Source organism: Arthrobacter crystallopoietes, from assembly GCF_002849715.1.
GTDB lineage: Bacteria > Actinomycetota > Actinomycetes > Actinomycetales > Micrococcaceae > Crystallibacter > Crystallibacter crystallopoietes.
Window position 1 is genome coordinate 3,403,095 of the sequence record NZ_CP018863.1, and the last position, 57,671, is coordinate 3,460,765.

At 66.4% G+C, this 57,671-nt stretch carries 33 protein-coding genes (2 of these 33 cut by a window edge); 15 read left to right on the forward strand and 18 right to left on the reverse strand.

All coding sequences use genetic code 11. The features are described 5' to 3' along the window. Positions 1-237: the 3' end of a sirohydrochlorin chelatase gene (locus tag AC20117_RS15875; protein ID WP_236777338.1), read on the forward strand. The gene continues 681 nt to the left of window position 1, outside the view; only the last 237 of its 918 coding nucleotides appear in the window; its start codon lies off the left edge, out of view; it ends in the stop codon at positions 235-237. Between the two features lie 72 nt (positions 238-309). Here AC20117_RS15875 and AC20117_RS15880 read toward each other — a convergent pair whose 3' ends face one another. The 3 genes from AC20117_RS15880 to AC20117_RS15890 all read right to left on the reverse strand — a co-directional run bounded on the left by AC20117_RS15880 (position 310) and on the right by AC20117_RS15890 (position 4,386). Next, positions 310-2,202, reverse strand: coding sequence for a phospho-sugar mutase (locus AC20117_RS15880; RefSeq protein ID WP_074698696.1), 1,893 nt, complete (start codon positions 2,200-2,202; stop codon positions 310-312). A gap of 17 nt (positions 2,203-2,219) precedes the next feature. Beyond that, positions 2,220-3,020 (reverse strand): purine-nucleoside phosphorylase, encoded by an 801-nt coding sequence (locus AC20117_RS15885; RefSeq protein WP_074698694.1) that lies wholly within the window; start codon positions 3,018-3,020, stop codon positions 2,220-2,222. A gap of 115 nt (positions 3,021-3,135) precedes the next feature. Further along, the gene (locus AC20117_RS15890; RefSeq protein WP_074698692.1) at positions 3,136-4,386 is read right to left on the reverse strand and encodes a J domain-containing protein; all 1,251 of its coding nucleotides are present in this window, start codon (positions 4,384-4,386) and stop codon (positions 3,136-3,138) included. A 161-nt stretch (positions 4,387-4,547) separates the two neighbouring features. Here AC20117_RS15890 and AC20117_RS15895 point away from each other — a divergent pair, with 161 nt between their 5' ends. Both AC20117_RS15895 and AC20117_RS15900 read left to right on the forward strand, forming a co-directional pair. Beyond that, positions 4,548-5,951, forward strand: a complete 1,404-nt coding sequence (locus AC20117_RS15895; protein WP_074698690.1) for an NAD(P)H-quinone dehydrogenase — start codon at positions 4,548-4,550, stop codon at positions 5,949-5,951. Positions 5,952-6,136: 185 nt separating this feature from the next. After that, on the forward strand, positions 6,137-6,877 hold the full coding sequence (locus AC20117_RS15900; protein ID WP_158300483.1) for an SGNH/GDSL hydrolase family protein: 741 nt from the start codon (positions 6,137-6,139) through the stop codon (positions 6,875-6,877). A gap of 265 nt (positions 6,878-7,142) precedes the next feature. On the opposite strand, the gene AC20117_RS15905 is transcribed toward AC20117_RS15900, so the two are convergent. The 4 genes from AC20117_RS15905 to AC20117_RS15920 all read right to left on the reverse strand — a co-directional run bounded on the left by AC20117_RS15905 (position 7,143) and on the right by AC20117_RS15920 (position 12,231). Next, positions 7,143-7,763 (reverse strand): DUF3060 domain-containing protein, encoded by a 621-nt coding sequence (locus tag AC20117_RS15905; protein ID WP_074698686.1) that lies wholly within the window; start codon positions 7,761-7,763, stop codon positions 7,143-7,145. A gap of 125 nt (positions 7,764-7,888) precedes the next feature. Beyond that, positions 7,889-10,387, reverse strand: coding sequence for a Tex family protein (locus tag AC20117_RS15910; protein ID WP_418202222.1), 2,499 nt, complete (start codon positions 10,385-10,387; stop codon positions 7,889-7,891). 58 nt (positions 10,388-10,445) lie between these two features. Continuing rightward, positions 10,446-10,751 carry a hypothetical protein gene (locus AC20117_RS15915; protein WP_139186710.1) on the reverse strand — a complete coding sequence of 102 codons (306 nt, stop codon included), beginning with the start codon at positions 10,749-10,751 and terminating at the stop codon, positions 10,446-10,448. Between the two features lie 265 nt (positions 10,752-11,016). Next, a complete protein-coding gene (locus AC20117_RS15920) occupies positions 11,017-12,231 on the reverse strand; it encodes a Bcr/CflA family efflux MFS transporter (protein WP_158300484.1) in 1,215 nt (404 codons plus the stop codon). Between the two features lie 190 nt (positions 12,232-12,421). Here AC20117_RS15920 and AC20117_RS15925 point away from each other — a divergent pair, with 190 nt between their 5' ends. Then, a complete protein-coding gene (locus tag AC20117_RS15925) occupies positions 12,422-13,825 on the forward strand; it encodes an MFS transporter (RefSeq protein ID WP_074698678.1) in 1,404 nt (467 codons plus the stop codon). An 83-nt stretch (positions 13,826-13,908) separates the two neighbouring features. Here the strand turns inward: AC20117_RS15925 and AC20117_RS15930 are convergent, their stop codons facing one another. The 3 genes from AC20117_RS15930 to AC20117_RS15940 form a co-directional block, all read right to left on the reverse strand. Next, positions 13,909-14,175 (reverse strand): GlsB/YeaQ/YmgE family stress response membrane protein, encoded by a 267-nt coding sequence (locus AC20117_RS15930; protein ID WP_074698676.1) that lies wholly within the window; start codon positions 14,173-14,175, stop codon positions 13,909-13,911. Between the two features lie 157 nt (positions 14,176-14,332). Then, positions 14,333-19,354 (reverse strand): peroxidase family protein, encoded by a 5,022-nt coding sequence (locus tag AC20117_RS15935; protein ID WP_158300485.1) that lies wholly within the window; start codon positions 19,352-19,354, stop codon positions 14,333-14,335. A 300-nt stretch (positions 19,355-19,654) separates the two neighbouring features. After that, the gene (locus tag AC20117_RS15940) at positions 19,655-21,439 is read right to left on the reverse strand and encodes an acetyl/propionyl/methylcrotonyl-CoA carboxylase subunit alpha (protein WP_074698672.1); all 1,785 of its coding nucleotides are present in this window, start codon (positions 21,437-21,439) and stop codon (positions 19,655-19,657) included. Positions 21,440-21,779: 340 nt separating this feature from the next. Here AC20117_RS15940 and AC20117_RS15945 point away from each other — a divergent pair, with 340 nt between their 5' ends. Both AC20117_RS15945 and AC20117_RS15950 read left to right on the forward strand, forming a co-directional pair. After that, positions 21,780-22,880, forward strand: a complete 1,101-nt coding sequence (locus AC20117_RS15945) for a serine/threonine-protein kinase (protein ID WP_236777339.1) — start codon at positions 21,780-21,782, stop codon at positions 22,878-22,880. Then, positions 22,877-23,620, forward strand: coding sequence for a hypothetical protein (locus AC20117_RS15950; RefSeq protein WP_139186709.1), 744 nt, complete (start codon positions 22,877-22,879; stop codon positions 23,618-23,620). Before AC20117_RS15945 ends, AC20117_RS15950 begins: the two co-directional genes overlap by 4 nt. A 48-nt stretch (positions 23,621-23,668) precedes the next feature. Here the strand turns inward: AC20117_RS15950 and AC20117_RS15955 are convergent, their stop codons facing one another. The 3 genes from AC20117_RS15955 to AC20117_RS15965 all read right to left on the reverse strand — a co-directional run bounded on the left by AC20117_RS15955 (position 23,669) and on the right by AC20117_RS15965 (position 28,239). Then, positions 23,669-24,334, reverse strand: coding sequence for a Maf family protein (locus AC20117_RS15955; protein ID WP_236777340.1), 666 nt, complete (start codon positions 24,332-24,334; stop codon positions 23,669-23,671). Between the two features lie 410 nt (positions 24,335-24,744). Next, on the reverse strand, positions 24,745-26,199 hold the full coding sequence (locus AC20117_RS15960; RefSeq protein ID WP_074698668.1) for a dicarboxylate/amino acid:cation symporter: 1,455 nt from the start codon (positions 26,197-26,199) through the stop codon (positions 24,745-24,747). 294 nt (positions 26,200-26,493) lie between these two features. Beyond that, a complete protein-coding gene (locus AC20117_RS15965; protein ID WP_236777341.1) occupies positions 26,494-28,239 on the reverse strand; it encodes a DUF885 domain-containing protein in 1,746 nt (581 codons plus the stop codon). A 210-nt stretch (positions 28,240-28,449) separates the two neighbouring features. Between AC20117_RS15965 and AC20117_RS15970 the strand changes: the two genes are divergently transcribed. After that, on the forward strand, positions 28,450-29,709 hold the full coding sequence (locus tag AC20117_RS15970) for a serpin family protein (protein WP_236777342.1): 1,260 nt from the start codon (positions 28,450-28,452) through the stop codon (positions 29,707-29,709). A gap of 7 nt (positions 29,710-29,716) precedes the next feature. On the opposite strand, the gene AC20117_RS15975 is transcribed toward AC20117_RS15970, so the two are convergent. Beyond that, positions 29,717-30,628: an SDR family oxidoreductase gene (locus tag AC20117_RS15975; protein WP_074698664.1), complete on the reverse strand. Its 912-nt coding sequence runs from the start codon at positions 30,626-30,628 to the stop codon at positions 29,717-29,719. Positions 30,629-30,653: 25 nt separating this feature from the next. Further along, positions 30,654-31,121 (reverse strand): MarR family winged helix-turn-helix transcriptional regulator, encoded by a 468-nt coding sequence (locus AC20117_RS15980; protein ID WP_074698662.1) that lies wholly within the window; start codon positions 31,119-31,121, stop codon positions 30,654-30,656. Positions 31,122-31,209: 88 nt separating this feature from the next. On the opposite strand from AC20117_RS15980, the gene AC20117_RS15985 reads away from it, so the two are divergent. Next, positions 31,210-32,070: an SDR family oxidoreductase gene (locus tag AC20117_RS15985; protein WP_074698660.1), complete on the forward strand. Its 861-nt coding sequence runs from the start codon at positions 31,210-31,212 to the stop codon at positions 32,068-32,070. A 77-nt stretch (positions 32,071-32,147) separates the two neighbouring features. On the opposite strand, the gene AC20117_RS15990 is transcribed toward AC20117_RS15985, so the two are convergent. After that, positions 32,148-32,495, reverse strand: a complete 348-nt coding sequence (locus AC20117_RS15990) for an acyl-CoA carboxylase subunit epsilon (protein ID WP_179951887.1) — start codon at positions 32,493-32,495, stop codon at positions 32,148-32,150. Next, positions 32,492-34,087: an acyl-CoA carboxylase subunit beta gene (locus AC20117_RS15995; protein WP_074702790.1), complete on the reverse strand. Its 1,596-nt coding sequence runs from the start codon at positions 34,085-34,087 to the stop codon at positions 32,492-32,494. The genes AC20117_RS15990 and AC20117_RS15995 overlap by 4 nt, the downstream gene beginning before the upstream one ends. A 242-nt stretch (positions 34,088-34,329) precedes the next feature. On the opposite strand from AC20117_RS15995, the gene AC20117_RS16000 reads away from it, so the two are divergent. From AC20117_RS16000 to AC20117_RS16020, 5 genes are all read left to right on the forward strand, one after another. Continuing rightward, the gene (locus tag AC20117_RS16000; RefSeq protein ID WP_074698657.1) at positions 34,330-35,217 is read left to right on the forward strand and encodes a biotin--[acetyl-CoA-carboxylase] ligase; all 888 of its coding nucleotides are present in this window, start codon (positions 34,330-34,332) and stop codon (positions 35,215-35,217) included. 36 nt (positions 35,218-35,253) lie between these two features. After that, a complete protein-coding gene (locus tag AC20117_RS16005; protein ID WP_074698655.1) occupies positions 35,254-35,838 on the forward strand; it encodes a PH domain-containing protein in 585 nt (194 codons plus the stop codon). Next, positions 35,825-36,970 (forward strand): adenylate/guanylate cyclase domain-containing protein, encoded by a 1,146-nt coding sequence (locus AC20117_RS16010; protein ID WP_074698653.1) that lies wholly within the window; start codon positions 35,825-35,827, stop codon positions 36,968-36,970. Before AC20117_RS16005 ends, AC20117_RS16010 begins: the two co-directional genes overlap by 14 nt. Positions 36,971-37,203: 233 nt before the next feature. After that, complete coding sequence (locus AC20117_RS16015; RefSeq protein WP_074698651.1) at positions 37,204-42,630, forward strand: Ig-like domain-containing protein; 5,427 nt, start codon at positions 37,204-37,206, stop codon at positions 42,628-42,630. Continuing rightward, positions 42,590-43,345: a fibronectin type III domain-containing protein gene (locus AC20117_RS16020; protein WP_074698649.1), complete on the forward strand. Its 756-nt coding sequence runs from the start codon at positions 42,590-42,592 to the stop codon at positions 43,343-43,345. Before AC20117_RS16015 ends, AC20117_RS16020 begins: the two co-directional genes overlap by 41 nt. Positions 43,346-43,573: 228 nt before the next feature. Here the strand turns inward: AC20117_RS16020 and AC20117_RS16025 are convergent, their stop codons facing one another. After that, entirely contained in the window at positions 43,574-45,682 is a 2,109-nt protein-coding gene (locus AC20117_RS16025; protein ID WP_083339480.1) for an HNH endonuclease signature motif containing protein, read from the reverse strand. A gap of 274 nt (positions 45,683-45,956) precedes the next feature. On the opposite strand from AC20117_RS16025, the gene AC20117_RS16030 reads away from it, so the two are divergent. Together AC20117_RS16030 and AC20117_RS16035 are read left to right on the forward strand one after the other, a co-directional pair. Continuing rightward, complete coding sequence (locus AC20117_RS16030; RefSeq protein WP_074698645.1) at positions 45,957-51,815, forward strand: Ig-like domain-containing protein; 5,859 nt, start codon at positions 45,957-45,959, stop codon at positions 51,813-51,815. 132 nt (positions 51,816-51,947) lie between these two features. After that, a protein-coding gene (locus AC20117_RS16035) for an Ig-like domain-containing protein (protein ID WP_236777343.1) crosses the window boundary here: on the forward strand, positions 51,948-57,671 show its 5' portion. 360 nt of this gene lie beyond the right edge of the window; 5,724 of the gene's 6,084 nt are visible here — the first part of the coding sequence; it begins with the start codon at positions 51,948-51,950; its stop codon lies beyond the right edge, outside the window.

Below are 57,671 nucleotides of genomic sequence, written 5' to 3' on the forward strand. Positions count from 1 at the left end.
TCACAACCCGAATTGAAGTCAGCCGTCTCTGCCGGGCGGGCCAGGATTTCCCAGTGGCGCTTCGCCGCCAGGAACGCCCGCGTGCTGGTGGCAACCTACCTGCTGGCCCCGGGGTATTTCGCCTCGCTGGCTGCCGGTTGCGGAGCCGACGTCGTCACCGACCCGCTGCTGGTCCCGGATCGGGAGACGCCCGCCGAGCTGGTCAACCTCGTGCTGGAGCGGTTCATTCGCGGCTGAGTTCGTCCCGAAGCCGGGGTACGTTAAAGCGAAAGCGTCTCTAAGCGATGAGATAGCTCAAGGGCAGCTACGTTACAGCCCCAGGGCGTCGCTGATGTCTTCCTTGATCGTTTCCAGCGTGCCGCGGACCTTGTCATGCATCGCGGGCAGCTCATCGGCGCCGTCCACCGGCTGGACCACCTCGATGTAGCACTTGAGCTTCGGCTCGGTTCCGCTGGGCCGGATGATGACCCGCGAACCGTCCCGGGTCAGGTACTGCAGCCCGTCGGTCGGCGGCAGGTCGGCGCTGCCTTCAGCGAGATCCAGCGTTGAGTCCACGGGAGAACCGCCGAACGACGACGGCGGGTTCTCGCGGAGCCGGAGCATCATGGCGCCCAGCAGATCCAGGCTGCCCACCCGCACGGAGAGCTGGTCGGTCGCGTGGATGCCGTGCGCCAGATGGAGCTCGTCGAGTTCGTCGCGGACGTCGCGCCCCTTGGCAATGGAATCGGCCGCATATTCGGCAACCAGCAGGGCAGCGGAAATACCGTCCTTATCCTTGACCAGGTCCGGGGCCACGCAGTAACCGAGCGCCTCCTCGTAGCCGTAAGACAGGCCGGGCACGCGCGAGATCCACTTGAAGCCGGTCAGCGTCTGCACGTGCGCGATGCCGTGCCGCTCGGCGATCTTGCCCAGCAGCCGCGAGGACACGATGGAGTTGGCGAAGACCGGAACGGCGCCACCAGCCGCGCCAGCGGCTCCGGCCGCACTGGACTCCCCGGACTGGGCGCTCCCGGTGCCGGCCCCACCGGCAACCTCGCCCGCGAAACCAGCGCTCGAGCCGGCCGCATCAACGGCGTCGTTCGCTGAATCCATTTCCGCCTGCGCCCTGAGCCGGCCCGCCATGTGCGTGCCCAGCAGGGCGCCCACATCGTCGCCGCGGAGCATGCCCCACTTGCCGGTCTCGGGCCACTTCACGGCGACGGCGGCGCGGTCCGCATCCGGATCATTGGCGAGCACGATGTCCGCTTCGATCCGCTCGGCCAGTTCGAGGGCCAGGTCCAGCGCGCCGGGTTCCTCCGGGTTCGGAAAGGCCACGGTGGGGAACAACGGATCCGGCTCGGCCTGCGCCTCCACCAACGTGACGTCTTCAAAGCCGGCCCGCTGCAGTACATTCAGCGCCGTCTTCCCGCCGACACCATGCATGGGCGTCAGCACGATCTTCAGCCGACGCGACGGAAAAAGCCGCGGATCGGCCAGCGCGGTGACGGCGTCCACGTAGGCGTCCTCGATGGAATCGGGTTCGCCCGAAGCCGGCAGCACGGTCCAGCCGCCTTCGGCCAGCGCAATGCCCTCCAGCCCGTCGAACGCAGCAATCTCGGCGGCAATCTGCCCATCTGCCGGCGCCACAATCTGCGCACCCCGGCCGCTATCCGCCACGGCCCGCCCGCCCAAATAGACCTTATAGCCGTTGTCCTGCGGGGGATTGTGGCTGGCCGTAACCATCACCCCGCCGTCGCACTCGAGGGCACGCACCGCATAGGCGAGAACCGGCGTCGGAAGCGCCGACGGCAGCAGGAACGTTTCGATGCCGGACTCGGTGAAGATGGCGGCGGTCTCCTGCGCGAAAATGTCCGAATTGCGCCGGGCGTCATAACCAACGACGGCGCGTGGCCGGCCATGGGTGCCCACCTTGGCTACCAGGAATCTCGCCAGCCCGGCGGCCGCATGGCGCACCACTACGCGGTTCATCCGGTTCGGGCCGGGGCCAAGGGCCGCCCGCAGCCCGGCGGTGCCGAATTCGAGCCGGCCGCTGAAACTGTCCGCCAGCTCCTGCCGAGCCGCGGATCCGGCCTGGCCTTCCTCGCGGGTGCGCTCCAGCAGTTCGCGGAGTTCCTGCACGGTCTGCGGGTCCGGATCCTGCGCCATCCAGGCTTCGGCGGCGGCGGTGAGGGAAGCCAGCGGATCCTTTTCGGAGTCAGTCAATGGAGTTACCTGGTCTCTCAGAGCTTGGCGATGATGTCGGCCAGCAAGCGCGAGATGCGCGCTCCGGCGGCTTGCCCGGCTTCGATCACTTCCTGGTGGCTGAGCGGGACCGGGCTGATGCCGGCGGCCAGGTTGGTGACCAGGGAAATGCCGAAAACTTCCATCCCGGCGTGGCGGGCCGCGATGGCCTCCAGCGCGGTGGACATGCCTACCAGGTCCGCGCCGATGCGTTTGGCGTACTGCACTTCCGCCGGCGTCTCGTAGTGCGGGCCGGTGAACTGCGCGTACACGCCCTCGTCCAGGCTCGGGTCCACCTCTTTGGCCAGCGCGCGGATGCGGGAGGAGTAAAGATCCGTCAGATCCACGAACGTCGCGCCTTCAAGCGGCGACCTCGCCGTGAGGTTGATGTGGTCGCTGATCAGGACCGGTGTACCGGGCTTCCAGTCAGGGTTGAGTCCGCCGCAGCCGTTGGTCAGCACCAGCGTTTTCGCGCCGGCCGCCGCTGCCGTGCGCACGCCGTGGACCACAGCCCGCACGCCTTTGCCCTCGTAGAAATGCGTCCGGGCGCCGAGTACAAGTGCCCGCTTGCCGTCTGGAGTCAGCACGGACCGGATGGTACCGACATGGCCCTCCACCGTGGGGGCGGAGAAACCGGGAATGGACCAGGCATTCAGCGTGTGGGTGGTCTCGCCGATCAACTCGGCGGCTCCGCCCCAGCCGGAACCGAGTACCAGCGCGACGTCGTGGTTCTGCACGCCGGTCTGCTTGGCGATGTACGAGGCGGCCGCGGAGGCAAGTTCAAACGGATCAGTAGTCACACAGATAACCTACCCGCTGGCCGTCGCAGGCTCCATAGCTCACGCCGGATGCCGCCGTCGTCTGGCTATTACTGGCGTTTCTGATACCGGTTCTCGCCGGGAACAGCCTGAGTGCTCAGGGCTTCAAACCGGGCAGCAGCCGCGACAGAACGGTCAGGTCCGTCACGGCAACGTGGTCCGGATGGGAAAGGAAGACGCCCACTTCTTCGGCAAGCGACTGCGCATTAACCAGCTGTACGGGAAGCCGGCCCGGCTCAATAAAACCGCCATGGTTCTCGATATAGGGGGAGCGCGGATCTCCTGCAGGGGTGTGGATGACGACCCAGCCTTGCACTTCGCAATCGGGGAAAGCGGCAGCCATTTTCGCCACGGCATAACCGAATTTCAGCTGGTTCAGCTCCTTGCCACTGCGGAAAAGTGTCCGGTTGTCCCACCAGTAGCTGCCGTCGCGCCATTGCTTCGAGTCGATCAAAGCGATCCGCTTGCCAGCGACCATCACATGATCGATGTCCGCATGTCTGCTGCCCGGCCACTGCATGCTGTGCAATAGCCGCGCGGCCGGCATCAGCGGGAGCAGCGTTTCGGCCAGAACGGTGTGGGTGGCGCGTTCACCCTGCCTGCCCAGTTCTGCCTGCCGTTCGCCGAAGCGGGCGTCGGAGAGTCCGCGCCCCGGCTCGCCGAAGACCTGGTTCATGGCGATGCCCTGGGGAACCAGTTTGTCCGCCCGAACGCGCGATCCAGGGAGACGGAAAAGGGCAACCACGGCGGAGAGCATCAGGCCAAGGATGGCGGCACAGATCATGACCGACATAAAGCCGGCGACGCCGTAGCCGAGGCCGCCTGACGATCCTTGTAGGAAGCTCATCCCGAAAACGAAAACCGCGAGAACCAGTCCCGCTTTTAAGGTCCTCGGCATGATCCTTACGGGCCACACACGCCTGTCGGTTTTCCTCCGGATGCTCTTGCCGTAGGCCGGGCGGAACGAGGCCGTGGCGGTCGGCGTCTGAGCGAATAGCATCCGGCTAACATCAGCCTTGAGCGGTTGCGCCGGGCGAGGATGCTGCGCAGGACCAGGCTGTTGCGCCGGCTCGTGCGCGGCAGGGCGTTTTGTTGGCCGGTGAGCCCAACTGGCCGAAGCAGGAGGGGAATCCTCGACACCGCGTAGGAATCGATCATATTCCTGACGAAAATCGGCGGTGGCAAGCACTTCATAAGCCGTGGTCACCGCCATGAAAATGCCTGTATGCCCGCCAGTGTCCGGATGGGCTGTTCTAACCGCACGCCGGTACGCCTTCCGGATTTCTTCCGCGGAAGCGTTCTGCGCCACGTCCAATAGGTCGTAATGCGTGACTGAGCTGTTCTTCATTTATCCCCCCGGTATGAACTTGCTCATCTTATGCGAGGACTTCAACGGTTGGATAAACGCTTCAGCAACGAACGTCCGCACAGGTCCGGACGCAGACACCGCGGCATCCCTAGCGGCGAGGGAGGTTGAGTGGCTTGGGCAGGTGCGACAGAATGGCGAGTGTGACGAACCAAATTGATTTCAGTGCCCCCCGTCTGGTGATCCTGGGCGGCGGCCCGGGCGGATACGAAGCCGCCATGGTGGCCAACTCACTCGGGGCGAAGGTGACCGTCATTGAGCGCAAGGGCATGGGCGGCTCGGCCGTGCTCACCGACGTTGTGCCCTCCAAAACCCTGATTGCGACGGCGGACGCCATGCGCCGCGTGGCCGGCGCCCACGATCTTGGTGTGCGTTTCGACGAGGGCTCCCATGCGGCCTATGCCGATCTGCAGACCGTCAATTCGCGCCTGCTCAAGCTTGCCGAAAGCCAGTCCTCGGACATCCACCGCGGGCTGGAGCGCGCGGGTGTGCGGGTCATCATCGGCAACGGCCGGCTCGCCGATTCGAACACCATCACCGTCGAAACCGAGACCGGTACGGAGACCATCGACGCCGATGCCGTGCTGGTCGCCACCGGTGCCACCCCGCGTGAATTGCCCTCGGCCAAGCCGGACGGGGAACGCATCTTCAATTGGACCCAGGTCTACAACCTGACTGAAATTCCGGAGCACCTGATCGTCGTCGGTTCCGGCGTCACCGGCGCCGAGTTCGCCTCCGCCTACCGCATGCTCGGCACCAAGGTCACGCTGGTCTCCTCGCGCGACCGCGTGCTGCCCGGCGAAGACGCGGATGCCGCCGAGGTGCTGGAAGAAGTCTTCGCCCGCAGCGGGATGACAGTGCTCTCGAAGTCCCGTGCCAACGCCGTGGAAAGGACCGACGACGGCGTCCGGGTCACACTGAACGACGGACGGATTGTGGACGGCTCGCACTGCCTGCTGGCGGTCGGCGGCGTTCCCAACACCTCGGGCATCGGGCTGGAAGAGGCCGGTGTGGCGCTGTCTGAAAGCGGCCACATCCAAGTGGACGGCGTCTCGCGCACCACTGCCTCGCACATCTATGCTGCCGGTGACTGCACAGGCGTCTTCGCGCTGGCTTCCGTGGCGGCGATGCAGGGCCGTATTGCCGTGGCGCACCTGCTGGGCGATTCGGTGACGCCGCTGAAGCTCAAGCGCGTTGCCTCCAACATCTTCACCAGTCCGGAGATTGCCACCGTGGGCGTGACCGAAGAGGACATCGCAGCGGGCAAGTACCAGGGGGACGTGATCAAGCTTTCGCTGAACACCAACCCGCGGGCCAAGATGATGAACGTGACGGAGGGCTTTGTGAAGATCATTGCCCGCCGCGGTTCGGGCACCGTTATCGGCGGCGTGGTGGTGGCCCCGCGTGCTTCCGAGCTGATCTTCCCGATCGCGCTGGCCGTGACGCAGAAGCTGCACGTGGATGACGTGGCCAACACCTTTACCGTCTACCCGTCGCTGACAGGCTCCATCTCCGAGGCCGCACGCCGGCTACACGTCCACCTGTAGACGCCGGAACTTGCGGTCCCGGAATGGTAGTCCCGGAACTGCCCCTGCCGTGAAAGGGCCCGCCGACATCTGTTCAAACAGTCGCGGATCTTCCCGATAAGGTTGTGTCCGGACGGCAAGCGCGATTCATCTGAAGAGGGGCGGGGCGGGTGCACGGGCGGAACAAGATTCTCAAAAACAAGGCGTTGCAGAACGTAGGGCTGGCGGTCCTGCTGCTGGCGACGCTGGCGGCATTCGTCTACGCTTTCCTGCCCAAGCCGTCCGCAACACCGGTAGGCGGGACAACGCAGCCGGCGGAAGCAACGCCGTCGTCCGCTCCAACGGAAACCGCCACCGCCAGCCCCACGCCGTCCGCCACGGCTACCGAAACCAAGGAAGCCGAGCCACCCGTCGCGGCCTTCCTGGGCGATTCCTACGTCGAGGGCATCGGCGCCTCCAGCCAGGAGAACCGCTGGAGCACGCTGGTGGCATTGGAGCTGGGCTGGGAAGAGATGAACCACGGGATTTCGGGCACCGGGTACGCCACCAATGCGCAGGGTCCCGGTTACGTGGACCGGCTGGATGACGTCATCTCGGAGGATCCTGATGTAGTGGTGGTCTCCGGCGGGCAGAACGACTTCAGTACCTATCAGTTCGACCCGCAGGGCACGCTCCAAGCCATCTCCAGCGTCTACGAGGAGCTGCGCGCAGAGCTGCCCGACGCCCAAATAATCGCCGTCGGCCCGTCCACGCCAAGCGCCGTGGACCAGACCGTCTTCGCCCTCGACGCTGCCGTGCAGGAAGCGGCGGAAAGTGTCGATGCCACCTATGTGAGCCTGCTGGATCCCGATGTGTTTACGCTCGAGATGATCCAGCCGGATGGAGTCCATGTGGACGACGCTGGCCACGCGGCAATTGCCGAACGCGTCATCAAAGCGGTGGAGTAGAACAGCGGGGCCGAAACCTGGACGGTCCTAGACGGTCAGGACCTGGATGAGCCGCCAACCTTCCGGAATCTGCTGTTCCAGGGCGATTTTGGCCTCGGCATAGTCAACTCCTTCGGCTTCAATTTCCTTGATTTCCACCGGTTGAATTTTTCCTTTTACCTTGACCACAGGGACAGATTAGCCTATTCCGGCAGTGGATCGGGGGAGCGGCGGGGGTGGTTCCGGTCACCTCGCCCGGAGCGCACTCACCTCACCGGTCGCGCACTCACTTCGCCGAAATGTTGTTGCCGGAGCCCTCGTCGTCGATCTGGGGGTTGCCGGCGCCGAACGTGACCTGATTGCCCTGTCCCTCGAGGACGATCTTGCCCACCTCGTCGGCGTGCAGGGTGTTGTTACTGCCCTCGGCCCGGAGCCCGGCAGCTTTCTCCACCGTGACAGTGTTCCGCGGCCCGTCGACATCGATTTCATTGACCGATTCGGCCCGCACAGTGGTGCCGGAAGACAGGATGTCGATTTCCTGGCAATGGCCCGTGACCGTCAGCGTAATGCCGTTGGCCAGCACTTGGATCTTCCCGCCGCCGTCACAGACCAGTTCCACATCCGCGTCGGCCAGCGTGAGCTTGCGTTCCCGGCCAGGCGCCAGGACCGGCTGCGCCAACGCAGTGCTGCTTGCCGCCGGCGGGTCGGGGGCCTCAACAGCGGCGGGGACGTCAACCGCGGCGGGAGCCTCGGCGGGCGCGGGCGCCGCCGGCGCGGGCGCCGACCCTTGCACGGCGCTGCCGATCGGGGTGGCGGTGTCCGTCGTGGCGTTCGCCGTGCAGCCGGACATCAGGAGTACGACGGCGGCAAGACCCACCACGGTGCGCAGGGCCGGCTGGTACTTCATCGGGCACTCCCTCGATCAGCGTGCGCGAGGGACACCCGTCAGCTGTGGCCGGCGGAGCCATCGCCCTACCCAGAGGCTAGCCCATGTAGGTTGGAAAATAACTGCAGCGGCCCAACCCGCCGTCGTTACTTACCCAGACCGGCGCGGCGCAGCGCTTCCGCCATCGCGGTGTTTCCCGGAGCCGGTTCCTTGCGGTTGTCCCGGCCACGCGGCGGGTTGGGGCGGCCGCCGGAGCGGGAGTTGCCCTTGGATTCCCCGCGGTCGCGGGACGGGCCGGGCCGCCCACCCTTGCCCGGGCCGCCGCCTGACGAACCCTTGTCCGCGGAGCCGTCCCGGCCTGCTGCGGCGCGGCCGCCCTGCTTGGCTCCCGCTTCGTCGTCCAGCCGCAGGGTGAGGGAAATGCGCTTGCGGTCCGGATCGGCCTCAAGCACCTTGACCTTGACTACCTGGCCGGACTTGACCACCTCGTGCGGGTCCGAGATGAACTTGTTGGACATGGCCGAAATGTGGACCAGCCCGTCCTGGTGCACGCCGACGTCGACGAATGCGCCGAAGGCAGCCACGTTGGTGACGGTACCTTCCAGGACCATGCCCGGCACCAGATCGGAGATCTTCTCCACGCCCTCAGAGAAGGATGCCGTGGTGAACGTGGGCCGCGGGTCACGGCCGGGCTTCTCGAGTTCGGAGATGATGTCCCGCACCGTGGGCAGGCCGAAGGCGTCGTCCACGAAGGTCTGCGGGTCCAGCGTTGCCAGCGAACCCACGCCGCGCGGCACATCGGCGGCCGCGGCGCCAGCGGCCGAAAGGATCTTGCGGGCAACGCCGTAGGCCTCGGGGTGCACGCTGGAGGAATCCAGCGGCTCGGCGCCGCCGGTGATCCGCAGGAAGCCCGAGCACTGCTCAAACGCCTTGGCGCCCAGCCGCGGCACCTTCTTCAGGTCCGAGCGCTTGGCAAACGGCCCGTTCTCGTTCCGGAAGGACACGATGTTCTCGCTCAGCAGCGGGCCGACGCCGGCCACCCTGGCCAGCAGCGACGGCGAAGCGGTGTTCACATCCACACCGACGGCGTTCACACAGTCCTCCACCACGGCGTCCAGCGAACGCTCCAGCTTCGCGGCCGTAATGTCGTGCTGGTACTGGCCGACGCCGATGGACTTCGGATCGATCTTCACCAGCTCTGCCAGCGGATCCTGCAGCCGGCGGGCAATCGACACCGCACCGCGGATCGAGACATCCAGCTCCGGCAGCTCGGCCGAGGCCAGGGCGGACGCCGAGTAGATGGAGGCGCCGGCCTCGGAGACCACCAGCTTCTGGATCTTCTGCTTCGGTGCCAGCAGCTTGATCAGTTCGGTGGCCAGCTTGTCCGTCTCGCGGGAGGCGGTGCCGTTGCCGATGGCCACCAGGTCCACGTTGTGCTTTTCGGACAGGCGGGCCAGGGTGACCAGGGAGTCGTCCCACTTCTTGGCCGGCGCGTGCGGGTAGATGGTGTCCGTGGCGACCACCTTGCCGGTGCCATCAACGACCGCGACCTTCACGCCGGTGCGCAGCCCCGGATCCAGTCCGAGGGTGGCTCGGTTCCCGGCGGGGGCGGCCAGCAGTACGTCGCGCAGGTTGGCGGCGAAGATCCGCACGGCTTCGTCCTCGGCGTCGGTGAAGAGGCGCACGCGCAGGTCGATGGCGAGCTTGACCAGAATGCGGCGCCAGCCCAGCTGCGCCGTCTGCATCAGCCACTTGTCCGCCGGCCGGCCTTGGTCGGCGACACTTAGTTTGTAAGCCACGGCGTTTTCGTAGCGGCCGCGCGCAGCGGCGAACTCTTCCTTGTCCGAGACGTCGCCCTCGACAATGTTCAGGTCCAGCACGCCTTCCTTCTCGCCGCGCAGCAGCGCCAGGACACGGTGCGAGGGTAGCCCCGAAGGTGCCTGCGCGAAGTCGAAGTAGTCGGCGAACTTCTGCCCCTCGGATTCCATGCCTTCACGCACCTGCGCACGGACCAGTCCCTGTTTCCAGAGCCGCTCGCGCAGTTCGGTGACCAGATCCGCGTCCTGGCTTATCCGCTCCACCAGGATGGAGCGCGCCCCGGCCAGCGCTTCGGCCGCATCGTTGATGGCATGCTCGGAATTCAGGTAGCCGGCAGCTTCAGCCTCAGGCTCAAGGCCAGGGTTGGCCAGCAGGGCGTCCGCCAGCGGCTCGAGCCCGGCCTCGCGGACGATCTGCGCCTTGGTCCGCCGCTTGGACTTGAACGGGAGGTAGATGTCTTCGAGCCGGGCCTTCGTGTCCGCGGCTTGGATGCTCGCCTCCAGCTCGGCGGTCAGCTTGCCCTGCTGCGCAATGCTTTCCAGCACGGAACGACGGCGGTCCTCAAGCTCGCGGAGGTAGCGCAGCCGTTCTTCCAGGTCGCGCAGCTGGGCATCATCGAGCGTCCCGGTGACTTCCTTGCGGTAGCGGGCGATGAACGGCACGGTGGAACCGCCGTCGAGCAGCTCCACGGCGGCCTTGACCTGCCAGGGCTTGACGCCGAGTTCTTCGGCAATCTGGGCGTAGATCCGGGCGTTGAGCTCATCCGGATCTACCGGCTTCAGAGCGGGGCTGGCGGCGGGCACTGCGGAGCTGGGCGTTTGCGTCACCCGATCCATTTTGCCGTATCCGGGCGGCAGCGTGGGAAACGGCGCCGGGCATGGAGCGTCACTGCTCGTCAGGGTAGTAAAAGCCGTAGTCGTCATACGGGTCCCGCCAGGCGGATTCGTCCCGGGTAATGCGTCGAACGTCCGACGCCGGAACCCACTGGGTGCGCATGGAACCGTTTTCGTCCACCCACTTGAGCTGGACTGTGTTGCGGTCCCAGGAAATGGCCTTCGCGTCCACGGTGTCATCGGCGCCGACGCCGATGCGGGCGCGCACATAGGGCTCACGGCGGTAGGGCGCCCGGGTGACTGTTCCGCGCTTAACCGGGCGTCCGCCGTCGTTCCTTGCGTATTCCCTGGCGGTCACAACATCCACTTTATTCACGAACGCGAGCATGGCAGCCGGCTCGGACAATATTCGTGCGGGCGTTCGGACATCCGGCGGCCCCCTGTTATTCCCAGGGCGAGGCACTAGCATGGGGCCAACTGCCAATCATCGGGTGTGGGGATCCAATGGGACTGAAACGGAAATGGCGCCGCTTGAGCGACGCAAAGAAGAGGAACATCGCCAATACCGTGGTGGCGGTGCTGGCCGTGCTGGTGCTTGCGGCGGTTGCCTACGCCATGCTGGTCTAGGTGCCGCCGGTCATGCGCGCTTCGATCCGGCCGGAGACAAGGAACAGCGCGCCCGCACAGAGGCAGCAGCCGAGCATCAGGATGGCCATGGGAACGGCCGTGAAGCCGCCGCCGATGCCGGCCAGCGGAGTGACGATGGCACCCAGCACGAACTGGGAGGCGCCCAGGACGGCCGAGCCTTGGCCCGCGGCCTGGCGGACCGTGCCGATGGCCAGGCTGGTCGTGTTGCCCATCAGGAAACCTGTGCAGCTGATGGCAAAGAAGATGGGCAGGGCCGCCCAGATGGCCGGTACGTCGGACAGCACCAGGACAAAGATGGCTGCGGTCATGATCAGCTGTGCCGTCAGGGCCGCGGCGATGATGCGGCGCACGGCGAAGCGGCGGATCAGCCGGACCGAGACCAGGCCGCAGGTCATCATCCCCAGCGCGTTGACGGCCGCGGCCGCGCCGTAGCCGATGGCGCTGAAGCCCATCAGGTTCTGGTAGACAAAGGACGAGGCCGAAATATAAGAGATGATCACGCCGAAGGTGAAAGCGAACTGGAGCACGTAGGCCGGAAACAAGCCTCCCTTGAAGGCCCGCCTGACCACGTCGCCGGCGGCAAGCAAGGCGGCCTTGTCGCGGGCATGCGGCGGATGGGTTTCGCGGACCAGCAGCAGGACACCGCCGAGCATCACCGCGAAGATTCCTGCCAAGACCCAGAAGATGCTGCGCCAGCTGCCGGCGGCAAGCAGGACGCTGCCCAGCAGGGGAGCCAGGACCGGAGCCAGGCTGGAAATGGTCAGCAGCAGCGTGAAAGCCCGCGCCGCGCCGGTACCGGCGTTGAGGTCCGAAATGATGGCGCGGCCAATGACGATTCCGGCCGCGGCGGCGAAACCCTGAACGAAGCGGGCTCCCACCAAGAACCAGATATCCTGGGCCAGCGCAGCGGCAACACAGGCGACGACGGCGATGGCGATGCCAACCATCAGCGGGCGGATGCGCCCGTACCTGTCTGAAAGCGGGCCGAACGCCAGTTGCCCGAGCGCGATGCCGAGCAGCAACGCCGTCAGCGTGAGCTGGGCGCCGGAGGCACGCACCCCCAGGTCGGTGGCGATCATGGGCAGCGACGCCAGATACATGTCGGAGGACAACGGCGCCGCGGCGGCCAACAGCGCAAGGACAGCCAGCAGCGGTCCCGACATGGCCGGCGTCGTACGTTGTGCAGTCATGGCCATTATCCAAACACGCTCCGGCAGCAACTCATGGCTGTATGACGCGTAGCGGGACACCAAAAGCTGAAGGGTATTCCGGCGCCACGTGTCCAGAGCCGTCCACATATTGGAACAATGTCCGGATGCTGGACGGAACGGAGTAGAATTTTCGGCGGTAATCATTCGTTTTCATCGAAAGCCGACACCCATGTCTTCTGCAGCACCAGCCTCAACAGGTGCGTCCAAGGCCCCGGTCAACTCCCGCGGCCGCGTGATCGTTGCCAGCCTCATTGGCACGTCCGTTGAGTTCTACGACTTCTACGTCTACGCCACGGCCGCCGTGCTCGTTTTCCCGGCCTTGTTCTTCCCCGGCGCCGATGCCGCCACCGCGCTGCTGAGCTCGTTCGCCGTCTTCGGCGTCGCCTTCATCGCGCGGCCGCTCGGCTCCATTGTTTTCGGACACTTCGGCGACAAGTTCGGCCGCAAGGGCACGCTGGTCGCCTCGCTGCTCACCATGGGCATCGCGACCTTCCTGATCGGCTGCCTCCCCACCGCGCAGGTCAGCGGCTGGTCGTTCTGGGCTCCAGCCCTGCTGGTGGTCCTGCGCTTTGCCCAGGGCCTGGCCCTTGGCGGCGAATGGAGCGGTGCCGCACTGCTGGCCACAGAGAACGCCCCGGCGAACAAGCGGGCCATCTACGGCACGTTCCCGCAGCTGGGCGCCCCGATCGGCTTCATCATTGCCAACTCGCTCTTCCTGGTCCTCAGTATGAACCTGAGCAATGAGGCGTTCATGTCCTGGGGCTGGCGCGTTCCGTTCCTGGGCAGCGCCGTCATGGTCATCATCGGCCTCTACGTCCGCCTGAAGCTGGTGGAAACCCCGGCCTTTCAGAAGGTCGTGGACAAGGGCGAGGTCACCAAGCTGCCGCTCGGCCGCGTCTTCAAGTCCAGCTGGCGCCAGCTGATCCTGGGTACCTTCATCATGCTGGCCACCTACGTGCTGTTCTACCTGATGACCACCTTCACGCTGTCCTACGGCACTGCGGCCAAGACGGTGGACGACGCGGCAGCGGCCGCTGCCGCAGCAGGGAAGGACTTCGACCCCTCGGCGTTCACCGCCGGCCTGGGTTACGCTCGCAACGACTTCCTGCTGATGCTGATCATCGGCGTCGTCTTCTTCGGGATCTTCACGATGGTGGCCGGGCCGCTGGCAGAAAAGTTCGGCCGTCGGAAGACGCTGATCTGGGTCTCGCTGGGCATCGTGGGCTTCGGCTTCCTCTGGGTTCCGCTCTTCGGCGGCGGCTTCGCCGGCACCATGCTGCACCTGATCATCGGCTTCACCCTGATGGGCCTGACCTTCGGCCCCATGGGTGCCATGCTGCCCGAGCTGTTCCCGACCAACGTCCGGTACACCGGTTCGGCCGTGGCCTACAACTTCTCCTCGATCCTGGGTGCCTCCGTGGCCCCGTTCATCGCGGTGGCGCTGTGGCAGGCGGCCGATGGCAGCACTTTCCTGGTGGGCATGTACCTCAGCGGCGCAGCCGTCGTCACGCTGATCTCCCTGTTCCTGACCAAAGAAACCAAGGACATGGATTACGAGGGACTCAGCAGCTGATTCTCCTCTGATTCGGAGTCAAAGAAGCCCGCGGTTCCAGCAGGAACCGCGGGCTTCTTCTCAGTTAAGAATCCGGCTGTCCGTTAGTGGACTGCCTTCCGTTTAGTGATGAAGCCCCAAATCAGCAGTACAACGAGGGCGCCCGCGATGGCAACGAGCCAGGTCTGGATGCTCCAGAACTCTTCCAGCCCAACGTTGAAGACGGCGCTGCCTACCCAGCCGCCCAGCAGGGCGCCGACGACGCCGAGTACTAGGGTTGCGATCCAGCCGCCGCCTTGGTCACCCGGCAGGATCAGCTTGGCGATAGCGCCCGCAATTAGTCCGAGAATAAGAAAAGCAAGAAAACCCATGATGCTCTCTCCTTACGGTGATCAATGGTCCCCCGACGGGATTGCCGGAGAGTGTCCCTTACCAATTCCCACGGTACAACAAAGCATGCTTATTGTATTGTCTTTTTGCCAAAGGAATTTATTGCCAGTGGTCTTGCATGTGGTGCGCCGTGAGCGCTTACGGCGCCGCCTGAACCTCATTCACAGTCGGTTCGGAAACCAACTGGACGGGGGTTCCGTCGCCTCCGGTGTAGGTGACGACCACCTGGACAGTGAAGCCGACTTCAGCTTCGCCGAGCAGGAAATTGCCGGTGGTTCCATCCTGGGTGGTGGCTGCTTCGCCCGTGCCGGGGTCAACGATCTGGAGTTCGAACCGGAGGTCCGTGACTTCCGGATCGGGGATCTCCGCCGTTGCGTTTACCGTCTGCCCTTCCACGAGGTCGCCCACATTGAGGTTGACCGTTCCGGCGGGCAGTTCAACCGGTGCTTCAACACCGTCAGAGACGTCCACAGTTTCATCGCTGAACTGCAGTTGCTCGACGTTGCGCAGAATGTCCTGGCGGATACCGGGATTGGCAACACTGGTGACCCGGATGACGCCATCGGACAGCTGCTCGATCTCGAACTCGTCGCGGGTTTCCGCGTAGACGATCGTATCGGTGGCATCAGCCTGGTTGGCGTCGGCGCCGACAACACTGCGCTCAATGAACAGATCGACCGGGCTGATGGTCCGGTTGAAGATCCGCTCCGAGAAGGCAGAGATCGACTTGGCCCTTTCGGCTACTGCACCATCGGCGGGCCGCCAGACAACGTTCACGTCCAGCCAGGCGTCGCCGTCGACAAAGTTGCGGCCGAGGCGGGGTTCGACGAGGTCGCTGCCCGCACCGGCTAACAGGATGTTGTTGTTGAAATCGTCCGGCGTGGTGGGCTGGCCGTCGAGGAACGGCAGGGCGTATTCGGGCAGCTCGCCACCACCGAGCAGGTCGCGCAGACCGGCTATCCGGTCCAGATGTTCCTGGGTCAGTCGGTGACCGTACCCGAGGGTGCCGATTTCCGGAGCGACGAGGTCATCTTCCGACTGGGAGCCGCGGATCACGTCGTTGCTGTTCCAGCCGGCGACCGCCTCGACGCCGAGGTACCTGTCGCGGATGCCCGACTCGACTTCGGGCACGATCTGCAGCCTGTCCATGTCGACCCTGGCCGGGAACCTGTTGTCCTTGAAGGTCACCCAGTCGAAGCCGAGCATCCCGCCGAACCGCTCCGTCCCGGTGCCAGCGACCATGATGTCGTCGCCGCCTTCGGCATCGTGGTCCGCGTTGCCGGAGCCGCCGTTGAGGACGTCGTGCCCGCCGTGCCACAGGGCCGGATCGTTCATCATGGTGTTGCTCAGATCGCCGACCAACAGATCGCTGCCGCCCGGACCGCCTTCGATCCAATCGTCCCCCTCATCGCCGCGGAGGTTATCCGGGCCGGTGGAGCCAAGAATGAAGTCGTTACCCAGTCCGCCAAAGACCGTGGAATTGTCATTGCCGCCGAGGATGAAGTCCTGTCCGGAGCCGCCGAACAGCAGGTCCGCAACACCGGGCCCGCCGGCCAGGGCGTCGTTGCCGGCCTCACCCTGGAGCCTGTCGTCGCCGTTGAGATCGGTCAGGATGTCATCGCCGTCGCCGCCCATCAGGGCATCGGCGCCGTCGTCGCCTTCAATCCGGTCGTTGCCGGCCCGGCCCCAGAACGAGTCGTCGCCGATGCCGCCCCGGAGGCTGTCGTTGCTATCTGTTCCCTGCATGGTGGTATGTTCCCCGCCGGTAAAGCGGGACCATCCGTCCAGCTCCTGCAGCCCGGCGGCGGCGAGATCCACTGCCGGCTCGCTTAGGTCGAAGGTCGCCTGGGCTGCAGCGAAGACGTCGTGGGGCAGCTTGTCTGCGGCAGTGTTCCGCAGGATCAACTGGGAGAACGAGTTCGCCTCCAGCGTGTGAAACAAGGAGTTGCCCAGATTCCTGGTCAGGTAGTAGAAACGGTCGCCGTTCTGCAGGTTTTCCAGCTGCTGTTCGAACACCACGTTGAAGGTGGTACCCAGCATGCCACCGAAAACGAACGGCTTTTCAGCCAGGCCGCCCATCCAGAAGTCGATGTCGTTGACACCGGTTTCCGCGGCCGGGGCGGTCATGAACGCCTCGTCCTCGATGAGCAGCGCCGCCGCGGCACGCTTTGAATCCAGCGTGTCAACGTCCAGCGATGGGTGGATTCCGTAGGCGGCCACGAAGTTCAGGATGGACTCCGGATTCTTCATGGCGAGCCGGAAGTCCTCCCAGCTGGTGTACGGGGCAAGTTCCGGATGCCGCGAATCTTCGTAGAACGTTTGGCGTGCCACCTGCAGGGACGGAACACCGGTCTCGCGTGCCCGCAGCATATTGATCGTGACCAGATCCAGCGGCAGTCCCAGCAGTTGGTTTCGCAACGTATCGGTCACGAATTCGTCGATGGCGTTGGCCGTCTGATGCGTGGTGCCCCGGATGATGGAACCGGCAGCCTCATTCGGTGACAGCGCGGTGCCGTCCGGTGCTGTCAGGTAACCTTGCGGGTTCAGGAAGCCGTCGAAGAGCGGGATGTCCTCCATCTCGCCGTTGACCTCGCGCCGGATGTCCTCGGTCAGCAATGAATGCCCGAACCGGTAGACCACGTGTGCGAATTCCGCGACGATCGCCGGGTCGACATCCGGCATGTAGGAATTCTCATTCAGGGTGGTTGGATCGATATTCGGCTGGATGCGGCGGGCAAACTCTTCGAAAACGAGATGCTGGTACTGCATCTCCGTAAAGAAGCGTGCCGCTTGGAACAGCCGCTCGCCGTAGTCCCAAATGCCGTCCTCGGCCATGTAGCGGTCCCGGAGCTCGGCCGGTGCCTCGTTCTGCAGGAAATCATCGATCTGTTCCATGACCCGGTTATGCTCCGAATGGAACACATGGTGCACAGCTGTCAGGGCGATGTTCTCGTTGCCGCGTCCGTCGCCGGTGGCGAAATGGCTGCCCAGCAGTTCGGCGTCGTAACCGCTCGGCGGATTTGGCGTAGCACCATGGGCAATGTCGTCCAGGAACGCCTGGTTTACGCGGATTACGTTCTCCGGTACGGCAACACCGCCATTGGCAGGATCGCCCTCGATCATGGTGCCGTCTTCGAGGACCAGTTGCGGATAGCCGTTCGGGCCGGGCACAAAATGGCCGTACGGATCCATCCGCAGCATCGGTACGTTCAGGACGTCCATGTCCGTCAGGTTGATGCCGAGGACAGTACGGGCTTGGTTCTTGACATCGTTCCAAGTGGCCACGCCTTCACCGCCGGCGCCGTTGAGCAGTTTACCGGTGACCTCGGGCCCGTTTTCTCCGGCCACATACTCTCGGAGGAACGCCTGGTGCGAGGGGTGCGAAGTGTAGGTCTGGTTCTGGTCGACGAACGGGGTGGTGCGGTTGATATGCTCCTGGCTGCCGTCCTCGCCGATGGTGGCGCGGGAGAGAGTCAGGAAGTTGGTGCGGGAGCCCTCCTCATACAGCGGATCATCGGGCTGCAGCGGGACCACGATGGTGCCGTTGCCGCCCTTGGAGACCTGGTCCAGACCGTGGTCGAAGAACTGCCCAAAGAACGTGAAGAAGCTTGTGACGGAAGCCGAGAGGCCCTCATCGGTAGCAATGTCGGGGATAAACATTTCCGAACCCCCGACCAAGCCGGCCAGCTCGTCTTCCACCCCTGCGCTGACGGCCAGCGGGCCGCCGAGGATAATGGCTCTTTTAGCCTTGAGCCGCTGCAGTTCGGCAGCAACACTGGCCGGGACTGAGCCGCTCCTGGGCACCAGCAGGATGGGGGCACCCTGTTTGCCCGCGGCAGGTGAACCGGAAAGTGCGTCCGGGAAGTTCTCCCCGGTGGTGAGATAGACGGTGTCCACGCCCGGTGCGTAGTGTTCGGCCGAGATCATGGCGGCCGTGTCGTACAGGGTGGTTCCGCCGATCCGGGTGACCGTCGCGCCGTCCCGGCCGTTCAACTCGTTGAAGACCGGCTCGCTGACTGCCCTCGGCCCGCCGAGAACGACTATCTCGGAGGGATTCAGCCGGTCCAGTTCGGTGGCGGTGGCCGCAGGGATGCCGTCCCTGGTGACCAGGAGGACGGGATTCCCGTCCCTGGCCGCAGGGGCCGCGGCCGCCAGCGCATCCGGGAAATTCAGGCCCGTGGCGATGAACACCTTCGACGCACCATCGGGATGGTTGGCCCGGCTGATGGCCGCCGCGGTGTCGTAGCGGGTTGTCCCGGCCTGGCGGGTCACCGCTCCTGCCGTGAATTGCTGGAGTGTAGTGGCGACGGTGGCCGTAACAGCCACATCACCACCGACAACCACGATCCGCTGCGGCTGGAGCCGGGCCAGTTGGGTCCGGATGGATGCGGGAATGCTGTTTGAATTGACCAGCAGCAGCGGTCCGCCGCTCGCCGTAGCCGCCGGTCCTGCTGCCAGCGCGTCGGAGTAGTCGTCTGCTCGCGCTATGTAGACCACCGGTACGCTTGGGTTGTAGTTGGCCTTGCTGATGGCAGCTGAGGTGTCGAACAAAGTGGTGCCATACGTTCGGCTGAACGCGGTGCCGTCAACGAGGCCGGATCCTTCAATCCGCTCGGACGCTGCCACCGCGGCAGGATTGTCGGTGGTCTGGTCGACGACCAAGTTGCTGATGATGCGGGGTTCCGCGTCGTAGACGAACTCCCCGTCGGTGCTCTTGTACGAGGTCGGCGTCCCCGGAGCGCCGCCTGGCGCGCCGCCGCCGGGAATCGGATCGGCATCCTTGAAATCGGCCGGAAGCAGCCGCGGAAAGTCCTTCCCGCTGGTTCCGTAGCCGTCCTGGCCGGGCATGAGGTTGTTCCAGCGGCCGTCGACGGTCCGCAGCCCGAACGGCAGCGTCGGCGAGCCCACGCAAGGGTCGCCGTCGACGTCGTAATGCGTCTGTTCGGCGATGTTGAAGGTGGCGCCGGTCTGGCACAGCGGCGATGAATCCTCGTCTTCGAGAATGGTGTCCTCGGCGTGCGCTTCGGAAATATCGATCTGCTTGATGATGAATTCCAGATCACCGGTGGTGACGTTGAAATCCTGCCCCGGCGGCGGTGCCGCCGCAGCTTGGCCGGGGACCATGACCCCGGATAGGACCACCGCGCTGCCGGTGGCCAATGCTGCCAGTTTTATGCTTGTTTTGCGGCGCGCCGAAAGGTGCCGCGGACTCTTGTCCATCGTGTTCCCCAATTCCGAATGGACCCGCTCTGTGCGCGGAGCCTCCCCATGACGGCAGGGCCGTCCGGTGCGAGTGGATGGAGTCCCTGTGCCGTCCCTGCGAGCCTTACACCAGCACCCTTGGAAAAAGTTGAGGCCCTAGTGAGAGCGCAGATCCGCGCACGTTAACCAGCGGTGCCCGGTCCGTCGACGGAACCGGGCACCTTGGGCACGAGCTGCGGGGGAGGAGCTGCGCTGGCCTTAGTCGATGATGGCGGCCAGCACCGCGCCGGCAGAAACGGTGGCGCCCGGCTTCGCCGTCAGTTTGGAGATGGTGCCGGCCTTGTGCGCGGTCAGCGGCTGCTCCATCTTCATGGCCTCAAGCACGACGACGAGATCGCCTTCCGCGACCGTGTCACCTTCGCTGACGGCCACCTTCACGATGGTGCCCTGCATCGGTGAGGACAAATCGTCCCCGCTGGCCGCAGCGCCGGCCGAACCGCCGGAACGCCCGCGGCCGCGCTTGGGCTTGCCGTTGGACTTGGTAGCGGCGCCGCCGGAGGTGTTCAGACCCGCGGGGAGCACAACTTCCAGCCGTTTGCCGCCCACCTCAACGGTCACGCGCTGGCGTTCGCCGTCGTCGTCGGTGGTTGTTGACGCCGCGGCATCGAAGGCGGGAATCTCGTTGACGAATTCGGTCTCGATCCAGCGGGTGTGGACTTTGAAGGGCTCCAGCGGGTCCGCCGGGGCGAAATCCGGATCCGCCGTCACGGCCCGGTGGAAGGGCAGGACGGTCGGCATGCCGCCGATCTCCATCTCCGCCAGGGCGCGGCGGGCGCGCTGCAGGGCCTGGTTGCGGCTGGCGCCGGTGACCACGAGCTTGGCGAGCAGGGAGTCGAAGTTGCCGCCGACCACCTCGCCGGCTTCGACGCCGGAGTCCACGCGGACGCCGGGGCCGGTGGGCAGCTTCATGGATTCCACGGTGCCCGGGGCCGGCATGAAGTTGCGGCCGGCATCCTCCCCGTTGATGCGGAACTCGAAGGAGTGGCCGCGGATCTCGGGATCGCCGTAGCCCAGTTCCTCGCCGCAGGCCAGCCGGAACTGCTCGCGGACCAGGTCCACGCCGGCGACCTCCTCGGAAATGGGATGCTCCACCTGCAGGCGCGTGTTGACCTCAAGGAAGGAGATGGTGCCGTCCTGGCCGACCAGGAATTCGCAGGTGCCGGCGCCCTGGTATCCGGCCTCGAGCATGATGGCCTTGGACGCCTCGTACAGCCGGTAGTTCTGGTCCGCGCTCAGGAACGGGGCGGGGGCTTCCTCGACGAGCTTCTGATTGCGGCGCTGCAGCGAACAGTCGCGGGTGGAAATAACGACGACGTTGCCGTGCGCATCCGCGAGGCACTGGGTTTCCACATGCCGGGGTGCATCGAGGAAGCGCTCGACGAAGCACTCGCCGCGGCCAAAGGCAGCGGTTGCCTCGCGGACCGCGGAGTCGAAGGCCTCGGGGATCTCGTCCCGGTCACGGACCACTTTGATGCCGCGGCCGCCGCCGCCGTAAGCGGCCTTGATGGCCAGCGGGAGACCGTAGGTGTCCGCGAACGCGAGGACTTCATCCACGCCCTGGACCGGATCCGCGGTGCCGGGAACCAAGGGAGCGCCGACCTTTTCGGCAATGTGCCGGGCCTGGACCTTATCACCGAGTTTGGCAATGGCGTCGGGGGAGGGGCCGATCCAGATCAGCCCGGCGTCGATGACCCGCTGGGCGAAGTCCGCGTTTTCGGCGAGGAAGCCGTAGCCGGGGTGGACGGCGTCGGCACCGGAGGTTGCGGCCGCTTCGAGCAGCTTGTCCATGGCCAGATAGGACTCCGTGGCGGTGCTGCCGCCCAGGGAGTAGGCCTCGTCGGCCAGACGGACATGCAGCGCATCCCGGTCAGGCTCTGCGTAAACGGCGACGGAGGCGAGGCCTTCATCCCGTGCGGCTCGGATTACGCGGACGGCAATTTCACCACGGTTGGCGATCAGTACCTTGGTGATGCGCTGGGTCATTCAAAGCTCCTTCTATCCTTGAGGAGCCTAGCGCGGTTTTGCGGGTATCACCCAATAACCATGCCAATTGTGCGTGTGTGGGCGCAGTTCTTTGTAGGTGTTCTACAAAAGGGGCGGTGCCGGGAGCTGGTGCTTAGTGCTTCCTCCCGACCCGACGCCGAAATCCCCTTGTAACGATAATCCCTTAGGACCCATTCGCTGTTTTAGGTACCGCCGGCCGTTCGCCTCGTGTATACCTGTCGGTAACCCGTAGGGAGAATCAAGCGCGCCAAGCGGTGCCCTTGGGAGCAAAGGAAGTCAGTTGGGGGACGTGTATTTGGGGCAGTCTCTGCCAGTTAGCTTGGGCGGCCGTTACAAGCTTCAGGAACTGATCGGGCGGGGCGGATCGGCAGCGGTCTATAAGGCCGTGGATGACGTGCTGGGCCGATTGGTTGCGGTGAAGGTTTTCCGTCCTGATATCAGTGACGAAGGGGAGTTGCGGCGCCAGGAGGCAGAAGTACAGCTGCTGTCGACATTCAACCACCCAGGCCTGGTCACTGTTTACGATGCGGGCAGGGAAGATTCAACTTCCGACGGGACCCGCTCCTTTGTGGTGATGGAGCTTGCGCAAGGCAAGGACCTGCGAAACCGGCTTCGGCTGGGGCGGCTGGAGTCCAGGGATGTAGCAAAGATCGGCCACCAACTGGCGGCTGCACTTCACTATGTCCACGTTCAGGGAGTGATCCACCGCGACCTCAAACCGGCGAACATCATGCTGGCGTTCGATGAAGACACCGGTGAAGCCCGGGCCAAGCTCATGGATTTCGGCATTGCCCGCGTCATAGAAGGAACACGGCTGACCGCCACCGGGCAGACTGTTGGAACCGCAACCTACCTGAGCCCGGAGCAGGCCCAGGGCGGGGCATTGGGAACATCCAGCGATATCTATTCCCTCGGACTGGTCCTGCTGGAGTGCCTGACCGGCCACGTCGAATTTCCCGGCAGTCCAGTCGAATCGGCTGTGGCCCGCCTGCAACGCGGACCGGTTATCCCGGCGGAGATCGGCCCCGGATGGGTTCGCCTTCTGTCGAGGATGACCGCGATGGATCCAGCCGCACGGCCCGATGCCGCCGAAGTAGCTGCTGCGCTTGCCGACCTGGACAATACAGCGTGGGAGCTGGATCCGGCACTGGACGTGCGGGAGACGCCGGAGGCGCCGGAGAGCAGTACGGCAGCCATTCCGGTTGCCCAGGCGGCAAGACCTCTGCGGTCACGGCCTACCCGCAAGTTTCCCGTCTGGGTCATCGCAGCAGTCCTCGTGCTCGCTGGCATTGCGGTCTTTGCGCTTTCGCTGACCTCCAATCCGCAAGAGGCTCAGACATCTGTCCCTACACCATCGCCGACCCTGACCGGAGAGCTCGAAGAGCACATGCGCAACCTCGAACGGAACCTTGTCCCATGAAGAAGCCGCAAGGTATTCGCCGTATCGCAGCTGCAGCGGCAGTTTGCGTCATGCTGCTCGGCAGCGCCTGCACTGCGCCGCCACAGCTAGGGGCAGGAGCCGCCGAAAGAATGCAGGCGCACGCAGCCGAGGTCCGGAGCGCCGCGGCCGCCGGGGATTACGAGAAAGCGATCGAAGGCCTGGGCGACCTGACGGAGGAATTGAGACAGGCTGCCGGGGACGGCGACGTCTCTTTCGCCCGCTACCAGAGCATTGAAGCCGCCATCGAGCAACTCAGCGCGGGCCTCGCCGCCGAACTCGCCGCAGCATCGCCTACTTCGGAACCGCCGAAACCTGAAACAGAAGCGGCTGCGCCGGAGGCGCCGAACAGTGTTGGGAATACGCAACCAATCCAGGGGCAGCCCGTTCCTCCTGCGCCGGCCCCGGTGCCCGCACCGCCTCCCACGGTTTCTGCCCCGGAGCCTTCCGAAACCTCGCCTGCGTCGCCTGCGCCGGCTGAGTCTGCAACGGCTGAGCCGGACAGCGATCAGGGAGACGGCAACGGTCAGCAGGACACCGCACTTCCAGGCCGGGGCAACAGCGACCAGCAGAAGGATGACGGAGCCGGCCGGGACGATGCGGAAGGCCCGGATGATTCGACCGGCCGGGATGGATCCGAGGATGATGAGAACAACGGAGGGGCTGGGGGTGGTCCCGGTCCCGACCAAGACAAGGATAATTCCGGCAAGGACGATAACTGATTCCCCAGGGACCATGCAGGGGCCGGATCGCCCGGTAGCAGCCGGCTGTTATTGCCCCCAGAGAGCAGTGATCTGCACGTTGGCACTTGCCAGCAGGTGGCGCAGGGTGGAAACCGAAAGACCGACGACGGCGTGCGGGTCGCCGTCGACGCGCTCGATGAAGGCTCCGCCCAGCGAGTCGATGGTGAAGGAGCCGGCGACCTGGAGCGGCTCACCGGTGGCGACGTAGGCGTCTATCTCGGCATCGCTGAGCTGGGCGAAGTACACGCCGGCCGAGGCAACCGCGCCAATGGTGGCGCCTGATCCAATAGTGCTATCCAGGGAAGCATCCTCGTCCGCGTCCGCGGGTGCATCTCTGCAGTCGACCAGCCAGTGACCGGTGTGCAGCACACCGTGGCGGCCGCTCATTCGGTGCCAGCGCTCGCGGGCGATCTCCGGTTCGTACGGCTTGCCGTGCGGTTCGCCGTCGAGCTCGAAGACGGAGTCGCAGCCCAGAACCAGCGCGCCCTCCGCCTCGGGGAGGCTGGCGACAGCTTCAGCCTTGGCCCGCGCGAGCAGCAAGGCCGTGTCATGTGGGTCCGTCAGCCCGTAGTGCGCTGTGACGGCATCTTCGTCGACGTCGGATACAAGAATGCTGTGGGAGATGCCTGCGTCGGTGAGGAGTTTGGTGCGGGCGGGGGAGGCGGAGGCGAGAATCAGGCGCAAATCAGTCACGTCCCTAAGCGTAATGCCCTCGTCGCTCAGGTCCGCATCAGGAGGTCCGATAGCCAGACCCGCATCAGCCAGCGAAGAGCGCCGTCGCTTCGGGGCACCGACCCTCCAGCCTCGCATAAACCGATATACCAGATGTTGATTTATCAACGTGCCGCTCCGGCCCGTATGATCTCCACGGGGATTCTTCCGGTTGCCCTTTCGCGCAGTGAGTGGCGAGGCAGCGGAATGGACCGGTGCACCGTTGGGGCTGCATCGTTCCGGGACCGGTGGATCGTTGGGGGATACACCGTTCCTGAACAGCAAAACGCTCGGCCGGAGGCACTTTCCGGCCGAGCGTTTTCTTGTATGTACTGCTGTTTTTGGTTCTGCCCGCCGGGGGCGCCGGGGTTAGCCCAGCGCCCAACAAGCGGTTAGTTCCTTGAGTCGACCAGGTCTTCCTCGCGACGTCCGGCGGGAACCCCGGCAGGCTCGGCGCCGGTTTCAACGTGGTCTATCCCATCCGCGTCCACGGCGGCGTCGTCGGTAAACGGATCGCCGGTGCGCTTCGCGCTGTAGAGGCTCAGGTCCAGAATGCCCTGGCGCTTGGAGACGATCGTCGGGACCACGGTCTGGCCGGCCACGTTGACCGCGGTGCGGCCCATGTCCAGGATCGGGTCGATGGCCAGCAGCAGGCCGATGCCTTCCAGCGGCAGCCCCAGCGTGGACAGCGTCAGGGTCAGCATGACGGTGGCGCCGGTGGTTCCGGCCGTCGCGGCGGAGCCGAGCACGGCCACCAAAGCGATCAGCAGATAATGCGTGAAGTCCAGCTGCACACCGAAGAACTGGGCGACGAAGATCGCGGCGATCGCCGGGTAGATCGAGGCGCAGCCGTCCATCTTGGTCGTCGAGCCCAGCGGCACGGCGAAGGACGCGTAGGCCCGGGGAACGCCCAGGTTCCGCTCGGTCACCCGCTGAGTCAGGGGCATGGTGCCCATGGAGGAACGCGATACGAAGGCCAGCTGGATCGCGGGCCAGGCGCCTGAGAACCACTGCTTGACGGACAGCCCGTGGGCGCGGATCAGCACCGGGTAGACCACAAAGACCACCAGCGCCAGGCCTACGTAGATGGACAGCGTGAACATGGCCAGCGAACCCATGGTGTCCCAGCCGTACGTGGCAACGGCCTTGCCGATCAGGCCGACGGTGCCGATCGGGGCCACACGGATGATCCACCACAGCACCTTCTGGATCACGGCCAGCGCGGAGGCGTTGAGCTTCAGGAACGGCTCGGCGGGCGCGCCCACCTTCAGGGCGGCGATGCCGACGGCGATGGAGATGACCAGGATCTGCAGCACGTTGAAGCTGACGCTCGTGGTCATATCGCCGGACTCGGCCACCTTGGTGCTGGCTTCCAGCCCTAGGAAGTTGCCCGGGAACAGGCCGGTCAGGAACGCCCACCAGTCACCGGTGCGCCCGGTGTACTCGCCAGGCACGTCGCCGGCAGCACTGGCGCCGGGCTGCATGACGGTGCCCAGCACCATGCCGATCACCACGGCGATGAAGGCGGTGATGGCGAACCAGAGCAGCGTGTTCCAGGCCAGCTTGGCAGCATTGGAAACCGCGCGAAGATTGGCGATGGAGCTGACCACGGCGGTGAAGATCAGCGGCACCACCGCGGCCTTCAGCAGCGAGATGTAGCTGGAGCCGATGGTCGTCAGCGTCTCGGTCAGCCAGTTCGGTTCGCCGGCGGCCGACTCGCCCATGTTCTTGGCCACGAGACCAAGGATGAGGCCGGCGATCAGCGCGGCGATGATCTGCGGGCCGAAGGCGGTGGCCCACGAGGGCAGTCTCCGGGCCTGTTTTTCGGGGCTGGTAGCAGTAGTCACTCGAAGACCATAGATGGCGCGTATACCAAGTAAAAGGCAGCGTTGCGAAATATTACATCCACGTACGACGGCGGGCCGTCACCATTCCTGCGACGGCCCGACGATGCGTGGGTTGTGTGAAGTTATTCCCGGTGCCCGTGTGAGGAACATCGCCGGCGGGCCGCACCTGCGAAAACGGTTCTGGCCAACACCGTTTTCGCAGGCGAGGACCGTCGCCGGTGAGGGGTCCGCCGCAAACCGAGGCGGCCTACGCACGGACGGGGCCCGTGAGAGGAAGATCGCCGGCGGCTCGCCCTACGCCTCGGACGAGACCGCGCTGTCGCCCAGCAGTGCGCGGCGCAGGGTGTCCAGCCCCACCGAGCCAAGGTTCAGGGCCTCGCTGTGGAACCGCTTGATGTCGAAGGACCCACCTTCGCGGCGTCGGCGCTCGTCGCGGATCTGCTCCCACAGCCGCTGGCCCAGCTTGTAGGAAGGAGCCTGCCCCGGCCAGCCCAGGTAGCGGGTGAACTCGAACTTGAGCTGGCCTTCGCTGATGGCGATGTTCTTCCGCAGGAACTCGTAGCCCTTCTCCGGCGTCCACGTCCCCGAACCCCACCGTGCCGGCACCTCAAGTTCCAGATGGACGCCGATGTCGAAGACCACGCGGGCGGCGCGCATGCGCTGGGCATCCAGCATGCCCATCTTGTCGCCCGGATCGGCCAGATAACCCAGGTCCTCCATTAGCCGCTCGGCATAGAGCGCCCAGCCTTCGCCGTGGCCGGACACCCAGCAGATGTTCCGGCGCCAGTTGTTCAGGAGCTCGCGGCGGTAGGTCGCCGTCGCAATTTGGAGGTGGTGGCCCGGCACGCCCTCGTGGTAGACGGTGGTGGTTTCCTTCCACGTGGTGAAGGTGTCCTCGCCCTCGGGGACGGACCACCACATGCGGCCCGGGCGGGAGAAGTCGTCGGACGGCCCGGTGTAGTAGATGCCGCCTTCCTGCGTGGGCGCGATGCGGCATTCGAGCCGGCGCATCGGTTCGTAGATGTCGAAGTGCGTGCCGGACAGTTCCGCCACTGCACGGTCGGAGAGCTTCTGCATCCAGGCCTGCAGCGCGTCGGTGCCGTGCAGCTGCCGGGACCCATCGGCGTCCAGCGCGGCCATGGCCTCTTCGATGGAGGCGCCCGGCTTGATCTGCTGGGCCACGGCCTCCTGTTCGGCGATGATGCGGTCCAGTTCCTCCACGCCCCACTGGTAGGTCTCTTCCAAATCGATCGTGGCGCCGAGGAAACGGCGGGACATCAGCGAGTAGTGCTCCCGGCCGACGGCGTCCTTCTTCGACGCGTCCGGCAGCAGCTCGTTTTCGAGGAACGCAGCCAGCGAGGTGTAGGCATGGGAAGCGGCCTCGGCGCCGGCGGCCAGGCGCTTGCGCAGGTCCTCCGGCACCGAGGCTCCGCCGTCGCCGTCGTCAATCCGGGCGGATGCGGCCAGCGAATGGAAGAAGCCGTCCTCGGCCGCGTACGCCCTGGCCTGCTCTATCACCGTGCGGATCTGGCGCTGCGCTGCCACCAGCCCGCGTTCCTTCGCCGCCCGGAGCGAGCTGGCGTAGCCGCTGATGGCGTCCGGCACGTTGCCCATCCGGCCGGCGATGTTGTTCCAGTCCTCCGCCGTGGCCGTGGGCATCAGGTCGAAGATGGCGCGGATATCCTGCGACGGCGAGGCGATATTGTTCAGGTCCGCAAGGTCCAGGCCGGTCTCGTGGATTTCCAGCTCCAGTCCCAGACGCTCGCGCATGGCATCCAGGGTCACCCGGTCCACATCGTCCGTGGGCTCCAGGTCCTCCAGTCGTCGCAGTGCCTCGCGGGTGCACTCGGCCAGCGCCTCGGCACCGGCTGGGGAATAGTCCGGGTACTCGGTCTCGTGCCCGGGAATGCCCAGCGACGTGGCGAGCGAGGGGTTCATCTCCAGCAGCGACTCGGTGAAGGAGTCCGCCACGGCGTCGATCGCGGAGGGGCTCCGCACGGCCGTGTTATCCAGGGTGGTTTCAGATGTCTGGTTAGTCACAAGCCCGAGCCTACCTGCCATCGGTTGCCTCTGGACACCGCCTGTGGGTTTCGCAGGCCTCCCGTGTCCGGATTGTGGCCCGTGCGGGTCTGTTGTTTGCCGGCGGGTGAACGTAGGTTGAAAGGACGGGGCCGGCCTGGGCGGCGGACCGGGAACAGTAAACGTGCCGGACGCAACGCGGCCGGAATGTCAAGAGGACGGTGCAGGGATGTGCGCACAAGAACGACGGCGGTGCTCGCCGCGCTCGGGCTGGTGCCGGTTTTGACGCTGGCCGGGTGCGGCGCACCGGAGCCGGAACTGCTGGCGGCGGACGGGGTTCAACAGCAGTCGGTCGCACTGCAGGAGTATCCGGAGGCCGTGGCATCGCTGCAGGATGCCACGCTCAAACTCGGTGCCGCCATGCTTGCCGGCCAGCCGGAGGCGAACCAGGTCACCAGCCCGGCGAGCCTGCTCTACGCGCTCGCCATGCTGCGCACCGGCGCGGGCACCACGACGGCAGCGGAAATGGATGCGATGCTCGGCCTGCCTGCCGAGGACAGGGACCAGGCGATGAACGCGCTGCTCAAGTCGTGGCAGGAGCACGACGGCGATCCCGGCTCCGTGGACGAGGACGAGCCTCCGGCCAGGCCGCTGCTGCACCTGGCCAACGGGGTGTTCGTCGATACGGGCACGCCTACCGGCGAGGAGTATCTGGCCCGACTGGCGGAGCACTACGGCTCTGGTGTGTATCCGGTGAACTATGCGGATCCAGCCACCAAGGACAAGCTGGACTCCTGGGTAGACCACCATACCGGCGGCCGGATCACGGAAGCGCCCGGCGGGTACGACGAGGACAACACGCTGACCCTGCTGAACGCGGTGTACTTCGCGGCGGCCTGGGCGGATCCGTTCTCGCCGTCGTCAACCAACACCGAGGACTTCACCTTGCTGGACGGGGAGGTGGTCCAGGCGGAACTGATGGGGAAACTGCTGCGCGCCGACTACGCCCGCGGCGAGGGGTGGCAGGGCATTGACCTTCCCTACAACGAGGGTTTCCTGATGCGCCTGGTCCTGCCTGACGATGGTTCGCCGGTGCTGGACGAAGCAGGGCTGGCCGCGGTGAACCGGGCGATGGCTGGAGCCGATCCGGCAATGGTGTCGCTGGGGTTGCCGAAGTGGGAGCACGAGCATACCCAGGATCTGATCCCGGTACTGCGCAGCCTGGGACTGGCGGAGACTTTCGGCGAGACACCGGACCTCCGAGCCATCCAGCCGGAAGCGCGTGTCACCGGGGCAACGCAGCAGGCCAACATCACCGTGGGGGAGAAGGGCACGGTGGCGGCCGCAGTCACGCAACTGGATGTGATGGCCGGTTCGCTCCCGCCGCAGCCGGACGTGAGGCTGGACTTCAACCGCCCGTTCCTCTACCAGATCATCCACGCCGAAACCGGGCTGCCGCTCTTCCTGGGCACAGTGATGGATCCGCGCTGACAGCAGCTCAGCGGTAGCCGGTGGTGTCCGCTGGTTTGTCCGGATCCTGGACCTCGCGCATGTACCGCCAGGCATCGGGCTGGCTGCCGTCCACGTCGGTGAAGCCGTAGACCTTGGCCAGCTCGCCGCTGGAGAGCGACTTCCCGTTCCAACGGGAGACCTCGGGATCCTGGGCGAGCGCCGCGACGGCCCGGCCCACGTAAGCCGGAGTCTCGGAAATGGCGAAGTGCGGAATGCGTTCGGTGGCATCGCGCCAGTTCGCTTCGGTCACGCCAAATTCGTCCAGCATCGCTTCGGATCGCAGCCAGCCCGGGGTCAGCGAGAGTGCAGTGGCGCCGTAAGGCCTCAGGTCGTGTGCCAGCAGGAACGCCATCCGGTTCACCGCAGCTTTGGCCAAATCGTAGAAGAACGAAGCCCGGTAGTTCTGCGCGTTGTACTCGTCCGTCCCGTCGGTGACTTCGATAACCAGTCCGCCCGGCTGCCGGATCAGCAGCGGCAGGGCAAAGTGGCTGGTAATGGCGTGGGTGTCCACGCCCAGCCGGAGCATGTGCAGGCCGATATCGAGCGAGGACTCCCACACCGATTTGTCCCACTCCATGACGGTGCCGCCCCAGATGTCGTTGACCAGGATGTGGAGGGCGCCCTGCTCGTCGTCGATACGAGCTGCCAGGTCTCGCACGTCATTGGGCACGAGGTGGTCCACCCTGACCGCGATCCCGTGGCCGCCGGCCGCCTCGACCAGCTGCGCGGTCTCCTCGATGGTTTCCGGCCGGTTCATCTCCGACGGCTGGTCCCGGGTGGTCCGCCCGGTGACGTAAACGGTGGCGCCAGCCGCGCCGAGCTGGACGGCGATGCCCCGGCCTGCGCCCCTGGTCCCTCCGGCGACGAGGGCAACTTTGCCTGCCAGCGATGCTTGCATGCGGCCGACGTTAGTCCTGCGCAGGTTACTCCGGCAAGTGCGGGAAGTCGGCGCCGAGCAGCGTCCTGCTGATGGCAGCCAGCTGGTGGACCTGCTCTTCGTCCAGCCGGTCGAAGACGGCGGCCCGGACGGCGGCGACGTGGCCCGGTGCGGCGGCAGCAATTTTAGCTATGCCGGCTTCGGTGATGCGGGCCAGCACCACACGGCGGTCATTGGTGTCCATGGCCCTGATGACGTAGCCGTCCTTTTCCAGCCGGGCGACAATCCGGGAAAGCCTGGACTGCGAGGTATTCGTCAGCTCCGCCAGTTTGCTCATCCGGCATTCGCGGGTGGCGGACTCCGAAAGCATCGCCAGCACCATGTAGCCGGCGACGGTAAGGTCCTCGTCGCGCTGCAGCTGGGACTCCAGCGTGGCCGGAAGCCGGAACATCAGCGAGGCAACGGCCAGCCACGCCTTGCGTTCCTCGGGATTCAACCACTGCGGCTCTGTCATGGAACAACTCTACCGGGAATTCACTTGACGCTTCAAATGATTCCACCTACATTAGTTTCAGTTGCAAGTAATCAACGCAAGGAGCAACATGACCACGTATGCAGTAACGGGAGCAACAGGCGAATTGGGTGCGCTCGTCATCGATGCCCTGCTGGAACGCGAGATTGAAGCGGCAGCTATTGTCGCCGTCGTACGCAATACGGCAAAGGCAGCCGGCCTGCAGGAACGTGGCGTGACGGTCCGTGAGGGCGATTACGACAAGCCCGAAACCCTGGCTTCGGCACTGGCAGGCGTGGACACCCTCATGTTTATCTCCGGCAGCGAGGTCGGCCAGCGCGTCCGGCAGCACGGCAACGTCGTGGAGGCTGCTAGGGCGGCCGGCGTGCAGCGGATTGCTTACACCAGCGTGCTGCGCGCGGATACCAGCGACCTGGCCCTGGCTCCGGAGCACAAGGCCACCGAGGCCCTGATCCGCGAATCCGGAATCCCGTTCACGCTGCTGCGCAACGGCTGGTACATCGAGAACTACACCGGGCAGCTGGGCCAGTACCTGCAGGCCGGCGCGGTCATCGGCGCCGCCGGCGACGCGAGGATTGCCGCCGCCACCCGTGCTGACTTCGCCGAGGCAGCCGCCGTTGTGCTGACCGGCGAAGGCCACGAGAACGCCGTTTACGAACTCGGCGGCACGCCCTTCGCCATGGTCGAATTCGCCTCCGCCGTCTCCGAGGTGACCAGCCGGAGCATCGGCTACCGCAACGTCACGCTGGACGAGTACAAGCAGGGCCTGCTCGCCGCCGGCCTGGATGAGGGAATGGCAGGCTTCCTCGCCGCGCTCGAGGCCAACACGGCCGCAGGCGACCTCGATACCGAAAGCGAGGACCTGGCGAAGCTGATCGGCCGTCCCAGCACGCCGCTGACTGAAGCGGTGCGGGCGGCGCACACCGCCTGATCCACGGGACTAGATCCCGTACAAAAACCGGAGACCGGCAGCTCGTTGGGGGCTGCCGGTCTCCTTATTTTGTGGCCTTACCGGAAGGTGTGCCGCCAGGCGCCGGGACCGTGCTGGACCACCGGGCGCAGCAGTTCACGACGGCGGGAGCCCCGGCGGCGCGATTTGCCGCCGGTTTCGTCCTCGGTAGAGGAGGACTGCAGCGCAAGAACGACGGCGGTCAGCGCCGCGAGTTCCTCGGCGCTGGGATTTCCCTTGGCAACAGTAAACAACGGAGCCTGCTCGGCCTGGGCCTCGGCTTCTGCATGCATGCGTTCCTCATTTCCGGACCAGCGCGTGGCGGTCTGGTCGGGGCTGGACCAGCGGGTATGGCCGGCGGCTGTGCCCGTCGGGCGGATGTGTGTCCTGACGTGAGCGGCGGTCACAGCGGGATGTTTCCGTGTTTCTTGTGCGGCATGGTGGCACGCTTGTCGCGCAGTGCCCGGAGCCCGCGGACAATCTGCAGTCGCGTGTCGGACGGCGCCACCACCGCGTCCAGGTAGCCGAGTTCGGCGGCCTGGTACGGATTGAGCAGTTCTTCCTCGTACTGGGTGACGATCTCCTGGCGGCGGGCTTCAACGTCTCCGCCTTCGGCCTGCACGGCGGCCAGATCCCGGCGGTAGAGAATGTTGACCGCGCCCTGGGCGCCCATGACGCCGATCTGGGCGGTGGGCCAGGCGATGTTCAGGTCCGCGCCGAGCTTCTTCGAGCCCATGACAATGTAGGCGCCCCCGTAGGCCTTGCGGGTGATGACGGTCAGCTTGGGCACGGTGGCTTCCGCGTAGGCGTAGAGCAGTTTCGCGCCGCGGCGGATAATGCCGTTGAACTCCTGGTCCTTGCCCGGCAGGAAGCCCGGGACGTCCACCAGCGTCAGGATGGGGATGTTGAACGCATCGCAATGCCGGACAAAACGGGCAGCCTTTTCCGAGGCGTTGATGTCCAGGGTGCCGGCGAACTGCATGGGCTGGTTGGCGACGACGCCAACGGTATGCCCCTCCACGCGGCCGTAGCCGATGATCACGTTCGGCGCGTAGAGGGACTGCATCTCCAGGAAGTGGCCGTCGTCCATCACATGCTCGATGACCGTGCGCATGTCGTACGGCTGGTTGGCCGAGTCCGGGATGAGCGTGTCCAGCTCAAGGTCCGCCTCGGTGGTCTCGAGCACCTCGTCGAAGTCCAGCAGCGGGGCTTCGGTCAGGTTGTTTGAAGGCAGGAAGTCCAGCAGCTCGCGGACGAACTCGATGGCGTCGGCTTCATCGGCGCCCAGGTAGGTGGCGGTGCCGGTGGTGGCGTTGTGCTGCCGGGCGCCGCCCAGGGTTTCCATGTCCACTTCCTCGCCGGTGACCGTCTTGATGACGTCCGGGCCGGTGATGAACATGTGCGAGGTCTTATCCACCATGACCACGAAGTCCGTCAGCGCGGGGGAGTAGGCAGCACCGCCGGCACACGGGCCCATGATCAGGGAAATCTGGGGAACGACGCCGGAAGCGGCCACGTTGTTGCGGAAGATGTCCGCGAACATGGCCAGCGAGGCCACGCCTTCCTGGATGCGGGCGCCGCCGCCGTCGTTAATCCCGATGACCGGGCAGCCGTTGCGCAGCGCGAACTCCTGCACCTTGACAATCTTTTCGCCGTTGACCTGGCTCAGTGAACCGCCATAGACGGTGAAGTCCTGGCTGTAGAGCGCCACCAGCCGGCCGTCCACCGTGCCGTAGCCGCTGACCACGCCGTCGCCCAGCGGCTTCTTCTTCTCCATCCCGAAGGCGGTGGAGCGGTGCGTGGCCAGGGCGTCGAACTCCACGAAGGAGCCCTCGTCCACCAGCAGTTCAATGCGCTCGCGGGCGGTGTGCTTGCCGCGCGCATGCTGCTTTTCAATGGCTTCTGCGCCGGAGGGCTGCATGGCCTGGGCCTGGCGGCGGCGGAATTCCGCGATCTTGCCGGCAGTGGTCGACAGATCAAGATCTGTTTCGAGGCTCATGAAATCTCCGGATTCTGCGCGCTTGGCGTTGCTGGTGGCGATGCTGGTGGCGGTCTCAGTGTGCCCGCGGGGAGGCGTTAAGTAGGTTTCGTACAAAAAGTCTGCCGACCGCGGCACTGTTTCACCAAGTCTAGTAAGCGTCGGTGGGTCAATAGCTGTAGCAATCCTACAATTTCGTGCGCAGACATTTTGCCGTCCGCGCGTCCGGTGCCTAAACGGGCTGCTCTGCGTAGGATGGATTCATGAGCCAGAGTTTCTCCGACGTTGACCGACCGGCGCTGGATTTCGAAGGACTCAGCGATGCGCTCTGTGCTCCGCTGGGACCCTACCGGAAGCTGGAACTGGTGGAGTCCACCGGCTCCACGAACTCCGATCTGGCCACCAAGGCCGGCGGAGACAAAGTGGGCTTCTCCGATCTGAGCGTCCTGGTGGCTGAAGAGCAGACCCAGGGCCGCGGCCGGCTGGACCGGCAGTGGACCGCCCCGCCGCGTTCCTCCGTTATTGTCAGCGTGCTGCTGCGCCCGTTCAACCACGCCGGCAACCCGGTGCCCACGCAGAGTTACGGCTGGTTCTCGCTGCTGGCGGCCATGTCCCTGGCCGAGGCGCTGGGCGAGTACGCGCAGCTGGAGGCCAAGGTCAAGTGGCCCAATGACGTGCTGGTCAGCGGCCGGAAAATCTCGGGCATCCTCGCGCAGATGGTGAGCTACCCGGACGGCACGCCGCCCGCCGTCGTTATTGGCAGCGGCGTTAACGTGACCCTGGGCAAGGAGGATCTGCCCGTTCCCACGGCCACCTCCGTGGCGCTGGAAAAGGGCGCGACGACGGACCGCACTATCCTGCTGATGTCCTACCTGCGGGTTTTTGCCCAGCGCTACCGCCAGTTCTGCAACGTCAACGGGGACCCGAAGGCGCAGTGGAAGGACGGCAGCAGCCTGCTGTCCCGGCTGCAGAAGGTCATGGTCACGCTCGGCCAGCAGGTGCGCGCGGAGCTGCCGAACGGCGGCGAGATCATCGGCGAGGCGTTCGGGCTGGACAGCTTCGGCGCGCTCAAGGTGCGTGAAGCGGACGGCACCGAACATGTAGTGTCCGCCGGCGACGTCGTACATCTGCGCCCCTACGAAGGTTCATGATTTGCCCCACTCAACCACCCCGGTCCCGGAGCTGCGGTGCGGCTGAAACTGGACCCGGGGGAGCGTGTCATTGTCATAACCCGTCCCCAGGCGCGGCGCCTGTTCTGGCCTGCCGTGGCGTTCCTGCTGGTGCTGGCCGCCGGCGGTTTCGGCGCCGGCTGGCTGAGCCGGGAAGACCTGCCCGCGTGGCTGGTGGACTGGCGCGCGCCCTTGCTGCTGATCGGGCTGCTGCTGGCGGTGCTGCTGGCGGGCAAAATGTCCGTGCTGCCGCTGCTGCGCTGGCTGGGCACCAGATACCTGCTCACCAACCGGCGGCTGATTGTCCGCCAGGGCTGGGGCAGGCGGCGCGAACACCAGCTGCTGCTGGCATCGATCTTCGGGCTGGCCACCGAGCAGAGCGTGTTGCAGCGGATGCTGCGCAGCGGGCAGCTGCGGGCGGACGTGGGCTACGGGCGGTATTCGGTGCTGCCGGACGTGCCGGAGGTGGTCCGGTTCCGTTCACTGGTGGTGAAGGCCATCGAGGATCTGCCGCGGACTGCAATGTTCGATGGCGTAGACGTGGAAAGATTGCAGGAGATGGAATACGGCGAGGAAGGTTGGCAAGGCGATGACCAGCAATAGCGAGCAACGGGAACCGGAGCCGCTGACGCTGTCCATGCCCAGGATCGTGCCCAGGGAAGAGGTCCGCGCGGTCCAGGCGGATGTGCGCGAAGACCCGCAGCCGAACAAGGTGAACCGGCAGGCGGTCCGGGACCTGGAGGTGCGGCTGCTCGGTTCCGAACGGACCATGCGCCGCCGCGAGGTGGCTGCCGGGGCTGGCGTGTCCCTGCTCTCGGCGCGCAAGATCTGGCGCGCGCTGGGTTTTGCCAACCTCGGCGACGAGGACGTGGCGTTCACACAGGCTGACCTGGAGGCGCTGACCACCATAATCGACATGGTCCGCGACGAGCGGCTGACCGAGGAAGCGGCCATCTCCATCACTCGCTCCATCGGCCAGATGACGGACCGCATGGTGGTCTGGCAGGTGGAGGCCCTGGTGGAAGAAATGGTCCACCAGATGCGGATCACCGACGCCGAGGCCCGCAAGCGCCTGGTCACCGAACTGCCCAACCTGATCGAATCGCTGGAGAAGGTGCTGCTGTACTCCTACCGGCGCCAGCTCAACGCGGCGGTCGCGCGGCTGACCGTCCGGGCCGAGGCCGGCCTGGGTGCGGCCGGCGAGCACGACGACGATTCGATGCCGCTGCTGCGCGCCGTCGGGTTTGCGGACCTGGTCTCCTACACCAGCCTGTCCCGCCAGATGAACGAGAAGACGTTGGCCCAGCTGGTGCAGCGGTTCGAGAACAAGTGCGCCGAAATCATTTCCGTGGGCGGCGGCCGGCTGGTCAAGACAGTGGGCGATGAAGTGCTCTACCTGGCCTCCACACCGCACGCCGGCGCCGAGATTTCGCTGGCCCTGGCCAAGGCGATGGCCGAGGACGAGCTGCTTCCGTCAGCCCGGGTGGGCATGGTCTGGGGCGGCATCGTCTCCCGGCTCGGGGACATCTACGGTCCCACAGTGAACCTCGCCTCCCGGCTGACCGCCCTTGCGGAACCGGGCACGGTGCTGCTGGATTCGACCACCGCGGCCACGCTGGCCGGGGACGAACGCTTTGTGCTGATGCCGCAGAAGGTCCGCACCATCCGCGGCTTCGGCGAGATCCACCCGGTGACCCTGGCCCACGGCACGGGCACCGGCCTGATCGTGGACTGATAGCGCCAGCGGGGTGGCGGGCTATTTTGCGGGACCCGCGGCACGCACGGCACGCGCGGCGCATGGGTAGTTGTGCCCATCGGTGGCGGTTTACCTCAATCGGTTAACCTGCCATAGTCGAACACGGACAAAACCGAAGATGAGGATCCTTGGCGCGCCCGGGCATCGCGGCCTGCGCGCAGGACCATAGCTGGACAATAACGGGGAAGAAACTACTTTGCGAAGGCAGCAGATTGTTTGGGCGTAACCGGCGCAGGAAAGCCGTCGCTTCGACCACCACTTTTTCGGTTGCCACCGCGCTGGTGGTTGGCGGCGCCCTGTACTACGAAGGCTTCCCTACGGCGGACGTCGACCTGAACGACGGCGGTGTCTGGGTCACCAACAACAGCGCCAACATGGTGGGCCATCTCAACTACCCTTCCAAAACGCTCGACGGCGGCTTCCTCGCCAACAGCACCGGCTTCGATGTGATGCAGAACGCCGGCACGGTCTTTATGGAAAACCGGGACCAGGCCATGCTGAGCCCGGTCGATGTAGCGGAGATGTCCCGCGGCGCCGAGCAGCAGCTGCCCGGCAGCGCCGACGTCAGTTTCGGCGAGGATCTGCTGGCCATCACGGACAAGGTCAAGGGCCAGGTCTTCATCAGCCCGGCGGCCGAACTGGCTTCCTTCAGCGAGGAAACCGCCGAACCCGTGGTCGCCGGCGCCAAGGGATCGGTGGCCACGGTCGCGCCGGACGATACGGTCTTCGTCGCCAACCCGGACGCCAACGAAATCTACACTTACCGTGTGAACGACGACGGCGTGCCCGAACGGGTCGAAACGCAGTCCGCGGAGCACCTCGACGAGACCGGGGACGCACAGATTGCCGCCGTCGGCGACAAAGTGGTGGTGCTCGACGCCGAAGCCGGCACGGTTTTCCTGCCCGGCGGCCGGAGCGTGGAGCTGCCCGGACTGGACGGGGCCAAACTCCAGCAGAGCAGCAAGGGCAGCGACTTCGCCGCCATCGCCACCGAGACCGACCTGATCAAGCAGCCGCTGGACGGCTCCGAGGTCATCCGCACTCCGATTGAGGGCACCGGCACGCCCGCCGCGCCGGTCCAGCATAATGGCTGTTTGCACGCCGCGTGGTCCGGCGCCAACCACTACATTCGCGACTGCGGCAACGACGCCGACGACCTCGCCCAGCCGATCAAGGGCATCGGCTCCAACGCCTCGCTGGTGTTCCGGGTGAACCGCGACGTCGTCGTACTCAATGATGTCAACGCCGGCAACGTCTGGCTGGTGCTCGAAAACATGCAGCTGGTGGACAACTGGAGCGACCTGATTCCGCCGGAGCAGGAGAGCGACGAAGAGGACGAGGACTCCGCGGACGAGAACCCGATCAACACGCTGCCGGACCGGACCGAGGAGAACCGGCCGCCGGTGGCGCAGGATGATGACTTCGGGGTCCGGGCCGGGCGCACCACCACGCTGACGATTCTGGACAATGATTCGGATCCCGACGGGGACGTGCTTACTGCGTCACTGAGCGGGAATCCGCCGTCGGTCGGCACGGTCCAGAGCATTTACGAGAAGACCGGGCTGCAGATTGTCATCGACGCCGGCGCCTCGCCCGGCCGGCACAGCTTCGAGTACGAGGTCAACGACGGCCGCGGCGGCACGGACACCGCCACCGTGAACATCACGGTCCGGGCCGAGGGCAGCAACGAGCCGCCGCAGGCGAAGCGCAAGACCAGCATCCTGCTCGAACAGGGCCGGGAAATCAGCCAGAACATCCTCACGGACTGGATGGACCCCGACGGCGACGACCTGTTCCTGGTCAGCGCCGAAAACACCGCCGACGGCGATCTGGTGCGGACCCGGCCGGACGGGCTGCTAACGTTCCAGGACGTGGGCAAGACCTACGGCAAGAAGGAAGTGAAGATCCAGGTTTCGGACGGGACCGAGACGGTCAGCGGCACGCTCATCGTGGACGTGCGGCCGCCCGGGGCGTTGCCGCCGGTGGCGAACGCGGACCACTTCTTCACCACGGTGGGCCAGGAAATCCAGATCTCGCCGCTGAAGAATGACCTGGATCCCAACGGCGGGCAACTGCGCCTGGCCAAGGTCGAACCGGTGGGCAATGCCACCGCGGTGCCGGACTACGACGCGAACACCATCAAGTTCAGCGCCGAAACCCCGGGCGCCTACTACCTGACCTACCTGGTGACCAACGGCCCGTCCAGCTCCACCGGACTGGTGCGGGTCGACGTCGGTGCTACCGCCGGCGACGGCGCGCCCGTGGCGGTGCGCGACGTGGCGCTGCTGCCGCAGAACGGTCAGGTGCTGGTGGACGTGCTGGCCAATGACAATGACCCGGCCGGTGGGGTGCTGGTGGTCCAGGGCGTGGAATCCGGCGCCTCCGAGGTCAGCGTGGAGGTGCTCAACCACAACATCCTGCGCGTCACCGATGTGAAGGGCCTGAACCAGCAGACCACCATCAAGTACACGGTCTCCAACGGGTTCGCGTCCGCCACCGGCGAGGTGAGCATCATTTCCGTGCAGGGCCCTGACAAGCTGCTCCCGCCGCAGGCCGAGAATGACACCGCCACCGTGCGCGCCGGCGACGTGGTGACCGTGGATGTGCTGCACAACGACAGCCACCCCAACAATGACGAACTGACCCTCGTGCCGGAACTGGCCGAGACCATGGACCAGGCCGACGGGGAGATCTTCACCGCGGAGAACTCCGTGCGCTTCATCGCCGGCGACACGGCCAAAACCGTGTACGCGGTGTACGAGGTGGTGGATTCGGCCGGACAGAAGGATTCGGCGGAGATCCGGATCAACATCATCCCGCGCGATGACGAGTCCAACTCCCAGCCGGCCCCGAAGAACCTCGAGGCCCGCGTGATCGCCGGCTCCACCGTGCGCATTCCGATTCCGCTCAACGGTATCGACCCGGACGGGGACTCCGTGTTCCTGCAGGGGATCGACCGCGCGCCGCAGCAGGGCGCCGCCGTCGCCGGCCCCAACTACATCGACTACACCGCCAGCGAGCAGGGCGCGGGCACGGACACCTTCACCTATCTGGTCAAGGACCGGCTCGGCGCCACCAACACGGCGACCGTGCTGGTGGGCATCGCCCCGGCGCAGGAGACCAACCAGAACCCGATCGCACTGGACGACGGCATCGTGATCCGGCCGGGCAAGTCCGTGGCCGTGGACGCGCTGGCGAATGATTCCGACCCCGACGGCGATCCGATCCAGCTGGACCCGGACAAGATTGCCGGCGAACCGGCGTCGTTGAACGCCGCCGCCAACAAGGGCCGCGTGCAGTTCACCACGCCCGAGGAAGAGGGCACGGTCAACGTCCGCTACACCGTGGCAGATGGCCGGGGCGGCTCCGCCGTGGGCACCGTCACGGCCGAAGTGCGCCGGGACGCGCCGCTGCTGGCACCGGTCGCGCGGGACGACAGGGTGGAACCGGTGGACACCAAGGGCAAGACCGCCGTCGATGTTCCGGTGCTGGAAAACGACGAGGATCCCGACGGCGTCGCCGAGGACATGGACATCCTGCTCAACGGCGACTACCCGACGGCGTCCGTCACCGCGGGCGGCGAGGTCAATGTTGAACTGACTGAGAACGTGCAGCTGATTCCCTACGCCGTGCGCGACGTCGACGGACTGCAGGCCACCGCGGTGATCTGGGTGCCGGCGCTGGGCGAGCAGTACCCGACGCTGCGCGACACCACGCCGGTCGATGTCACCGCCGGGCAGGAACTGGTCCTGGATCTGGCGGACCGGGTGGAGGTCCGCGACGGCCGCACCCCGCGCATCACCGTGGTGGACAAGGTCTCCGCCATCGGCACCAGCAACGACGACTGGGTGCAGGACCCGCAGACACTGAGCTATCAGGCGGATATCGACTATGCCGGGCGCGGCTCCATCACCTTCGAAGTGACGGACGGTTCCGGCCCGGACGATCCCGAGGGCCTGAAGGCCACGTTGACCATCATGACCAACGTCATCCCGGACGAGAACCGCAACTTCCCGCCGGAGTTCACCACCGGCAACGTGGACGTGGCCAAGGGCGAGGACGCCGTGGCGTATAACCTCGCCCCGCTGGTCACCGACCCCAACCCCGAAGATCTGGAGAACCTCGAGTTCGCGCTCGAAGGCGGCGTGCCGGAAGGCTTCGCGGTGAACCTCGACGGCGGCGTCCTCAACGTCTCCGCCGACGCCGACATCGAGACCGGCGCCAGCGGCGTCGTCAATGTCTCCGTGACGGACGGACGCTCCGAGAAGGTGATGAGCCGGGTTACCGTGACCGCGACGGCGACCACCCGGCCTGCGCCGGTGGCGAACGACGACGAGATTCCGGAGGCTGTGCAGGGCGAACCAGTCACGGTGCCCGTGCTGGAGAACGACGTTAACCCGTTCCCGGACACGCCGCTGAACATCGTCAAGGCGACGGCCGGCAACGGCGGGACCGCGCAGGTGCAGGGCGAGAACATTGTGGTCACGCCCGGGGCGGACTTCTCCGGCACCATGAATGTCGAATACACCGTGGAGGACAGGACCAAGGAAGGTGCCCGGCAGGCCAGCGCGAACATCTCGCTGGTGGTCAAGGGCCGGCCCGAGGCGCCGACCACGCCGCTGGTGGACTCCGTCCGCGACCAGACCGTGGTGCTGTCCTGGGGAGCCCCCGCGGACAACGGCGATCCGATCACCAACTACCGGGTGACGGGCACCGGCGGCTTTAGCCAGGACTGCCCGACCACCACCTGCACGCTTACGGGCTTGACCAACGACGTTGAATACACCTTCACCGTGGTCGCCGAGAACAGCGTCGGCGAGTCGGAAGCCTCGGCGGAGTCCGCCGTCGCACGTCCCGATGTGCGGCCGGAAGCGCCCGCAGCCCCGCAGTTGAAGTTCGGGGACAAATCGCTGGACATCAGCTGGGAACCGCCGGTCAACGAGGGCTCCGCCATCGAGAGCTACACGCTGGAGATCTCGCCCGCCCCGCCGAGCGGCCAGCTGCAGAAGACCGGCCTAACCGGTACCGCCTACACCTGGGAAGGGCTGGAGAACGGTCAGGCCTATGAAGTACGGGTCCAGGCGCACAACAAGGCGCCCGAGCCCAGCGAGTTCAGTCCGTACTCCGCCAAGGAAGTGCCCGCCGGACCGCCTGCCGCCGCAGCGGCGCCGAGCACCGAACGGGTGAAGTCGGTGGGGGAGCAGAGCCAGCTGAAGGTCAGCTGGGGCGCCCCGGGCAACAACGGCGGCGAGATCCTCGACTACACCGTGCGCGAGTACCAGGGCGGGGACCTGCAGCGGACGTTCCCGCCGGTCAACGGGACCTCGCAAACCGTGACCGCGCCGAACTCGGAGACGGACTACACCTACACCGTGACCGCGCGGAACAAGGCCGGCGACGGCGAAGCGAGCCCCCAGTCCAACGCCCGCCGGGCCGTGGGCGCCCCCGCGGCTCCCACGGGGGTGTCGCTGAAGGAAGCCAACACCGGCGGCGCCGGCCGGGCGGTCACAGTCTCCTTCAACGAGCTCACCGCTGCCCAGCGCAAGGGCCCGCGCCGGAGAAGTCAGCTACCGCGCCAGCTTCAGCGATGGCCGGTCCATGGCCATCACCAACGGCCAGAAGGTCACCGGCTTCACTAACGGCACTGCCGTCACCGCCCAGGTCACGGCCGTGGCCAACAGCGACGGCGCCAGTTACAACAGCCCCGCCAGCGCGAAATCCGGTGCGGCGAATCCGTACGGCGCGCCGGGCAAGCCCAGTGCCTCGGGCAAGGGCCAAAGCGGGGAGACAACCAATCCGCAGGTCACACTGAGCTGGGGCCCGCCGAACACATCCACCCACGACGTGGACAAGCTGCAGATCAATATCGACGGTAAGGGCTGGGAGAACGTCGCGGTCCGCTCCGGCAGCCGCACCGTCAACGTCGGCCACAGCGAGACACACTCGATCAAGGTGCGCGCCGTTAACTCGCGCGGCGATGCCGGGTCCACGGCTTCGGCCTCTGCCACCAGCGGCAGCAAACCCAAGCCCAAGCCGAAGCCGCCGACTTCCTGGCAGCTCACCGTCGGCGGAAACGGCACAACATTGGAAAGCCGTTCCTGCATGGAGTACCGCAACAGCCTTGGCGATAACTACGGCGGACCGGGCGACTGCAAGGGCGACCACTGGAGCTACCCCGGGAACTCGATTACGGCCACGTGCTACATCGTTTCCGGCAGCAACAGGTGGTACTACCAGGGATCCGGAACCCGGTCGATCAACAACGGGCTGCTGATCCGCGGTGACCACGTGCGTGAAGCAGGCGGCAACCGTCACCTCAACGGCGGCGCTCCCAGCGGCATGGGCACGTGCTAACCCAGAGAGGTGAAGGCAGCGTCCGCAAAATGGGCGGCAGCGCCGCGTCCGGTATGCCTAGGTGCAGCGGCTAGAAGACGCCGAATGTGGTTTCGGCGAGCCTACAGCAGTCCTACTCGAACGGATCCGCAGCCTGGATTCACCTGGTCTCCACTTCAGGCGTTCCACCCCAAGGCGGCCTCCCCGCTCATTACCTGACCGCGCCTCGCCTCAATTTCTTCTGACTGGTCAAAAGGGAGGTGGGTCGTTCTTGATGGTGCCGTCCCATGGTGGTGCCGGTTTTGGACGGAGCCGTTGACGGTGGTCATCGGGCAGATTGTCCAGAACCGTATCGGGGTAGGTCGGTGGGCTGGTGTCGCGGAAATCGCCTGGCCTGGTGGTGTATTTCTGGTTCCCGGGCGTGGTGGTGGTGAATTCGCCGGGACCGGTTTGAATGATTTTCCAACCGGCATGGGATTTGAGTCGGTGAAGCAATTTACACAGCGGACCGAGATTGATGTAGTCGGTTTCGCCGTGGCCGCCGTTTCCGTGGTACTCGATCGTGTGGTCCAGCTCGCAGTCCCTCGCGGCGGCGGTGCAGCCGGGTCCGGCACAGACAGGGTCGCGGTGTCTGACGGCGCGGGCCAGATCCGCCGGCGGTTTGTAGGTGGTTTTGCCGTAGGAAAGCACGGCCCCGGTCTCCGGGTGCGTCAGGATCCGGTGGAACGAGGGCGCGTCCTGGCACAACCGCCGTGCCACGTCGGCGGGAATCGGGCCGTATCCTTCCAGCGTGGCGGGTTCGTCGTCCAGCCCCAGAAGCGTGAACACGGGCACCGTGAGGGCGACTTCGGGGCGGATGCCGGCGGCGGGGCCGGTTTCCATGCCTGCGTGCAAGAGCAGGTCGGCGAACACATCAGCCCGCAGCTGGCCCACGGTGCGGGTCTCGGCCTCGGTCTGTAGACTGCGGGCAGCATCGGTGAGCCGGTTGTGGATGGCCAGCCCGGTCTCAGCGGACACGCGGGCGCGGAGTGTGACCATGCCGTCGCCATCCGGTTCCAAGCACACATTGCGGCGCTTAACGGCCTGCGCATGACGTTTGGCCAGGGAGTCCGGGTCACGGGATTCGCGTTCTTTCCGCGCGGCATAAAGCAGTTGCCGGGGGGTCTGCTGCCCGGCTTTGGCCAGGAGAGCCCCTTCGTATCCCGGTTTCTGTCCGTCGGGCAGGGTTTCGCCTTGCCGCACGATGACGGTGGCCTGGTCCAGGTCCATTTCCCCCGCGGACAGCGCGGCCAGCGTGCCCGGGTAATGGGCACATAGCTCGCGCGCCTGCTGGAGCGTTTGCCTTCCCTCCAGCTCGGTGATCCGGTACAGGCAGGCGAGTTCCTCGGCCGCGGACTGATCAGCCAGATCCTGCAACGGACCCGTCACATCCGGGCCGGCACCTTCGCGCGGCGGCGGGAGTTGAGCCAGCGCCGCGTCGCCGACGTGTGCGGCCAGGCGTACCATGCAGGCCTGAACCCAGGCGACCAGTCGCCGGCCCGCTACCAAGTGCTCGACTGCCCCTTGGTAATCCAACTCGTCAACCCCCGCCAACGCCGAAGCTTCACTGGCGACGCCGCCGGTTGTGGCTGCGGCAACGGCGTCCGCCGCGTTGGCGGCGTCAACAGCGCCGGCAGCGTTGGTGGTGCTTGATGCGTTGATGGTTCCGAAGAGACGGAACCATTCGGCAGGACCGCCGGCGGCGATCCGGCTAAGGCGGTGGGCGTAATACTCCGCGTGATCTTCGGTGAACAGTTCCGCAGGGACATCGCCGAGTTCCTCCGCAGGCCCCCAGCAGACCGGTACCGGTCCGACCAGTGGCCGGCACGCCCATTCGGGTTCGCGGTCCCAGGGCGCGAAGTCATCGAACCCCACCTCGCCGTCGTACGGTAAGGGTTCTTCCGTGGGCCGCGGGATGTCCTGTTCGGCCAGCGGATCCGGACCGTACGCCGACAGTGCTGGGTCCGGGTATCTGGCTTTGAAACTCAATTCCTCCATGGCCCTGGCCTTCGCCCGCAGCTCCTCCATGTCCTTGGCCATCGCCGGGCTCCGCGGCGGCAACCCGGCGGCGAGACGTTCGCGTGCCTCTTCCCGGCGCCGCTTTATCCAATGCGCAACATTCTCCCGCAGCTTCTCCTGTGTTCCCCGGTAATGGCTCCAGCCATCCTCGCGGCGGACCACGGTCTCACGTTCACGATCCCGGGGCCGCCGGTCGCCGGGCATCGGGGAAGGGACACTCTTCTGCCCGGGTACTGGCCCGGCAGACACGTGTCCGTCCGCCGGGGATCCGGTATCCGGTGAGTGCTCTTCTGCTGCCATGACTCCAGTCCATCATCTGCCTCTGACACTCAAGAGGCACAATCCACACAAGTACACGCATCTTGAGAAATTTCTTGAGAAACTTTTTTCTCGCGTGTTCTTTTTCTGATGTTTCCCTCGCCGGCAGATCCGAACCGACGTTTAACCGGTAGCCGGTCTAGACTGTTCTGGTGCGGCAAGGGGGCCGCGGGTTCCGATCTCGGGCAAAACATCAGTCTCTCAAAGGTCTCTCGCGGTGAAGTTCAAGGGGTTTGGCAGGAAACGTCCTGCCTCAATGCGTCATGGGGCTGTCCCTGCTACTGCCTTTTCCATTGTGCTGGCAGTCATCGGTGCCGGAATTTTCCTGCATCCGGGCACGGATACTGCGGACGTTGACCTGCACGACGGCGGAATCTGGGTCACGAACCAGAGCGCCAACCTGGTCGGCCATGTCAATTACCAATCCCGGACGCTCGACGGCGGCTTCCTGGCCAACAGCACCTCGTACGACATCCTCCAGCATGAGGGCGATGTCCTGCTGCGCAATTTTGATCAGTCCAGCCTGAGCACGGTGGACACTGCCGCCATGGCCTTTGTCGGCGGCACCGCCATTCCCGCTGGCGCCGATACCAGCCTGGCCGAAGACCTGCTGGTGGTTACCGATCCGGCGAAGGGACTCGTCTGGGCCATGGATCCGGCCTCCTTGCCGGCCTTTACCCCGGACGGGCTGGAACCGGTGCATACCGCTACGCCGGGGGTCACCGCCGTCGCCGGTCCGGATCAGACCATCACGTTGGCTGAGCCGGAGTCCGGAACCCTGACGACGGTGGAGCTGGACGAACAGTATCTGCCCGCCGGGACCAACAGTACGGAGGTTCCCCAGCTACGGGGTGCCGACGAACTGCAGTTGGCCGCGGTGGGGGACCAAGCGGTGGTCCTCGACGCCGCACGCGGGCAGGCTTTTACGGGCGCCGGCCGGCAGCTTGACCTCGGCGCCGGTACTTCATCCACTCTCCGGGGCGAACAGGCGGCGGCTTTTCAGAGCGCACAGCTCCAACAGTCCGGTGGCGCCAGTACTTACGCCGCGATCGCCACCACGGATGCTTTGGTCCAAGTCCCGTTGGATGGGGATGAACCCACGGTTCTCCCTGCCAAGGGCGGGACACCGGCCGCGCCGGTCCAGCTGGATGGTTGTACCCATGCAGCCTGGATCGGGAATGCGCAGTACCTGCGCAGCTGCGAAGACCCGGCCCACAACCTTGACCAGGAGCTGCCCGAACTCAGCGAATCCTCGGTGCCGGTTTTCCGCGTCAACCGGGACAACGTCATCCTCAACGATGCCACCAGCGGCAATGTCTGGCTGGTCAAAGATGACCTGGTGCTGGTGGATAACTGGGAAGAGCTGCTGCCGCCGCCGGACGAGACCGACGAGGAGGAGGAGACGGCGGATACCACCACCAACAACACCTTGCCGGACCGTACCGAGGCCAACCGTCCGCCGTTGGCCGTGGCCGATGAATTCGGCGTCAGGCCGGGCCGGACCACTGTGTTGCCGGTGCTGGACAATGATTCGGACCCCGACGGCGATGTCCTGACCTCGGCGGTCCGCGGCAAGCAGCCGGATATCGGCCAGGTCCAGCGGATTTACAACGGCGGCGGTCTGCAGATTCGGGTCGCCGAGGATGCCGAACCCGGCACCCGCTCCTTCAGCTACCAGGCCGACGACGGCCGGGGCGGCACCGCCGATGCCGACGTCACCCTGCGGATCCGCGGCGACGACGAAAACGGCGCCCCGCAGCAGAAGCGCAAAACCATCATCCAGCTGGAGCAAGGCAAGTCCATCACCCGGAACGTGCTGAATGACTGGACGGATCCGGACGGCGATGACCTGTACCTGGACGAGGGCACTGCAACCGGTGACAATCAGGTGGCCGTGCGCCGGGACGGCCTGCTGACCTTCCAGGATGCCGGCGATGAACCGGGCCGCAAGGAGGTGCGCATTTCCGTCTCGGACGGGCGCAGCACCACCGAAGGCGTGGTGACTATCGACGTCCGTCCTACAGGTTCGCTGGCTCCAGTGGCGAACGCGGACCACGTTTCGGTGGTGGCGGGCCAGGACCTGCGCATCAGCCCGCTGGAGAATGATCTGGATCCGGGCGGCGGCACGCTCGCGCTGGCCCGCGTGGACGTGGAGGGCCAGGGCGAAGTCGAACCGGACTTCGCCTCCAACACCTTCGTTTTCAAGGCCGCCACGGTGGGACGGTACTACGTGACCTACCTCGTGACCAACGGCCCGCTGAGCTCCACCGGCCTGGTCCGGGTGGACGTCCTGGGCAGTGCCCGCGAGGGCTCGCCGGTAGCTACCCGGGATACGGCGCTGCTGCCGGCCGGCGGGGAAGTGCTGGTGGACGCGCTGGCGAACGATTCGGACCCCGGCGGCGGCGTGCTGGTCATCCAGGGTGTCTCCGCCCCAGGTAATGACGCGATCTCCGTTGCGGTGCTCGAACACGGGGTCATCCGCATCCAGGACCTGCGTGGTCTGGCCGAACCCACCACCCTGAGCTACACCATCTCCAACGGCAGCCAAAGCGCCGTGGGGGAGATCGCCGTCGTTCCTGTTCCTGCGCCGGAACGGGCGGAACCGCCGGAGGCCAATCGCGACACCGCCCGTGTGCGTGCCGGCGACATCGTGACCATCGACGTGCTGGCGAACGACACCCACCCCAACGGGGACCGGCTCAAGCTCGTGCCGGAACTGGTGGAAACGGTGGACGGGTCCGCCGGCCGGCTGTTCGTTTCGGAGAACTCGCTGCGCTTCATCGCCGGCGCCCAGGCCCGGACGGTCTCGCTGGTGTACGAAGTGGAAGACTCGCTGGGCCAGCGGGACTCGGCCCGGGTGCTGATCCATATCGAGGCGCTGGACGCGGAGAAAAATGACCGGCCCAACCCGCGGCATCTGACGGCCCGTGTCTTATCGGGCGCCACGGTGCGTATCCCGGTGCCGCTGAACGGGATCGATCCGAACGGGGATTCGGTCAGCCTCACCGGAATCACCAAGGCGCCCACCCAGGGTACGGCGCTGCCGGGCAGCAACTACATCGACTACGTCGCCACCGATATTGCCCGCGGAACCGACACCTTTACCTACTCCGTCACGGACCGGCTGGGTGCCACCAACACGGCAACGGTGCGGGTGGGCATCGCCCCGGCCGGCGAGACCAACCACGCGCCCGTGCCGGTGGATGACGCCTTCGAACTGCGCCCGGGCCGCGCGGCCGCCTTGGATCTGCTCGCCAACGACACGGATCCCGACGGCGACCGGCTCACCCTGGTCCCGGACGGCGTCGAGGGCCCGCAGCTGACTGCCGAAGCCCGGCAGGAGCGCGTCTGGCTGCAGACGCCCGCCGAGGCCGGGGCACACAATGTCCGCTACCGCGTGGCTGACGGCCGCGGCGGCACGGCGTTGGGAACGGCCACGGTTACGGTCGACCCGGACGCGCCGCTGCAGTCGCCGATCGCCCGCGATGACCGGGTGGAGCCGGCGGAGGCCATGGGCCGGACCGCCGTGGATGTGCCGGTACTGGAAAATGACGAGGATCCGGACGGCGTGGCCGACGCGCTGGACGTGGAAGTCGATGCGTTCGGCGGCACCGCCACGGTGATGAACGACGGCGTGGTGAGGGTTAATCTCACGGCGGCACCGCAGCTGGTTCCCTACACCGTGACGGACGCGGATTCGCTCAGCGGCACGGCCGTGATCTGGGTGCCGGGGCTGGGCGACCAGTTCCCGGTGCTGGCAGAGGCGGCTCCGCTGGAAGTCATCGCCGGGCAAAGCCTGACGCTGGATGTTGCCGACCTGGTCCGGGTGCGCACGGGCCGCACGCCGGTCATCACGCAGGAAGACTCACTCCGCGCCATCGGTACGGACGGTAGCCCGCTGCTGGCGGATCCGACCACCTTGACCTACACAGCGCACCAGGACTTCATCGGCCGCGGTTCCGTCACGTTCGAAGTCACGGACGGAACAGGACCGGACGATCCGGAGGGGCTCAAGTCCACCCTGACGGTGCTGATCGACGTACTCGCCGACCCCAACCGCAACCAGCCGCCGGCCATGCGCAACGGCGCACTGAACGTTGCTCAGGGGGAGGAACAGCAGACGCTGGACCTGCGCGAGCTGGCCGAAGACCCCAACCAGGACGACGTCGACCGGCTGGACTTCTCCCTGTCCGACGCCGTTCCGCCCGGCTTCACCGCTTCGATAGCAGACGGCCGGCTTGAGGCGGCGGCAACCGATGACGCCGCCGTCGGCTCCACAGGGGTCCTGGCGGTAACAGCCACCGATCCCGACGGCGAACAGGCGACAGCGCAGATTTTCCTGAACGTCGTGTCCTCCACGCGGCCGCTCGCCGTGGCCAATCCGGACAGCCGCGACGACGCGGTCCAGGGGGAGCCGGTCACGGTGGACGTGCTGGCGAATGACACCAACCCGTTCGACGGCGACCCGCTCCGGCTGGTCAGCGCGAAGGTGACCACCGGGGACGGCCGTGCTGAGGTCGCGGGCAATGCCGTCCGCGTCACGCCGGGCGCCGATTTCACCGGTGTCCTCCAGGTGACCTACACGGTGGCGGACAAGACGGGCCAGACGGACCGGCAGGTCGACGGGCAGCTGCGGGTCACCGTCCGCGGTAGGCCGGACACGCCGGCCCAGCCGGTGGTGGAATCGGTGGAGGACAGCTCCGTGGTGCTCAGCTGGGCGCCGCCGAACAACAACGGGCTGCCCATCACCGGCTACACCGTGCGCGCCGCGGGCTTCGCGCAGGAATGCGCCGCCACCACCTGCACCCTGACCGGGCTGACCAACAACGTGGTGTACAACTTCACCGTCGAGGCAACCAACGACGCCGGCACCTCCGAGGTTTCGCCGCCGTCGGCCGATGCGCGTCCCGACACCCGACCGGACAAGCCCCAGCCACCCACCCTGGTCAGCGGTGACGGCAGCCTGGCGGTCAGCTGGGCGCCGGCCACCAGTTCGGGTTCGCCGGTGGAAAGCTACAACGTGCGCATCACGCCGGCGCCGGCCGCCGGTAATCCCACGAAGACCGGCGTAACCGGGACCAGTCTGGTCTGGGAAGGCCTGCAGAACGGCCAGGCCTACACGGTGGCCGTGCAGGCCGTGAACCAGGCGCCGGAGCCGTCCGACTTCAGCGAACCGTCCGCACCCGGGACCCCGGCGGGTCTGCCGCGGCAGCCGGCGCCGCCGTCGGCCGCCGTCGTTCCTTACGGGGCCAGCCAGTCCCAGCTCACAGTCAACTGGCGGGCACCGGGTTCCAACGGCGCACCGATCCAGCACTATGTGCTCTCCGTTTTCCGCGGCGGTGCGTTGCAGCAGAAGCTGGAGACGGCAGGCACCAGCCAGGCGGTCACGGTGGCCAACGCGGAGCAGGACTACACGTTCGCCGTCGCCGCCGTGAACAAGGTGGGCCAGGGCGAGTCGAGCGCCACCTCGCCGCCCAAGCGCGCGGCCGGCGAGCCGGGCGCCGTTTCCGGGGTCAAACTGGTGGCCCACAACACGGCGGGCGACGGCGGGCAGGTCCAGGCGAGCTTTACCCCGGTGCCGGATTCCGGACTCAACGGTGCCCGGCGCAGCGAGATCAGCTACAGCTGGACGGCATCGACCGGGCAGTCGGGCACGTTCTCCGGGAGCGGCCAGCCCGAGGTGCTTGCGGGCTTCACCAACGGAGTATCCACCTCGGTGACGGTCCGCGCCGTCTCAAGGGCCAGCGGCACAGCCGTGCGCGGTGCCGGCGCCAAGTCCGGTTACGTGGCGCCCTACGGCAAACCGCTGCCGCCCAGGGTGCAGGGCCACGATGCCCCGAAGGGCTCGCAGGACGTCAAGTTCACCTGGGAGACTCCGGTGGCCAACGGGAAGGACGTGGACCGGATCGAATGGCGCCACATCGCCACCACCTACCCCTGGGATGACCCGAACCCGGACCGTGCCGGAGACCTTGCGCCGCGAGCAGGCAGCAAGACGATCAAGACCAGCTGGGACAACTCCACAACCTTGGAATTCCGGGTGTGCGATGTCACCAACGTCTGTTCGGATGGCGTTATTGTCCACGGCAGGACCGGTCCGGCGCCGGGCGGGTAGCCACCGCGGCGGTGCCATGGGTAGTTCTCCCCGTGGCAGCGTTTAACCTGGCGGTTTACACTATCTGGGGTGGCAAGGGGGCCGCGGGTCCCGGTTCCGGGCAAAATTCAGTCTCTCAAAGGTCTCTCAGCGGTGAATTTCAAGGGTTTCGGCCAGGCGCGCAATGCTGCCTTCCGCCGTAGGGGCATGCCCGCCACCGCCTTTTCGGTGGCGCTCGCCGTGATCGGCGCGGGCATCTTCCTGCACCCGGGCACGGACACCGCGGACGTGGACCTGAACGACGGCGGCATCTGGGTGACGAATAAGTCCCAGTCCCTGGTGGGCCACCTGAACTACCAGTCCCAACTGCTCGACGGCGGTTTCAAGCCCGCCAGCGCCAACTTCGACGTCCAGCAGGAAGCGGCAACAGTGCTGCTGCAGAACCTGGACCAGAATGCCGTCAGTACCGTAAGCGTCGCCGAGATGATCCACGGTGCCGAAAACCAGCTCCCCGGCTCGGCCAAGCTGTCACTGGGTACCGAGGTGGCAGCAGTCAGCGATCCGGCGGCCGGGCAGGTCTGGGCCGTCGCCTCGGCGGGCCTGGACTCTTTTACTCCTGAGGCCACGCAACCGCTGGCCGAGGACGCACCGGGCGCCGTCGCCGTCGTTAGTAACGCCGATACGGTCTATGTGGCCGATCCGGCGGCGGGCAGGCTGACCGGTTACCGTGCCCCCGAGGGCGGCATGTTCGAGGAAGTCTCCGCCCAGGACCTGCCGGGCATCAAGGACGCGGACGGGCTGCAGCTGACCACCGTGGGCGATGAACCGGTGCTGCTGGATCCGGCCGGCGGCACGCTGTACCTGCCCGCCGGCGAGTCGGTGGAGCTGGAGGACGCGCAGGACGCCCGGCTGCAGCAGCCCGGCGACGCCAGCGAAAGGGTGGCCATTGCCACCTCGAACGGCCTGCTCGCCCAGCCGCTGGACGGCGGCGAGGCGCAGCTGACCGAAATCCACAACCCCGCGCCGCCCATTGCGCCGGTGCAGGTGGCCGGCTGCATCCACGCCGCGTGGACGGGTGATGCCGGCTATCTGCGCGACTGCGCCGATGATGCCTTCGACCTGTCGCAGCCCATCCCGTCCCTGTCCACCCAGTCCGAGCTGGTGTTCCGGACCAACCGGGACGTGGTGGTCCTCAATGACGTCAACGCCGGCAACGTGTGGCTGGTCAACAAGAACCTGCAGCTGGTCAACAATTGGGGCGATTTGATCCCGCCGAAGGGCGACGACGAGGACGACACCACCGAATCCGCGGACATCACGGCGGCCACCCGGCTGCCGGAGCGCCAGGAGGAAAACCAGGCGCCGGTCGCCGTGGCCGACGAGTTCGGTGTCCGCGCCGGCCGCACCACCGTGCTGCCGGTGCTCTTCAACGACTCGGACCCGGACGGGGACCTGCTCACGGTCACGGTCAACGGCGACCAACCCGCCACCGGAACCGTCCAGCGGATCTACCAGGGGACCGGCCTGCAGATCGTACTGCCCGAGGACGCCTCCGGATCGTCGTCGTTCTCCTATGAGGTCGACGACGGCCGCGGCGGCACGGACACCGCCCAGGTCAGGCTCCGCGTGGTGCCCGAGGGTTCCAACGCGGCGCCGGAGCAGAAGCGCGAGACCATCCTCGCCGTCGAGTCCGGGCAGAGCCTGAGCCGGAACGTGCTGACGGACTGGCTGGACCCGGACGGCGATGACCTGCTACTGATGGGCGCGGTGGCCGAGGATCCGGGGGACATTGTCCGCACCCGGCCGGACGGCGTGCTCACCTACCAGGACGTGGGGACGTCCGACGGCGAGAAGAAGGTCACCCTCACGGTCTCGGACGGCCGCACCAGCACCACCGGAGAGGTCACGGTGGAGGTCGAACCGCGCGGCGAGCTGGCCCCGGTGACCAACCCGGACCACGTGCGGACCACGGTGGGCGAGGAAGCCACCATCTTCCCGCTGCGCAATGATGCAGATCCCACCGGCGGCTCCATGCGGCTGGCCAGCGTGGGCGAGGTGCCCAATGCCACCGTGCAGGGGAATTACGACGTCGGCACGGTCACCTTCAGCTCCGCTGCCGCCGGCACCTACTATCTGGAGTACCTGGCCACCACCGGCCCCACGAGTTCCCCGGGGCTGATCCGGGTGGACGTGACCGAAGCCGAACAGGGCAGCGGCGTGCCCACGGCGGTACGCGATGTGGTGCTGCTGCCCTCGCGCGGCGAATCGCTGGTGGACGTGCTGGCGAACGACTCGGATCCGGCCGGCGGCGTGCTGGTGGTCCAGTCCGTTTCCGTGCCGCGCGGTGCTCCGGCGGACGTGGCCGTGCTGAACCACTCCATCCTGCGCGTCAACGATGCCCGCGGGCTGACCGCGCCGCTGACCATCACTTACACCGTCTCCAACGGCTCCGGCAGCGCCACCGGCGAAGTGGCGATTTTCCCGGTTCCCGCGCCGGCCAAGCTGCTGCCGCCGCGGGCCCACAATGACGAGGCGGTGGTCCGAGCCGGCGACATCGTAAACATCCCGGTGCTGGAGAACGATGAACATCCCAACGGCGCCGCCCTGACCCTGGACACGGAGCTGGTGGAAGCCCCCGCCGCGGCGGACGGCACCATCGCGATTTCCGGCAACCAGCTGCGGTTCAAGGCCGGGCCGGAGGCTACGGGTGGAAAAACAGTCACGGCCGTCTACCGGATCAGCGGGCCGGACGGCCAGGTGGCCAGCGCGCAGGTGCGGATCCGCATCACCGAACCGGACACTGAAAACAACGCCCGCCCGGTGCCGAAGAACCTGACCGCCCGCGTGCTGGCCGGCAAAACCGTCAGCATCCCCGTGCCGCTGGACGGGATCGATCCGGACGGCGACTCGGTCAGCCTGGCGGGACTGGAACGCGCGCCGACACTGGGCACCGCCGTGATCAAGGCCGCCGCCATCGAATACACCGCCGGCGGCGGCTCCACCGGCACGGACACCATCAGCTACGTGGTCCAGGACAGGCTCGGCGCGCGCTCCACCGCGACGATTTCCATCGGCATCGCCCCGTCCTCGGACGCCAACCAGCCGCCCAACGCCGTCGACGACGAGGCGAGCGTGCGCCCCGGCCGGAACCTGTCCGTGGACGTGCTCAAGAACGATTCGGACCCCGACGGCGACCGCATCGCCTTTGCCACCGACGGCCTGAGCTCGGACGCGGACCTGCAGCTGAGCCTGCGGGAGGGACGCCTGCGGATTGCTGCCCCGGAAACGGAAGGCACCGCCGTCGTCCGCTATACCATCACCGATGGCCGCGGCGGCACCTCAACCGGGACGCTGACCGTGAAGGTTGATCCGGACGCGCCGCTGCTGCCGCCGGTGGCGCGGGATGACCGGGTGGCGGTGGCGGAGACCACCGGCAAGGACCAGGTCAGCGTTCCGCTGCTGAACAATGACGAGGACCCCGACGGCGACCTGGGCGAGCTGGCCATCAGCGTCGACGATCCGGCCGGCGGCGCCGCCCTGGCCGAGGACCGTACCCTGACCGTGCCTGTCCGGGCCGACACGCAGATCATTGCCTACACACTCGAGGACGTGGACTCGCTGACCTCCACCGCGTTCGTGGTGGTGCCCGGCAACGGGGACCAGCGGCCGGCGCTGAAGGACCAGCAGCCGCTGGAGGTCCGCTCCGGCGAGCCGCTGGCGCTGGACATCGGGCAGCTGGTGGCGGTCCGCGAGGGCAGGACTCCGCGGCTGACCCAGGATGACAAGGTGGCCGCCGTAGCCGGTTCTGCGCGGATCGACGGCGCCACGGACCTGACCTTCACCTCCAACGACGGCTACGCCGGTGCCGCCTCCGTCAGCTTCGAGGTCACCGACGGCTCCGGCCCGGATGATCCGGACGGGCTGAAGGCCACGCTGACCGTGCCGATCACCGTGCTGCCGCTGCCGGAGCAGAATGCGCCGCCCACGCTGAGCGCCAACTCGCTGCAGGTGGCGCAGGCCGGCGAGCCGGCAACCCTGGACCTGCGGGAGGCGGCGAGCGATCCCGATCCTCAGGACGCGGAGGCGCTGGAGTTCGCCGTGACCGGCGGCTCCATCGACGGCGTGGACGTGTCCATCGACGGTAGCGTGCTCACCGCCCGGGCACAGAACAACGCGGCCAAGGGCACCGAGGGCACCATCAATGTCAGCGTCACCGACGGTAACCACGATCCGGTGTCCTCCACCGTGACCATCAGCGTGGTGGCCACGGACCGGCCGCCCGCCGTGGCCGTGGATGACCTGGTGCCGGACGCGCACCAGGGTGAGACCGTGACCGTTCCCGTGCTGGACAACGACTCGAACCCGTTCCCGGAAACGCCGCTGAAGATCCTCAGCGCCCAGCCGCAGGACGGCGGGCAGGGCAGCGTGGCGGTCAGCGGGGACGCCCTGGAGATCACGCCGAACGAGGACTTCGTGGGCACCATGGGCGTGATCTACCGCATCCAGGACGCCACCGAGGACCCGGACCGCGAGACCGAAGGCCGCGTCACGCTGACCGTGAAGGGCAAGCCGGACGCGCCGAGCACGCCGCGGATGGTCAGCGAGGGCAACCGGACCGCCGTACTGACGTGGGAAGTGCCTGCGGACAACGGTGAACGGATCACCTCCTACACGGTGTCCGGCGGCGGCTTCAGCCAAGAGTGCGCGGCCAACACCTGCACGCTGGAGAACCTGACCAATAACCAGGAGTACAACTTCACCGTGACGGCCACCAACGCGGTGGGAACTTCCGAAGCTTCGCCGGCGTCCGGCGTCGTCCGTCCGGATGTGAAACCCGAAACTCCGGCCGTGCCGCAGCTGGTGTTCGGCGACGGCGCGCTGACCGTGACCTGGCAGACCCCGGCGTCGCAAGGCTCGCCGGTGGAGTCCTTCAACCTTGAGATCTCACCGGCCCCGCCGGTGGGCGAGCTGCAGAAGAACGGCGTCACCGGGAACTCGCTGGTCTGGAACGGACTGGCCAACGGCACCGCCTACAAGGTGCGGGTGCAGGCGAATAACCGCGCGTCCACGCCGTCCGACTGGGGCGCCTACTCCGCCGAGGAGATTCCCGCCGGCGTGCCCGGCGCCCCGTCCACGCCCACCGCCACGCGGACCACCAGTGCGGTGAACGAGGGCTCCATCGATGTGGCCTGGACGGCACCGGCCAACACCAACGGCGCTCCGGTGGAAGCGTACGACCTGCGGATCTTCGAAAACGGCGCGCCGGCCGGGACCCGCAGCGGGCTCTCCGCCGGCACCACGGGTGTGTCGCTGACCGGGCTGGACACCGCCGGCAGCTACACCTTCGACGTCGTCGCGCACAACAAGGCCGGTGCGGGGGAGTACAGCGCCCGCTCTGCCGCCGTCGTGCCTTACGGTGTTCCGCACCAGGTGCAGGGCGTGACCGCGGCGGCCACCGGGGCCAACGAGCAGGTCAAGCTGGACTTCGCCGCGCCGTACAATAACGGCAGCGCGATCACCGGCTACGAATACGCGATCGACGGCGGCGGCTGGCGTGCCTTCGGCGGTCCGGGTGCCACCGTCTCGTCGCCGACAAACGGGCAGAACCACACCTGGAAGGTGCGGGCACTCAATGCCGGCGGCCCCGGGGCGGCGAGCCCGGCCTCCAACGCCACCAGCGCCTACGGGCCGATCACGGATGCCTCCAACCTGGCCGCCTCGACTGCCGGGCCGAAGGTGACGTTTACCTGGAACGCCAACTGGCAGGCCTACGGCAACGGCCGCCGGATTACCGGCTCCTCGGTCACAGTCAACGGCCAGGCGGTCAACGCCGGAGCCGGCAGCTGGACCAGCCCGGAGGAAGCCAACAAGTCCTAC

Coding starts and splice junctions, on each gene's coding strand:
- AC20117_RS15995 (WP_074702790.1), bottom strand. CDS start 34,087: ATGAGCCTCGAAACAGATCTTGATCTGTCGACCACTGCCGGCAAGATC.
- AC20117_RS15940 (WP_074698672.1), bottom strand. CDS start 21,439: ATGACCCAGCGCATCACCAAGGTACTGATCGCCAACCGTGGTGAAATT.
- AC20117_RS15950 (WP_139186709.1), top strand. CDS start 22,877: ATGAAGAAGCCGCAAGGTATTCGCCGTATCGCAGCTGCAGCGGCAGTT.
- AC20117_RS15930 (WP_074698676.1), bottom strand. CDS start 14,175: ATGGGTTTTCTTGCTTTTCTTATTCTCGGACTAATTGCGGGCGCTATC.
- AC20117_RS16020 (WP_074698649.1), top strand. CDS start 42,590: ATGGCCATCACCAACGGCCAGAAGGTCACCGGCTTCACTAACGGCACT.
- AC20117_RS15925 (WP_074698678.1), top strand. CDS start 12,422: ATGTCTTCTGCAGCACCAGCCTCAACAGGTGCGTCCAAGGCCCCGGTC.
- AC20117_RS16010 (WP_074698653.1), top strand. CDS start 35,825: ATGACCAGCAATAGCGAGCAACGGGAACCGGAGCCGCTGACGCTGTCC.
- AC20117_RS15890 (WP_074698692.1), bottom strand. CDS start 4,386: ATGAAGAACAGCTCAGTCACGCATTACGACCTATTGGACGTGGCGCAG.
- AC20117_RS15920 (WP_158300484.1), bottom strand. CDS start 12,231: ATGACTGCACAACGTACGACGCCGGCCATGTCGGGACCGCTGCTGGCT.
- AC20117_RS16000 (WP_074698657.1), top strand. CDS start 34,330: ATGAGCCAGAGTTTCTCCGACGTTGACCGACCGGCGCTGGATTTCGAA.
- AC20117_RS15905 (WP_074698686.1), bottom strand. CDS start 7,763: ATGAAGTACCAGCCGGCCCTGCGCACCGTGGTGGGTCTTGCCGCCGTC.
- AC20117_RS15980 (WP_074698662.1), bottom strand. CDS start 31,121: ATGACAGAGCCGCAGTGGTTGAATCCCGAGGAACGCAAGGCGTGGCTG.
- AC20117_RS15985 (WP_074698660.1), top strand. CDS start 31,210: ATGACCACGTATGCAGTAACGGGAGCAACAGGCGAATTGGGTGCGCTC.
- AC20117_RS15975 (WP_074698664.1), bottom strand. CDS start 30,628: ATGCAAGCATCGCTGGCAGGCAAAGTTGCCCTCGTCGCCGGAGGGACC.
- AC20117_RS16025 (WP_083339480.1), bottom strand. CDS start 45,682: ATGGCAGCAGAAGAGCACTCACCGGATACCGGATCCCCGGCGGACGGA.
- AC20117_RS16030 (WP_074698645.1), top strand. CDS start 45,957: ATGCGTCATGGGGCTGTCCCTGCTACTGCCTTTTCCATTGTGCTGGCA.